The sequence below is a fragment of the Pseudoalteromonas sp. Angola-4 genome (assembly GCF_028599265.1).
Taxonomy (GTDB): domain Bacteria; phylum Pseudomonadota; class Gammaproteobacteria; order Enterobacterales; family Alteromonadaceae; genus Pseudoalteromonas; species Pseudoalteromonas atlantica.
Genome location: NZ_JAQREK010000005.1, coordinates 57,672 through 115,342, shown reverse-complemented (window position 1 = coordinate 115,342; position 57,671 = coordinate 57,672). Strand labels below are relative to the sequence as shown.

Genomic DNA, 57,671 nt, shown 5'->3' with positions numbered 1-57,671 from the left:
TAGTTTACTCGCCATTATAGGTTATTCACTTAATGACTCAATAATAGTAGGTGATAGAGTACGTGAGCTTTTGCGTGTTAAATCTAATAACGCACTTAGTCCTGCAAGTATTATAAATAGCGCGATAAAAAGCACCTTAACGCGCACGCTTATTACATCGGGCACCACGCTTGCTACAGTTGCAAGTGTTTGGCTCCTCGCTGGTGCGCCATTACAAGGCTTTGCTATTGCGCTATTTACCGGCATTGTAGTCGGTACGTTCTCATCTATTTGTATTGCTGCCACGTTACCCGAGCTTTTAGGGTTAAGCGCTGAAAACTACGAAGAAAAACTCGATGTAAAAACCCAAGCATTAATGGATATGCCATAAATGCGAGTTTAAATGATTAAGTAAATTTTTTGGCGTTTAAAATAATGGTTTTAAGCGCCTTATACCGTTAAAATTAACCATATAGTTTACAGCATTGGTTATTAGCGCTCCCTCATGAACAAAACCCACGTAATTGAACACCTTAAATTTGCACTTGAAGCACAATTAAACAGCGCTAAACAAGCTGCCAAAGCCGCGCACGACGCCGCAACTCACGAAGAAAGCGTAGCAGAAACGCAATACGACACCCTAGGGCTCGAAGCCGCTTATTTAGCACAAGGCCAAGCTGAGCGCGTAAACGATTGCTACAAAAGCATTAAACAATTTGAAGCCATTTTTAAAGAGCCCACTCATAATAAAGTGATTATAAGCTCACTCGTTTGCCTAGAGGATGAAAACACGGTACAAAAATGGTTTTATTTAGGCCCCGCCGCAGGCGGTTTAACGGTTGAAGTTAAAGAGCAAACTATTCAAGTGGTTACACCCGAAGCACCACTGGGCAAACAACTTTTAGGCAAACAACTTGATGATGAAGTAAGCCTAACCATGGCAGGCAAAAACCATGAATATGATGTGGTAGAAATTTTATAAAACATTGGTTTTATATGTAGGTCGGATAAGCGAAGCACCATCCGATAAAGCTAATGTGTCTCATAACATTATTAAAAGTCGTTTTGGTGTATTACAAATCATCAAAATGGTGTTCAATAAGGTGTCAGTCTTCAAGGAATAAAGTTTTGAACACGCAGAAATCATTTTGTCAGATTTGTGGCTCATTTAGAGAGTTGACTCTTCACCTACATGAGCTTGGTAAATTTTGTGAGCTACTTAGCAATGAGCAAGCAGTATTTAAGTCAGTTAAAAAAGAAATCGTTGAGTGTGGTGTTGCCAAAACGCAAAATATTGCCAAATGGCTTCGTTTAGCTAGTCAACTTGAATCAGTTGACATGAATACCTTTAGATATGAGGAAGCTCATTTTTATTGCGAACCTGTAGTTGACGAACTTACTTCAAATGCAAACCATGATTCTTCCCTAGCAACCCAGATTACTAGATTTCTATTTATTTCGAATGCACTTGAAGAGGCTTATCGGTTATCAAGTCAAGTTTATGAACAACAGTTTTCTAAATTAAAAAAAATTAGTAAAAAGATAGAAAGAAAACGAAGTTATTCAGCGCAATCAGCATGGCTGTTAGACGAGGTTTTTGTTTCAAGAGCATTACCAGAGTATTATTCCCACAAAGTAGATGAATTAACTGAAGTATCGAAAATATACAAAGATATATTCAAAGTTAATTTTGATATAGACCTTGAAAAAAACAAACATAAATCAGTTGGTTTTTCTTTGGTAAGGAACATAAGAAATCACATAGCACATGCGGTTTTCCCCATAGTAGATAATCCCGAATTTACCTGGGAGTTTGATGATCCAAGAACCAAAAGAATGATTTTGACTTTATTATCAAGAGCTACTCGATTAGCAGCGATGAACATTCAAATTATCATTGGCTTTGTCTGTGATGAATTTAACTCCGAAGATTATATTTACCTCTCAGAAGACCTCGACGTCGGTGATATGTTTTCGGAAACCTGTACTTTAAGTTACGCGAATAACCTTCACATTGAACAAAGTTTTGGCCTAAATGAAAGTTCACAATGGGCATGGCGTTCAAGTGTTCTAGAAGACTAACAAGGCATTCAGGCGAAACTAAAACAGTTGGCTCAGTTCCGCTTCGCTCTATATTATAACCAACAATTTTAGTCCGCTTTATCGGGTGTTAAGTATACAAGTAAGTATTTTGATTCATAGATTTTTATCAATATCCGCAATACTCTTTTTATTATCAGCTTGCTCAACAGGTGAACTTTATTACACGAAGGCTTCTGGCGAACGCGTTTTAGGGTGTGATGTGGAGTTTGTTGGTTTACCAAGCGTTGATAAGTTTGCGGTTGAATATGCACTTAGCCTTTGCGCGAAAAGCTCTGTGAAAAAAGGGTATTCCATAGATAAAGAAAAGGAATACCTACTTACCCTAGACCTTCAAATTCCAGAGCCAAGATGTGGTCAATCTTGGAACCATAAGTCGGCAAAAGAGCAGTATAAAACTGGCAAATTGTCAAAGAAGGAATATGGCTATATTGTCGCTCACATAGACTTGGGTTTAGCAGTTGTTAACGAATGTTCACCAATAACTCAATAAAATTAACCATTTAGATCGTTGTGGCGAGACATGCAGGATGGCCTCGCCATTTATCCGACCTACCCAACTAGTTAGATTTTTTCACAAACTTCGCTGTTACCATCATTTCGCCAATACCATCCACTTTGCAATCTAACTCGTGATCTTTTTTATCAAGCACACGTCTAACCACCGCTTTGGTACCAATTTTAATCACTTGTGAGCTGCCTTTTATTTTTAAATCTTTGGCTACGGTTACTTTATCGCCATCGTTAAGTAGGGTGCCGTTGGCATCTTTAACTAAAATTGCGTCTTCATCGCTTGTACTATTTGGGTTCCATTCATAGGCGCATTCAGGGCATATAAGCAGTTGTTGGTCTTCGTAAACATATTCAGATTGGCACTGTGGGCAGGCAGGGTGTGACATTTTTAACGCTCGTAAAATATTTATTTTTGTATATTTTAATCTGCATTAAGATGAAAATATAGTTAATCAATATTTTTTATCTTTACGCTAAAAATATCTCGTTTGTGTGGTTTTTAAAAAGGGCATATAAAGCAGATGTCGCTTAAGCAATTTAAGCGCTAACACTTACAGTAGGTATTTGTTAAAGCACCCATCGTATTAAGTGATACGCGCAATGCCCACTTAGTACGCTGGGTGTTTCTATTTACGGTGCTGAGTATTTTATTAGGCATGCTTTTTATATTTCTGACTTAACTAGGAAAAGTCGTGTTTTAAACCTTAATAGTGGTTGATAACAATGAGCAAACACTTGCTCAATCATTCGACAATGTGATTAGCTTTAATAGTTACTTACGTGATTACCCAAAACATAATGAACCTAAAACCCGCATTATTAATTTATGCGACTCAAGCCAATACTTGAGTAAGGGTTACTATTGCTCTTTGCTTGCAGAGGCGCGTAAACACCAAGTTTTACACAGCGTTAAAACAATAAACGCGCTTCGAAGCGGCCAAGCTCCTATGTTAAATATTGGGCAAATTGATGGCGAAATTTACTTTGGTAATGCATTAAACGAATTACAAAGTAAAGCGGCTAAATCGGTATTTAAACAATACCCAGCGCCTATTTTATTTGTAGATGAATAAGGCTTGTTACAGCAAGGTTTGCTAAGTTCTTTAAACGAGGAGCAATACAACAATTTTGTAGCAACATTAAATACGTTTACCTAAACCCAATGGCGTATTGGTACTGTGCAGCGCCGTTTTAGATGGGGTATGGCAATACTGGTTGATCATAACGAAAAAGTACCACCGAGTGATAAAGACGCCATAGCCCGCTTTATAAAAGCCGCGGCTAAGCATGGTATTAATGCGCAAGCACTCAGTTTTGATGAAATAGACAATATTGCCCAGTTTGATGCGTTATTTATTCGCCAAACTACAGCGATTGACCATCCAACGTATCGCCTTGCAAGCAAAGCACAAAGCCTAGGTTTAGTGGTTATTGACGATGCTGAATCTATTTTACGTTGTTGTAATAAAGTGTATTTACACGATGCGTTTAATTATCAAAAAGTGCCCAGTTTAAAAACGGTTGTAGTGGCTGATCAATCAGCGCAAACGCTTGAGCAATTAGAAGAGGCATTTACCTATCCTCTGGTTTTAAAAATGCCTGAAGGGTCGTTCTCAAAAGGGGTGTTTAAAGTTGCAAACCGCGGTGAGCTTGAAGCTAAATTAACTGAGCTGTTTGAATATAGCGCATTGGTACTTTCACAAGAAAACATGTACACAGAATACGATTGGCGAGTAGGGGTATTAAATGGCCGCGCTATATATACGTGTCGCTACTTAATGGCGCGCAACCATTGGCAAATTTATAATCACGATGCTAAACGGTTTGTCTCGGGTGGTTTTGAGACGCTACCTACCTTTGAATTACCAAAAGTCGTATTAGAGGCAGCTTTAAAAGCGTGCAAAACAGTGGGTAAAGGGTTATATGGCGTAGATGTTAAAGAACATCAGTAAAACTAACCAGACACCCACTCTAAATTTTGCACTTTTCGAAGTTAGAGGCTAGCTTCTATGCAATGTGAAAAGTAAGCAAGGTGCCTTATGGCTATTGCAAGAAAGCGTCAAATAAGTTTGCTTGATACAAAATACTACCACTGTATTTCTTGTTGCGTGCGCCGTGCTTTTTAGTGTGGTGAAGACCATTTTACAGGCAAGTCTTATGAGCATCGTAGAGGCTGGGTTGAAGACAAACTGCTTGAGTTAGCAATGATATTTTGTATTGATGTGTGTGCTTACACTGTAATGAGTAATCATACACACTTAGTGTTGTATGTTGATGATAAGAAAGTGAATAGGCTAAATGATAAAGCGATTGTTATTCGTTGGCATAAACTCTGTGAAGGCAACGTGCTTACGCAAAAGTACACACAGAGTGAAAGCTAAGTAAAGCAGAACTTATCATTTTTAATCAAACAGTAAACCAATACCGTGAACGTCTAGCAAGCATTAGCTGGTTTATGCGATTACTAAATGAAGACATTTTGCCTGAAAAGCAAATAAAGAAGATAACTCACAGGTAGGTTTTATTCGCTGCCATCCATAGCGCTCACCCTTCGGGCCGCCTATGGCGTTCAAAGTTGTTCCATACAATTTTGTAGGAGGGGCGATTTAGCTCACAAGCATTGCTTGATGAAGCCGCACTTGTCGCCTGTATGGCTTATGTAGATTTAAACCCCATTAGAGTAAAAATGGCTAATACCCGAGAAGAGCCAGACCATACCAGTGTACAAAAGCGTTTAACATGCGCAAAAAAGGATAGCAAACAACCAAAACAACTCCTTCGCTTTGCAGGTATGTCACGTCAGGTAATGCCAAAAGGACTCCCGTTTGAGCTTAAATCGTACCTTGAACTTTTTGAATTAACAGGGCGTTGCTTACGAGAAGACAAGCGAGGGTATATTGAAAGTACACACTCCCCCTTCCTCGAAAGACTTAATATCTCCCCCAGAAAATTGGTTAAAACTCATCACACAATTTACGCGTTTATTCCATGGTGCAGTGGGCAGATCCACTCCCAAGCAGGTTACTGTAAAGGTTTAAAGCGGAAACGATGATCAAATATAAGTAACTGCGAAAAACTACTCGCATAAAGCTTAAACTACTCAGTAAAATTAAAGCTACAGTTATGTAGATATTTCCATGCGCTTAATTCAGGTTTAACAGTGATAATGGTTTATTTAATGTGTGACGCGCGAGTAAAGATATAAAAAGAGATGAACTCTTAGGCCAAATAGTAAATTTAGTGGCGCGCCAGATTAGTGTAAAATTGGAGTGGCTGTTTATTTTAATGTTATTCCCGAAAATATCATTCAGAGCAATAAGCACAAAATAGCATTACACTATGTGGTTTTTAGTTTTTCAGCTTCTAGATCGAATTTACTGCGTGCCGCAAGCACCGCAGCTTGATTATCTTGAGCCCATTTAGACATGCTATCTAAAGGCTCAAATAATGATTTCCCCAGCGCTGTTATTTTATAGTCAACCCGCGGTGGTATTGTTGGAGTGACTCTACGAAGCACTAATCCATCTCGTTCTAATTTGCGTAACGTTTGCGTTAACATTCGCTGAGATATATCCGGTATCTTCTTGGCAATATGCGAAAATCGAAGCTCTTCATCACCCAGAATTATAATGACTAATAATGTCCATTTATCACTAATTTGAGCGAGTATTGTTCGAATAGGACATAAGTCTAATCCCAATGCTTTTTCAATTTCGTTTTGTTTTTTCATCTTTATTCCAGTTACTAAAAAGTGCCTACTTCCTTTTAAGAAGCCATATATTCATAATAATTAAAACATAAATAAAGCCCCACAAAAAGGATAAAAAAGATGAAATCATTAATAAAAAAGACCGCAGCCGTTGGATTGGCATTAAGTGTCACAGCTTGCGCTAACCAGCAAAACACCAATAAAGAAATTGCGCTGGGTCTATTAGAACTAGGCATTGTGAAATTTGATCGTGATTACATATTACAGTACACCGCGCCTGAATATCGCCAACATAACCCCGTAGTCGCAGATGGCAGAGCTGGACTACTCGATTTCATCGATTTACTCGAACGCCAACAAACCGAAATAACCATCACACCAATACGTATTATTGCAGAAAACGACCTTGTTATGATTCACCAACAAGCTCAGGTTAATGGCGCTAAAGTCGCGATAGATCTCTTTAAAGTTAAAAACAACAAAGTGGTAGAACATTGGGATGTCATTCAGAATGAAATTATTGACACAGTCAGCGGGCGTAGTATGACTGGCGGGTCAACTGAAATTAAAGACCTAGACAAAACAGCCGAAAACAAACAACGTGTCAGCCAATTAATTGATGCGCTTTTTATCAACGGAAAACAAGACGCGATTGATAAATACATTGCTAAAAATTATATTCAACATAGTCCATTTGTGCCTGAAGGCAGAGAAGGGTTAAAGCAATTTATAAACGATTTAACTAATAATAATATCTCTTTTGGCTATACCAAAATGCATAATATAGTTGCGGAAGGCAACTTTGTATTTACTCAATCAGAGGGGGTTTTTGATGATCAGCCCACTGCATTTAGCGACTTATGGCGATTAGAAGATGGCATGATTGTCGAACACTGGGATGCGGTACAAACAATACCAACCGAGTTCGCACATGATAATGGTATGTTTTAAAAATAAATTGATGAATAACTAAACAGTAAAACGCAGCATGACTTAATAATCCTGCTGCGCATGACATTCTCTAAAACTAAAAATTAAGTAATTCGACCTCAAAAGAAATAATGGGGTCAGGTCTTTCTTTTTGCCATAAGCTTTGCATCTTCCCCATCGGTTAATATAGCTACATTGACTCTATCAGTTATGAATACATCTCTTAATCGTCCTGCGGTCTCTGGGAATAATCAATAAAAGTGACATTCATCGTAATTTTTGCAGTTTAGTGAATTAAGTCCTAGGCTTTTATCAGTGTGAAAAGTAAGCAGGATGTCTTATGGCAATTGCAAGGAAGTGTCAAATAAGTTTGGTTGATACAAAGTACTACCACTGTATATCACGTTGAGTACGCCGTGCATTTTTATGTGGCGAAGACCATTTTACAGGCAAGTCTTACGAGCATCGTAGAGGCTGGGTTTAAGCAAACTGCTTGAGTTAGCCAAGGTATTTTGTGTTGACGTCTGTGCTTATGCTGTTATGAGCAATCATACATACTTAGTGTTGTATATTGATGATAAAAAAGCGAATAGGCTAAATAATAAAGCGGAACTTATCACTTTTAATCAAACAGTAAACCAATACTGTGAACGTCTAGCAAGCATTAGCTGGTTTATGCGATTACTAAATGAAGACATTGCCCGCAAACCAAATAAAGAAGATAACTGCACAGGTAGGTTTTTGGAGGGGCGATTTAGCTCACAAGCACTGCTGATGAAGCCGCACTTGTCGCCTGTATGGCTTTGTAGATTTAAACCCCATTAGAGCAAAAATGGCTAATACCCCAGAAGAGTCAGACCGTACCAGTGTACAAAAGCGTTAACATGCGCAAAGTATTTCTGACTTAACTAGGAAAAGTAGTATTTAAAACCTTAATAGTGGTTGATAACAACGAGCAAGCACTTGCTCAATCGTTCGAAAATGTAATTACGTTTAATAGTTACTTACGTGATTACCCAAAACATAATGAACCTAAAACCCGCATTATTAATTTATGCGACTCAAGCCAATACTTGAGTAAGGGTTACTATTGATCATGACATGTATGTTCACTACCCATTTTACAAGCCAGGAAGCGATAAACAACTCGCAATAGATTGCCAGTACGTACCTATAGCGCTCAGTGATTTTTGTAAAATGTCAGCATTTGGTGACCAACGGCTAAGAACCGAAAACCTGTGGGTATTCGTACCTCAGCTTTAATAACGCTGGGCACGTATTTGTTTTTAGCAACTGCATTTAACTTAAAAGGCGATGTGATTGATCATTCTCGTGTAGTGGGGTAAATAATTACAGGCATTGGCTTTTTAGGCGCTGGCGTTATGCTTGCAAAAGACGGGGCCGTAGTTGGGGTAACCTCAGCTGCAACCATTTGGGTGCTTGCCTCAATTGGCGTAATGATAGCCACTGACAATCTAGCTGCTGCTATTAAACTTTCGGTGCTGGTGGTTGGTATTTTATACGGCGTAGATGTACTTGAGGTAAAATTTAAAAGCTTAAGTAAAGGCGTACACACTAAAGTAAAAAATTATCAAAAACGTTACTACCGAAAAGACTGTAACGACACAGAAAACCACTGATTTAACGCCACTAATTTAGTGGCGTTATTATTTGCATTAGCCAAATAGTTTTCTTCGTACTACTTTTCTGTACTCGCTTGGCGTTTGGCTTAGCACTTTTTTAAATATGCGTGTTAAATGCCCTTGGTCGTTATAGCCAACCTCAAGCGCCACTTCCTGAATCGTTAAATTAGACGATGCTAACAACTCTTTAGCGCCTTCTACCCGTAATTGCTGCCAATATTCTATCGCACTTTGATTAGTGGCAAGTTTAAAGCGCCGTGTAAAGGTACGATAGCTTAAACTAAATTGGGCGGCTACTTCTTGTAAGCTTAACTCGCTGGCTAAATTAGTTTTAAGCCAAAACTGAATTTGCGCTATAAGTTCATCTGGATGTCGGTCAACTGCGCCTTCAAGATAGCGTTGATCTTCGTAGGGTTTACGTACTTCATGCGAGAAGTTACGCTCTACGTGTTGCGCAGCCGCCTTGCCATAATATTGGCTAATAATATGTACGATCACATCTGCAAGCGCATTTAAACTTGCCACCGTATACATACGCTCAGATTGGGTGATAAAAAAGTCGGGCTTTAAATCTACCAATGGGTAGTCGTGGCTAAATTGTTTTGCATAATGCCAGTGGGTTGTAGCAGGGTGGCCATCAAGTAAGCCCGCTTCTGCAACTAGGCAATTACCCGTACCTACACCAATTATATGACTGCCGGTTTCAAAGCTTTCTTGTAGCCATTCAACCACTTCTTTATTAGTACGTACGACAGGGCGGGGGTTTCGCCATATGCCGGGTACTATAATTAAATCGTTGTACGGGGCGTTGTGTGTAGTGCCGTCGGGTACTATGGCAAGCCCACTACGGTTTTGTATTGGCTCAATATTTTTAGCAATTAAGTTTATACTAAGCGGTCTAAAATCCGTGTGACTTAAATGGCCTTTTGCATAAGCCTCACCTGCTCTAAGCATTTCTATAGGCAGTGTTAAACTAGTAATAAGCAAATGCGGATACACTGCTATGGCAATATTTAACGCTGGGTTGACAGTTTTGTTTTGCATGTGAATGCTCCGACCAGTACTTTTTGGCCTTAAATGCTTAATATTTGGCTATTAAAGCATAAAGCGCTATGGTTAATCCAATTAAACTGTTGGCTTCTCCTATAACACGTTTTAAAGGTTAATTATGACAGCATTACCCGTAATAGTAGGCATGGGTGGTATTAACGCCGCTGGCCGTACTTCTTTTCATCAAGGTTACCGCCGTATCGTGTTAGACGCATTAGACGCACAAGCTCGTAGTGAAACATATTTAGGCCTCGCCACATTAATGAACTTAGTACGCGTTGTTGATGGTCAATTACAAGATACAAACGGTAATAATGTTGAGCAAAGCGACATAGAAGCACGCTTTGGTGAGCAAATTATAGCTGGCACACTTATTCGTAAAATTGAAAAAGAGCATTTTGACGCAGACGCCACCCCTTGGCAGCAAAAAATGACGTTAAAGTCGTCTGACGAAAACGCAATAGTATTTGAAACTCGCGCGCGCGACTTACCAACCCCAGTGCCTGCAAGCTGGGAAGTACAAGCGCTTGAGGGCAAAAAAGTAAAAGTAACAATAGCCGCAGATTTAGACGTAAAGCTTGATTCTACACGTGATAACCCAATTAAATCGGCGGGGCAGTTTCCTACTGGGTTTGATCCATCAATTATGTATAACAGCCGTTACCAGCCGCGTGGTTTGCAAGCGACTATATTTGCAGCAAATGATGCCATTAAGTCAACGGGCCTTGACTGGCAACGTATAATGAATAGCGTAGAGCCAGATAAAATTGGTACCTATTCAGCCTCTGTTATTGGCCAAATGGACGATAAAGGATTAGGTGGTTTAGTTAAAGCGCGCCAGCAGGGCGATCGTGTTAGTACTAAGCAATTAGCACTTGGCTTAAATACGATGTCGACCGATTTTATAAACGCGTACGTTACAGGTAATGTAGGGACTACGTTTTCTACCTCGGGCGCATGTGCAACATTTTTATATAACTTACGCGCTGCAGTAAACGATATTCAAGCAGGACGTACCCGTGTTGCGGTGGTAGCAAGTGTTGAATGCGCTATTACGCCAGAAGTGGTCGAAGGTTTTGGCAATATGAGCGCCCTTGCCAATGTTGAAGGCCTGCGCCGTTTAGATAATTTAAGCAGTGAACAAGAGCCCGATTACCGTAAAAGCAGCCGTCCATTTGGTGAAAACTGCGGCTTTACATTAGGTGAAGGTGCACAAGTGGCTATTTTAATGGACGATGCGTTAGCACTTGAACTAGGTGCAGACATTATGGGCTCTGTACCTGATGTATTTGTAAATGCTGATGGCATAAAAAAATCAATCACTTCTCCTGGCCCTGGTAATTACATTACCATGGCTAAATCTGTAGCGCTTGCAAAAAGCATATTAGGTAAAGAGGCGCTGCAAAAGCGCAGCTTTATTTTAGCGCATGGATCAAGCACACCGCAAAATAGAGTCACAGAGTCACTTATTTACCATAAAGTAGCGCAAACGTTTGCCATTGATAGCTGGAAAGTAACTGCGCCTAAAGCCTATGTAGGGCATACAATTGCCCCTGCTAGTGGCGATCAGCTAGCGATTGCGCTGGGTGTATTTAGCCATAATATTATGCCGGGCATTACTACCATAGATAAAGTTGCTGACGATGTTTATGCAGATCATTTAGATATACGTAACAGCCACTACGACTGTGGCGATATGGACATAGCCTTTATAAACTCAAAAGGTTTTGGCGGAAATAACGCCACAGCCACTGTACTGAGCGCTAAAGTAACACTGCAAATGCTTGCTAAGCGCCACGGTGATGAGGTTATGAGTAGTTATGCAGATAAAAATACATCTGTTATTGCCGCGCAACATACTTATAAAACGCAAGCTGACCTTGGTAAGTACGAATTAGTCTATCGTTTTGGTGATGGCGCCATTGACGATAACGACATTGTAATCGGCGAAGCAGGGATAGAGCTTCCTGGCTTTGATAAAGCTATTTCGTTTAATACAACCCACTCCTATCAAGATATGTCTTAAGCACACATACTTGAATCCAAAGGCGCTATGAAAGGCGCCTTTTTTTATGCTTGAGTTTTATAATACCTACTCGCCATACTCAATCATTTCGTGTGCCTAAACGACCCATTATCGGCGTTAAAATATTATTTAGAACAACTAAATAAGATTATTTTGCTGGTTAGCAACACGTTTTTCCAACCTCACAATAGAGAAATTAATTAAACGGATTGGTATAAAATTGATGAAAAAATGACATGCTTTTATGGATTTATTTGGATTTATTTGGATTTATTTGGATTTATGGAGTACCTTTGTTTTTATATTAGAAACATAATCTAGGATGGATAACTCGATGAAAAAACGTTTACTCACACTTTCTTTAGCTTCAACCTTAACTCTACCACCAGTATCAGCGGATGACTTTGTACCTGCACAGGTAATAAATAAAAATTACGATCAACTGACTAATACCTCACCACGCGCATCAAGGTTAGAAGGCATTAACTTAAGCAGCTACGTGGTTGATGAAAACGGGCAGGTAAGTGATATCGAAATTGTGGCCACGGCAGGACAAAAAAAATATCAAAGAGAAGCCATCGATTACGTTTCCAAACTCAATTATAAAAGCGCGCGCATAAATGGTAATGCTGTACCCACAGCTAAAACAATTAAGGTAAGCTCACAAAATGTGCACGCTAGTTTTTCTAACGATCAAGCATCTCCTGGCTTTTTCGACGATTATAAAAAAGCCAGCCAGCTTATTGATGATAAAAAATACGATGAGGCTAAAACATATATTACAGAACTTGAAAACGAGCATACTAAAAACACCGTTGAAATAGTTTTATTGGCGTGGCTAAAAAGCCAATATAGCTACTTTGTAAAAGACTGGGAAAAATTTGATAAGCATATTTATGAAGCTTTTTTGTTTAGAGATAACTTACCAGATCAAATAAAAAAGCGTGTAATTAAAAATGCACTGCAATGGTTTATATCAAAACAAGATTTTGTGCGCGCTTACGATGCGATTGATGCACTAGACAATATTGATTCAATAATCTTTTCAGAGCAAAATAAAGCACAGCTATTAGCGCAAGTGAACGATATATATAAAAATTCGGGTGAAATAAGTCAGCAAATTTCACTTGAATCTGAGCAGGCTGTTTTACCGCTCTTGTCTAAAAGTGAAGTGGAACTTAAATCAGACAAGCCGTTATCTAAAGTGCAGCTTAGATGTGAAAACAAAGTAGTTAATTATGATTTAAGCACTATTGATAAGATTGAAATTTCTAAAAATGATGTGCGATGCGGTTTATTAATTAAAAGCACTTTTGCTCAAACTGTGACTCTTAAACAAAGCGGTAAAAGCTTTTTATAGATTATTACTGAGTATGCTTACCAACTAAAACCCCGCAGTATTATGCGGGGTTTTTTGTTTTTTTAAATGTATTTAGCAATTAAGCTGTGTTTGTTATTGTGTTTCCAAGTAATGTAGCGCTTAGCAAGTAAAGTGGTAAGCCCAATAACAACAGCTATAAAAGTAAGTGTAGCTACGTAGCTCATTCCATATCCTGGCGGTAAACCAACAAGGGTTTCACCGTAGGTCATATCACTATATTTAAGCCCCAAAACAGGGATAAGCAACCACGCTAGTGCATGCAACAAATACAGATGTACAAGGTACGAAAACATACTGGTTTTGCCAAGTACCTGTAAAAACCCACGTGAAAAATCGGTTTTTAGACGGCTTAAAAATTTAAGTGCGATAAGCCCAAGGCCTACTGTTAGCAACATAAACTGTAACGACAGCGGATATTTGGTTGGGTTTAAAAACGACATAATGGTATCAAGAGTATTACTGTGAATAGTAAATGTTGATGTATCACCATATAAATTAAAACCGCGTAGTATTGTATATAAAGCTAAGCAACTAACGCCCAGTAAAGCTGCATGGTTTATTGCTTTTGCACTGTATTTTTTTGCTTTGTAATAAACGCCAGCGCAATAAGCCATTGCCATTAAGCCTATAATGGGAGCTACAGGGTAGGTTGTTCTGATTTTAAAACCGAAAGGCAGTTCGAGTACATTTTTTTGATGTGCTATAGACCACAGTGTATTTGCCAGCGTATTTGGCTCAAAACTTACCCCATCAAATAAATTGTGGCCGAACACTAATAGCAAACCTGCTATAAATACAGCATATAAGCCAATTAAACGAAGTAGCCCAAGCATAACAAAGCCCCAGCCAATTGCCCAAATAACCTGCGCGTATAGCATCGGGAAAGCGGGGTTGAAACTCCACGACCATGAGACGATAGTAAATTCAAACAAAATAAGTACTAAACCACGAATAATTAAGCTTTGTGAAAATGCTTTAGTGGAAGTGTATTTATGCTCAGTTATGGCTGCCGAAAGCCCCGCTAAAAAAACAAATAAAGGGGCACAAAAGTGCGAAATAAAGCGGGTGAAAAAAGTAACAGGGCTGGTACCCGGAACCGTCATAGGATCGGTTACTGAGTAATTAAGACAATAATACATACCATGGTCAATCACCATAAATATAATGATAATGCCACGCAATAAATCAATATGATGTAACCGAGGGGCTGTAGAGTGAGACGACATCATTAAGCTCAAATACGTTGTATAAATTTGCCGATATTATATGTTATATAGTATCGTCATGCGAGCTTGAGCGTTTTTAAGCGCCTTGATTTATTACATTAATTTAGGTTGCAGTAGTTACTCACAATTTATCTTCTTTTTAGTAATTACATAATGGTACACCCTAGCATTACTTAAACTTTTTAATGTACCTCAGTGTTATAAAATTAATGATAGCTAGTAAAATTGCAATTTCGTAACGGCTGTAGGCAACCGCTATACCAATTAAACCCATATTCCATATGCTTGCTGCTGTTGCGGTACCCGATGTAGATTTATTATTTTTTAAAATTGCACCACCGCCAATAAAGCCTATGCCGGTAATAATCCCTTGTAGCATTTTAGATTGCGCTTCTGCACCTTCTAGCACTGACATAGCAATTACCGCATAGCCGCATGAGGCAACTGCCACAAGTGGAAAAGTCCTTAACCCTGCGCCATGGTGGCTTCGCTCCCTGTCGTAAGCCATAGGCAGTGCGAGTATGTAGGCAATGCCAAGGTGTACTAAATTATCGATGATTTCGTTCCACTGTAAATCAATTTCCATAATGGTCTCTATTGGTTAAGGGTGTAAACTAATAGCAACCTATAGGCCAGCTTATTTTATTATATAAATTCAATGTGTTAAATCTAAATGTGAGATGCATTCATTAATTAATTGGTAACATTTACATAGTTAATTTACGCTTTTACAGATAAACCCTGCCTATGCGTTTAATTAATTATGCAAAGTGCGTATTATTTTATTATTAAACATAAATAAACAGTATTTCACTTGCCTTTACATACAACCAAGCTTGAAAAAACAGCGTTATTACTTTGCCTTACTCTTTGTGCTATTGCATTTTTGGCGCCTCAATTACTCACTAATCATTTGCAACCGCTTATAAATAACGCTTTAAGTTTTTTAGGGGCGCCGTTTTTTTTGTTAGTCAATTTTTTACTACTTGCCGTCATTGTTATTGCCATAAGCCCGCTTGGTAGGCGAAAAGTAGGCGGGGACGCTGCCCGTGTTGAATTTGGCTTGTTTGGTTGGCTGTCTATGCTTTTTGCGGCAGGAATGGGATCGGGGCTCATTTTTTGGGGTGTAGCAGAACCTGCACTTCACTCAGTTAATCCTGTACTAAAACAAAGTTTATATGAAAACACTCAAACGAGTGGCTTGGCGCTTACACTTGTAAATTGGGGAGCACATGCATGGGCGCTATATGCGGTGTTTGGCTTAGTTTTAGGAGGGCTTAGTACTAAAAGTGGTGAGGCTGGCGATATAGCCGCGCCCGTTCTTAATGTAACCAAAGGGGTTATAAATAGCAGTTGGCAATTTAAGTTGAGCTTTAGTATTAAACTTATAGCCATATTCGCAATATTTTTTGGCGTCGTGGGGACTATTGCAAACTCAACATTATTGCTTCGTAAAGGGTTGGAATTAAAGCTTGGCATTGAGTCAGTATTGCTTTCGGGTTTAATTATAATTAGTTTAATTGTGGTTTTGTATACGGTTTCTGCAAAGCTAGGCCTGAAAAAGGGGGTGCAAGCGCTGAGTAAGTTTAATGTGCTCTTAGCTTTTGGCATGATTATATGGTTAATGTTTTATGTGCCAATAAAACCAATTATTGATATAGCGATAGGGGGGACTTGGGATTACATTCAGCTCATTACTACTGGTACTTGGCAATTAGAAAGCGTACTTAAAAACCCTGAATGGGCTAATGGTTGGACTTATAATTACTATTTTTGGTGGCTAGCATGGGGGCCATTCGTGGGTGTGTTTTTAGCTAAAATAAGCCAAGGTAGACCTGTGTGGCAATACATTATAGGTGTAGTGTTTGTGCCTACCTTAGTAACCATAATATGGTTTAGTGTTTTTTCGGGGTCGGCTATATCGTGGGATCAAACGCATAATGCAGGTATTTTAGCGGCTATTAAAGCCGATTACACCCAAGGGTTATTTGTATTTTTTGAACAACTAGGGTGGCAAGGAAGTATTTTAATTTGGTCAAGCTTGCTGCTTTTGCTCATTTTTGTAGCTACATCGGCAGACTCAGCAATACTAATAATAAAGGAGTTAAGTTCTTCCAATAAAAATGCGCATACTAATAACACCGTAAATTTATATGGTTGGTCATTTGCTTTAGGCTTATGTGCTTTTATATTACTTGTTCAAAATAATGAGCCACTCAATAGAAGTGTTGCCATTATTGGTGCGCTTCCCTTTTTGGTTATTTTTATCTTGCAGCTGGTGGGTTTTATTAAAGAGTTTATAAGTGAATTTAAGCACTAGCGCTTACATATTTTTACAATGCTATTTATAAAATTGTATATAATTTAGGTAATTTTATTGCAAGGGTTAATAATGCGTATTTTATTAATTATTCTATTTTCAAATCTATTAATTGGATGCACTGCTGCGGGTATTATTTTAGATGGGGCAGCACGTTCTCAACCTGGCCCAGTAAACGCAGGGCCTGTCGTAAAAGACGAAGAGGGTTTTAGCTTTACTAAGCTTGGTGCTCAAGTTGATATGGCTATAGTTAAATTTGTAAAAGGTGAGGGCAATAACAATACGGTACAAGTTTGCAGGCAAGTTAGTAAAGTATTGAAAGAGTGTGTAGAAGTAGAGAAATCTGATCTACACACTAATGAGGTTACGCAGTTAAAAACTGACTATGAAATGATAAGTGTTGGTCAATAAAGCTGCTTATAAAAAAGTAACTATGATCGTAGCCTGCTTGCATTTCAATGCTAAGCGGATAGCCTTTATTTTTAGCAACAGCCGCTAAATTTTGTGGCTTAAGTTGCTCCTCTAAAAACCCATCGGCATCGCCCTGTGTAACAAGCATAGGAAGAAAATCAGCCTGCTGCGCTTTTTTCATCAATTCGCACGAATCGTATTGAGCCCAAAGCGCTTTGTCAGTGCCTAAATAACCCGTAAATGCTTTCACGCCCCATGGGCAGTCAATTGGATTAACAATAGGGCTAAAGGCCGAAGCGCTAACAAACGCTTTAGGGTTTTTAAGTGCCACCATTAAAGCGCCGTGCCCGCCCATTGAGTGACCGCTAATTGCTTTAGTACTGGTTACTGGGAAGTGTTGCTCAATAAGCATAGGTAGTTCATCAACTACATAGTCATACATATTAAAATGTGTATTGAACGGTGCTTGTGTTGCGTTTACGTAAAAGCCTGCGCCTTGTCCAAAGTCGTAGTTGTCGTCATCAGGGACATTATCACCACGTGGGCTTGTATCAGGCGCTACAATTGCAATACCCAGCTCAGCCGCTTTTTTAAATGCGCCGGCTTTTTGCATAAAGTTTTCGTCTGTACAGGTTAAACCCGATAGCCAATATAGTACTGGCACTTTATTTGTTTCGCTTGCGCCAGGTGGTAAAAATACCGCAAAACGCATTGTGCAATGGGTACTTGTTGCAGTGTGGGTATATTGTTTGTGCCAACCACCTGCTACTTTTGTACTTGAGATATTTTCTAACATAAAAATCCTTAAAAGCCGCAAACAATTGAGTATTACGGCTTTTTAATACATAGGTTACCAATAGCGTATTAGTAGTGAATTACTGTACGAATACTTTTACCTTCGTGCATTAAATCAAACGCATCGTTAATTTCTTCAAGGCTCATGGTATGCGTAATAAAGTCGTTAAGAGCAAATTCGCCTGCCATGTAACGCTCAACAATTTCAGGTAACTGTGAACGGCCTTTAACGCCACCAAATGCGCTACCGCGCCATACACGGCCAGTTACTAGTTGGAAAGGACGGGTTGAAATTTCTTGGCCAGCACCGGCTACACCAATAATTACCGACTCACCCCAACCTTTATGACAACACTCAAGTGCTGAGCGCATTACATCAACGTTACCAATACACTCAAACGAGTAATCAACACCGCCATCGGTCATATCAACAATCACTTCTTGAATTGGCTTGTCGAAGTCTTTAGGGTTTACTAAATCTGTTGCGCCAAGTTTTGTTGCAAGGTCAAATTTGCTGGTATTAATATCAACACCAATAATGCGACCCGCGCCTGCCATTTTTGCACCAATAATGGCCGATAAACCAATGCCACCTAAGCCAAAAATAGCCACGGTATCGCCTGGTTTTACGTTTGCAGTGTTTGTTACTGCGCCCATACCTGTGGTTACGCCACAGCCTAATAAACAAATTTCTTCAAGCGATGCTTCTTTGTTTACTTTTGCGAGTGAAATTTCTGGAAGTACTGTGTACTCAGAAAAAGTAGACGTACCCATGTAGTGATAAATTGGTTGGCCGTCTTTAAAAAAGCGTGTAGTGCCATCTGGCATTAGGCCTTTACCTTGTGTTTCGCGCACTGCTGAACACAGGTTAGTTTTGCCTGAAGTACACATTTTACATACGCCACATTCAGCGGTGTAAAGTGGAATTACGTGATCGCCTACTTCAACACTGGTTACGCCTTCGCCCACTGCATACACAACGCCTGCACCTTCGTGGCCTAAAATTGCTGGGAAAATACCTTCAGGATCTTCACCTGATAAAGTAAATGCATCAGTGTGACAAACACCAGTAGCGGTAATTTTTACCATTACTTCGCCTTTTTTAGGCATCATCACATCAACTTCTTCAACGCTTAACGGTTGGTTTGGACCCCACGCAATAGCTGCTTTTGATTTTATAAATTCAGACATGTGTTTATCCTTTGTAGTGGTTTTAAATAACAATTGTAGACCCAATTTGTTTGGGTGATGGCTCTATTGTATTTGTTTCTCAAATAATGATAATCTCTGATTTATTAAAACACTTTTACAGTATAGTAATAATGGCGCGTTGGGATGGCATAGACGAATTTATAGCAGTGGGTGAAGAGGGTAGTTTTACAGCAGCGGCTAATGTACTGGGGTTGTCGGTTGCCCATATAAGTCGCCATGTTACGGCGCTGGAGCAGCGTTTAAATACCCAGTTACTCACCCGTACAACCCGCAAAGTGGTATTAACCAAAGAAGGCGAAGCCTTTTTGCATCAAACTAAGCAACTACAACACGCTATGGACGATGCCACGCAAAGTTTAGCAACGCAGCAAACAACGCCTAAAGGTAAAATTAAATTAACAGCACCAGTTATGTATGGTGAAACTTTTATTATGCCCATTGTGCACAATTTCATGCACGCTCATCCTGAAGTCGAAGTAATTGCTACGCTTTCTAACGAGCAAGAAAATTTACTCGAAGGCGGGTTTGATTTAGCCATTCGGTTAGGGCATTTAAAAGATTCAAGCCACAGAGCACGGCGTTTAAGTGCTAGGCGCTTTATAATGTGTGCCTCCCCAGATTATTTATCCCGAGTAGGTGAGCCTCATACCCTAGGCGAGCTAAACCAACATCAATGTTTAATTGGTAACAGCAGTTACTGGCGAGTAAACGAAAACGGCCGCGAAAAACACATTAAAATTGCGGGGCGCTTGCGCTGTAATAGTGGTTGGGCATTAGTTGATGGTGCAAAAAAAGGCTTAGGAATAGTGCAGCTGCCAAATTATTACATTGAAAATGAGCTACGAACGGGCGAGCTTGTGCCAGTATTAACTTCTTATCAGCCAGATCAAGAAGGCGTGTGGGGAATTTACCCACCGCGTCAGTTTGTTGCCACTAACGTAAGAGTATTACTTGATTATTTAGTGGCTGGGCTTGAATAAAGCGCGCTTAAAATATAGCCAAGTATAAGATTTATAAATTATTTCTTACATTTATGGTCATATTCAATTCATCTTAGTTCGTGCTACTATAGCCGCACACTTTTAGCATAAATGTTTTAAATAATATGTTTCAACCGGTTAGCTTATTTATAGGGCTCAGATATAGCCGCTCCTCCAAAGGAAATGCGTTTATATCGTTTATCTCGTTTTTTTCTATTGCCGGAATAGCCATAGGGCTAATGGCCTTGTTCACTGTAAGCAGTGTAATGAATGGCTTTGAAAACAGTTTAAAAACAAATATGTTAGGGCTCATTCCTCACGTAGAAGTACAAGCCAATAAACACACCAGCGAACAAATGACAGCGTTAAAGGCCGACTTAGAGCGCTCAGATTATGTAGATCACGTAAGCCTTTACCGTCACGGCGAAGCCATTTTGCAAACCAATAAAGACTTACACGGCGTATTACTGCAAGGCTTGTATGGCGATAATGGCTCGCTATATAAAATTACCGATAAAGTTGTGCAGGGCAATTGGCAAAACGTTTTAAATAATAGCTACAACATAGCTATTAGCCGTTACTTAAGCCGAAAACTTGGCGTAGGTATGGGAGAAAAACTGCGCGTAATTATGCCTAACGCCTCTACTTACACGCCACTTGGGCGCGTACCTAGTCAGCGTTTATTTAAAATAGCCGCAATATACGAAACCGGCTCAGAGATAGATATGAGCCTTGCATTTACCAGCGGCGCATCTTTACAGCGGGTATTAAAGCTTAACAAAAATACCGCGCCTAACTTAAGCGTGTCGTTACATGAACCCTTTGAATTAGCGCAATTTACAACGGATAGCCAGCACATTTTACGCGATTATCAAGTAAGTGACTGGCGCAGTAGCCAAGGTACTTTATTTGCCGCGGTTGCCATGGAAAAACGTATTATGTCTATGCTGTTAGGGCTGATTGTATTAGTGGCTGTATTTAATATTGTTTCGGCACTGACTATGATGGTGAGTGAAAAACAAGGCGAAGTGGCGATATTACAAACCTTAGGTTTAACGCCTTCACAAGTACAAAAAGTGTTTATGGTGCAAGGCTTGTATAACGGGGTGATTGGCACCGCGATAGGGGCACTTTTAGGTGTATTGTTTAGCTTATATATTAATGAACTACTCGCTGCTGTAGGGCTAAACCTACTAGCAGGTGTAGAGCTTCCGGTAAAATTTGATGTGCTAAGCCTCGTTATTATTGCGCTTAGCAGTATTGCAATGAGCTTTTTAGCCACTTTATATCCTGCGCGCAAAGCCGCAAAAGTAAAACCAGCAGAGGTATTGCGTTATGAATGATTTAGTTATTAGCTGTCAAAACTTAAGTAAAGTTTATCAAGATGGCCAAAACCAAGTAGAAGTATTAAAAGGGGTAGACCTATCACTTAACCAAGGTGATATGCTGGCTATAGTGGGCAGCTCAGGCTCAGGGAAAAGTACCTTATTACATATTTTAGGAACCCTTGATACGGCTACATCGGGTAGCGCTAAAATAAAAAATCAAGACGTTGCTAAATTATCGCGAACAGATCAAGCGGCGTTTAGAAATAAAAACTTGGGCTTTATTTATCAGTTTCACCATTTATTAATGGAATTTAGTGCGGTTGAAAACGTGGCTATGCCGCTGCTAATTAAAGGGCTCAACGCAAAAGAGGCAAAAGAGCAAGCCTTGCAAATGCTAGATAAAGTAGGCCTAGCGCATCGCAGTGAGCATAAACCTTCGGCACTCTCTGGGGGAGAGCGCCAGCGTGTTGCTATTGCTCGAGCGCTGGTGACTAAACCCGCATTAGTGTTAGCCGACGAACCTACCGGTAACCTTGATAAGCAAAACGCGATTAAAATTTACGATTTAATTAATGAGCTAAATAAAAGTTTAAATACTAGTTTTGTGGTGGTTACTCACGACTTAGAGCTTGCAGACAAACTAGGCAAAATCGCGTATTTAGATGATGGGAAACTTGCCATAAAAGAGCCGCACCATGTTGCTTAGTTTATTTTTAAGTGAACGTTTTAGAGCGTATTCTGGCCATAAAGACGAAAAAAACGCATTTGTAAGCTTTATTGCCAAAGCCTCTACTGTTGGTATTTTATTAGGGGTGGCGGTGTTAATTGTTGCGCTTTCGGTTATTAATGGCTTTGAGCAGCAACTTGTGCATCGTTTATTAAGTGTGGTACCGCAAGTTGAATACGTAGCACCAAGCAGGCCAATTGCCAATTGGGCTGAAAAAGTTGAACGGTTAGAGCACCAGCCACATGTTACTGGTGCTGCGCCGTTTATAGCGGTAAATGGTATGGCGCAATTTAAAAGCCAGCTAAAAGCGGTAGAAGTACGCGGCGTTGAACCAAGCTATGAAGGAAATGTATCGGCCATAAACCAATTTACCCAAGGTACACTGGTTAGTCAGCTGCGCACGGATGATGTAATTTTAGGCCAGCAAATTGTTAAGCAGTTAGGCGCTAATATAGGCGACACTATTACTTTACTCATTCCTAAAATTAGTGAGCAAGGTAAGTCATTATTAGCCCCTAAACGCGTAACGTTAACACTTGCGGGCATTATAGAAATGGGTGGCCCAATAGATAGCACCGCTGCGTTTATTCATTTAAATAAAGCACAAAGCGTTTTAGGTTACGATAATAGCCAAGTAACTGGGCTTAGGTTAAGTGTTGATGACGTATTTGAGGCGCATCAAATTGCACTGCGAGTTGGTCAAACTATTAGTGATTATGTGTATGTGTCTAGTTGGTTTAGAACGCAAGGTAGCTTGTATCAAGATATACAAATGGTACGCACCATTGTTTATATAGTGGTATTTTTAATTATAGCGGTAGCCAGTTTTAATATTGTGTCATCCTTGGTAATGGAAGTACGCGAAAAGCAAGGCAACATAGCTATTTTAAAAACCATGGGCGCTAAAGACAGTACTATTTTAGCTACATTTGTCATGCAAGGTTTAACGCAAGCTTTTGTTGGGGTACTACTTGGTACATTAGTCGGGGTTGTACTTGCGCTTAATATAAGTGAGCTGTTTACATGGGTGAGTCATTTATTCGGTGCTAACCCACTCGAAGGCGTTTATTTTATTGAGTTTTTACCCAGTAAATTAGTACTCAGTGATATAGGTATAACAGTGATAGTTACCTTTATTTTAGCTGTACTTGCTACTATTTACCCCGCGTGGCAAGCAACGCGAGTCGACCCTGCAAAAGTGTTGGGTAATTAACAACTTTTTATAGCGTAAATATCAATAGGGCAGCGTGTCTTAAGCTGCTAAACTGCGCGCTCATTTAACGTGGGCGCTCTAATTTAGCCTCGCTCTCTACTCAGGAAATTACTTTGACAAATAACGATATGTTACGCCGTGTTCGCTATACCTTTAATTTAACCGATACTGCCATGGTCGGTATTTTTGCCGCCGCAGAGGCAACAGTTACCATTGAGCAAGTTGTTGCATGGTTAACAAAAGAGGGCGAGCAAGGGTTTGTTAAAATGTCAGACACTGAGTTTGCTACGTTTTTAAATGGCTTTATTAATACTAAGCGTGGCAAGCGTGAAGGCCCACAGCCTGTGCCAGAGGCTAAGTTAACCAATAATATTATTTTTATGAAACTGCGTATTGCGCTAAACATGAAAGCAGAAGATGTTATAGCAACACTTGCACAGGTTGACTTTGAATTAAGTAAGCATGAGCTGAGTGCGTTTTCTCGCAAAGTAGAAAACAAACATTACCGTGTGTGTAATGACCAAATTTTGCGTTTGTTTTTAACAGGTGTTCAGCAGCAATACCGCCCCGCAGAATAAATAAATTATTTATCGCTAAAAGCTCAGCAATTGCTGAGCTTTTTTGTAGTTAATATTTGCGGCTAAGAAAAGGCCTTATCAGTAAGTAATTGCTGCATTTGCTCTCTCATTTTAAACTTTTGCAGTTTGCCTGTTACTGTCATTGGGTAACTCTCTACAAAGCGAATATAACGGGGCATTTTAAAATAGGCGAGTTTGTCTTTTAAAAATGCACGTATTGCTTGCTCATCAAGTACTGCATCTTCTTTTGGCTGGATCCACGCACACACTTCTTCGCCGTACTTCTCATCACTAATACCAAATATAGCGGCATCTTGAATACCTGGGTAAGTGTAAAGAACCTCTTCAATTTCGCGTGGGTAAATGTTTTCGCCACCTCGAATGATCATGTCTTTAATGCGGCCAACAATACTCACAAACCCTTCGCTGTCCATTACCCCTAAATCACCAGAGTGTAACCAGCCTTCGTCATCTATAGTGGCTTTTGTTTTTTCTTCGTCATTCCAATAGCAGCGCATTATACCGGCGCCCTTACTACATACCTCACCAGGTACACCTATTTTTTGAATGTTACCCAGTTCGTCAATAATTTTAACTTCAGTGTGAGCAAGGGCACGGCCAACGGTTGTTACTTGGCGCTCTATTGATGAGTCGGTTTCGGTTATATTGTTGATTGGGCTGCACTCAGTTTGCCCGTACGCAATTAATACTTGATGCATGTTCATTTGTGTTTGTACTTTACGCATGACTTGCTCAGGGCACGTTGAGCCCGCCATTACACCAGTGCGTAAAGTGCTGAGGTTATAATTGGTAAAATTAGGCAGCTCTAGTTGGCTAATAAACATAGTAGGCACACCATGCAGCGCGGTACAGCCCTCTTGCTGCACAACATCAAGTGTGGTTTTTGCATCAAACGCATCGCTTGGGTATATAGCTGCGGCGCCTTTACTTACACATAACAGGCTGCCAAGCACCATCGCAAAACAATGATACAGAGGCACAGGTATGCACAGCTTATCTTGCGCTGTAAAATGCATAGCCTCTGCAACAAATAACGCATTATTTAGTATGTTTTTATGGGTGAGTGTAGCGCCTTTAGGGTTGCCCGTGGTGCCAGAGGTAAACTGTATATTTATGTCTTGATCCGCGTTTAAATTTGCTGCAATCGCATTTAATTCAAGCTTGTGGGCTGGGGTGGCAAAATTCATCACATCAGCAAACGTAAACATACCAGGGCTTTTTTCATTGCCAATGCGTATTACATTTTTAAGGCTAGGTAGGGCATGTGCATTTAGCTCACCGGGTTCACATTGGGTAAGTTCAGGCGCCAAGCTGTTAAGCATATCTATATAATTGCTGCCTTTAAAATGTGACGCGGTAATTAACGTGCTGCATTCTACTGAGTTTAAAGCATAGGCTAACTCGTTTGGCCTGTAGGCAGGGTTAATGCAGACCATAATGGCACCTATTTTGGCGCTCGCAAATTGGGTTAAACACCACTCAATGTTATTAGGTGACCATATTCCTACTCTATCTCCTGGTTTAACGCCTATTGCTAGTAGCCCCATAGCGAGTTGATTAACTTCATTTTGAAATGCTTTATACGTTAAACGTACATTTTGATGGCTAACAACGACAGCGAGCGAATCAGGGTGTTTGTCGACAATAAAGTCAAAGTACTCGCCAACTGTTTTATCCGTGAGCGGCGTGCTTTGCGCCCCTTTAAAATAGCTTTTTGTAAGCGGCAATGTGTTTATTTGTTCTACTTCTTTTACCGAGCGCGATGGTGTGTGCATGTGCTTCTCCGTATTAGTGTGCGTCAGTTACTTATATCAATTCGTGCTGATAAGTCAGTTTTTATTTGCTTAGCCACGAATAGCTGTGTAGCAAAATAAAAAATAGTTAAACGAATTGTTATAGGTTGTAGTTAAAATAAACACAAATTGTCGACAAAGAAAGGGTGGTTAGACTAATGTACTAAGCATAAAGAAAAGTTAAATGAAACGTTTTACAGATGGGCAATAAAAACTAACTTTTATAAAGGCATAAAAAAACGCCACTAAATGGCGTTTTTATAGTTTGTTTTAATCGCTTTGTGACTTATAGCTCGTCACTGCGGTAGGTTTTTTTCATAATGTATACATAGGCATTAACAAAAGCGTTTTCTTGGTACTTTTTAAGGCCTGTGTCTTCAAACGCAATAGGTATAGGGTTGCGTTTAAGCTGTTCTTTAATTTCGGTCGTTGAGAACACGCGAACGTCTAACTCTTCAATTAATTGAATCGCTGTTTCCATTTTAAAGCCCTTTGCACTGCCTGCAAATTTACCTTTAGGTTGGCGCTCACGAATGGCAACAGAATCAATTTGGTAATCTTGCATTAGTTTTGCAAAATCAAATTGAAATTTACGCATTATTTCAGTGTCGTTACCGTTACCTAAGGTAAAGCGTGTTTGGCGCACATCGCGAATATCAAATACGTCGTTATCTTTACTTAAAATACAAAGTAGTACATCACTACCGGTAATTTCTACACCACATGTTCTCATTGCTGTTCTCTAATATAACTTAATTGCTTGGTATTATACCCAACATCTAATAAATTGCGAGAGCAAGGCGACGCAGGTGCATTTTCATAATCAATAAACTCAAGTTGTCACATGCTTAATTTAAATTAGCGAACGAAAAACAAAAAAATGACAATTTTAGGTAAAATTTCAAGTAATGAGCGCGCTTTAAACTTGTAATTGATACTCTATCACGCGACAATATCTTTTTTGTAGTTGAGCAGACTCAGCATCTACATTAGTCATTTATGGCGAAAAATAGTCAATGCTTATTCGTAAAAGCGTTGTCGAGTCATTCTCATTTAATTTATTTTAAAATACACGTGATACATTGTAGGTGTCACCACTGTATGTAAGGATTTATAATGCCAGTTATTACTCTTCCTGACGGCAGTCAGCGTAGTTTTGAAAACCCTGTAAGTACTCTTGATGTAGCTAACGATATTGGCCCTGGTCTTGCTAAAGCAACCATTGCTGGTCGTGTTAATGGCGAGCGTGTTGATGCGTGCGATATGATCAACGAAGATTCGCGCCTTGAAATCATCACCGCAAAAGATGACGACGGCCTAGAGATTATTCGCCACTCGTGTGCTCACTTAATCGGTCACGCAGTTAAGCAGCTTTTCCCAGACGCTAAAATGGCTATTGGTCCAACTATTGATAACGGTTTTTACTACGATATTGATATGGAACACTCTTTGTCTCAAGAAGACTTAGACGCCATTGAAAAGCGTATGTTGCAACTTGCAAAAACAAACTACGACGTAGTGAAAAAAAATGTAAGCTGGCAAGAAGCACGCGATACGTTTGAAGCGCGTGGCGAAACATACAAAATGGAAATTTTGGACGAAAACATCGCAAAAGATGATCGCCCAGGACTATACCACCACGAAGAATACGTAGACATGTGTCGTGGTCCGCACGTACCTAACATGAAATTTTGCCAAAACTTCAAAATAATGAAAGTAGCTGGCGCTTACTGGCGTGGCGACTCTGAAAACAAAATGCTACAGCGTATTTACGGCACAGCGTGGGGCGATAAAAAGCAACTTAAAGCGTACCTTAAACGCTTAGAAGAGGCTGAAAAACGCGATCACCGCCGTATTGGTAAAGCGCTTGATTTATGGCACTGGCAAGAAGAAGCGCCAGGTATGGTATTTTGGCACAACGATGGTTGGAGCATTTACCGCGAGCTTGAAGAATTTGTTCGTGAAAAACTGCGTGAGTACAGCTACGAAGAAGTTAAAGGTCCAATGATGATGGACCGCTCTTTGTGGGAAAAATCAGGTCACTGGGAAAAATACTCAGACGCCATGTTTACCACAGAGTCTGAAAAACGCGAATACGCTATAAAACCAATGAACTGCCCAGGTCACGTGCAAATTTTTAACCAAGGTTTAAAATCGTACCGTGATTTACCACTGCGTATGGCTGAGTTTGGTTGTTGTCACCGTAACGAACCATCAGGCGCTTTACACGGCTTAATGCGTGTACGTGGCTTTACACAAGATGATGCTCACGTGTTCTGTACAGAAGAGCAAGTAATGGACGAAGTTTCAGCGTGTATTAAGATGGTTTATGATACATATGAGACGTTCGGTTTTGACAAAATTGTAGTTAAGCTTTCTACGCGTCCTGAAAAGCGCATCGGCGACGATGAAATTTGGGACAAAGCAGAGGTTGCATTAGCCGATGCACTTAAAGCAAACGACATTGAATTTGATTACCTACCAGGTGAAGGTGCCTTTTACGGACCTAAAATTGAATTTACTTTGTACGATTGTTTAGACAGAGCGTGGCAATGTGGTACAGTGCAACTCGACTTTGCATTACCGGGTCGTTTAGGCGCTACTTATGTAGCAGAAAACAACGAACGACGCACTCCAGTTATGATACACCGTGCTATTTTAGGCTCAATTGAGCGCTTTATCGGTATTTTAACTGAAGAATACGCTGGTTTATTCCCTACGTGGCTTGCTCCAAAGCAAGTGGTAATTATGAACATTACCGATAAACAAGCAGATTACGTGCACGAAATTGTACAAAAATTAAATAAACTTGGAATTAGAGCCGCAGCTGACTTGAGAAATGAGAAGATTGGCTTTAAAATCCGAGAACATACACTTAAGCGTATTCCTTACTTACTCGTTGTTGGCGATAAAGAAGTTGAACAACAGGAACTAGCAGTACGTACCCGCACAGGTGAAGACCTAGGCAAATTTAATGTTGATGATTTTGTAGCTAAAATTAGCGAAGAAATTAAAAATCGACAGTAAAAATCGAGCGTGTAGGGCAATCACAAACAGCCAACTACGCGCTTATATTATTGATATTCTTGGAGGAACGTACCATTAGAGGCGGCAAGAAAGGGCAACAAACAGCTCAAAAAAATCGTATTAACGAAGAAATTACAGCTCAAGAAGTTCGTTTAATCGACATCGAAGGCGAACAAGCTGGAATTCAGTCATTAAAAGACGCACAAGCTATGGCTGATGCAGCGGGTGTTGATCTTGTAGAGATTAGCCCAAACGCTGAGCCGCCTGTTTGTAAGGTTATGGACTACGGTAAGTTCATCTTTGAAAAAAGCAAAGAACTAAAAGAGCAGAAGAAGAAGCAAAAGCAAATCCAGATTAAAGAAATCAAATTCCGTCCTGGCACGGATGAAGGTGACTATCAGGTTAAGCTGCGCAACTTACGTAAGTTCTTAGAAGCTGGCGATAAAGCTAAGATTACTATCCGCTTCCGTGGCCGCGAAATGGCTCACCAAGAAATTGGTATCGAATTATTAAACCGTGTTAAGGCTGATTTAGAAGAACTTGCAGTAGTTGAGTCTTTCCCAAATCGTGTTGAAGGCCGCCAAATGGTTATGATGATGGCGCCTGTTGCTAAAAAATAATTTTTAAGCGATAATACGCACCGAATTTAGCTCAGGTACCCAAGTAATATGCAAATATTCACCTGTGCTAACCGGTTTTAAAGTAAAATTGCGGCATTTTTGCTGGGTTTTCACCGGAATATGGCAGTAAGTTAGGCCTAAAAGTGGAGCTATAGAAATATATCTCACGCCTGCTTACTAATTTTTAAGCAATACATTTGGAGTTATTGCAATGGCTTATAAGCTAAAAAGTCACAGAGGCGCTGCTAAGCGTTTCAAGAAAACTGCTTCTGGCGGTTTCAAGCGTAAACAAGCGCATCTTCGTCACATTCTGACTAAGAAAACTTCTAAGCGTAAGTTACACCTACGTCCTAAGATGATGGTTCATAAAAATGACCATGGTCTAGTTTCACGTATGTTACCATTCGCTTAATAGGGGTTTTTAGAAATGGCAAGAGTTAAACGCGGCGTTGTCGCACGTGCACGTCACAAAAAAGTTTTAAAGCAAGCTAAAGGTTACTACGGAGCACGTTCACGTGTTTACCGCGTAGCTTTCCAGGCAGTTACTAAAGCAGGTCAATACGCTTACCGTGACCGTCGTGCTAAGAAACGTACTTTCCGTCAATTATGGATTGCACGTATCAATGCAGCTTCACGTCAAAATGGTCTGTCTTACAGCCGTTTTATCAATGGTCTTAAAAAGACTTCTGTAGAAATCGATCGTAAGATCCTTGCAGATATCGCTGTTTACGACCAAGTTGCATTTGCAGCGCTTGTTGAAAAAGCAAAAGAAGGCCTAGCGGCAGCTTAAGCTTTTTTAAATAAGTAATAAAGAGGAGCCCTAGGCTCCTTTTTTTGTGCCTGTAATTCAAGACTCGCCTAATAATACCCCCCGCAATAATACTTTATTAATTTTAGGCTAAATATGTCGCTATCTGCGTTATAAAACTCTCGTTTAGAACAACTAAATAGCGAAGTTTTCCCTAGCTATTAACACATTTATTCATTCTCAAAATAGATCACTTAATTAAGCGGATTGGTATAAACAACGAATTTTTTAGCAAGCTATTGACACTTTTCCCCAACCTTAAAATTAACTACTTTAATAAACACTTTATTAAGTGCAAGGGTATAAACGGGCTTTCTTTTTTGTTGAATCACCGCACTTTTATAATATCGCTATGTTTACTTGGTATAATTTATTTTATTAAAGCGTTTGTTAGAGAAAACTATGTTTGCAAGCCTGTTATTTCTATCTGCAATTGTGGCAGATAACAGTCATTTACCGCCTCTTATTCCTTGGCAAGGTGATAGCGTTTCGTTATTACAACAGCAAGGCCCGTTAACCACTGATTTTGAGTTATCACAGGGCAAAGCCTCGCCAAACTATGCCGATACTATGGCGTTTGTAGATAGGCTTGTAGCGGCAAATCCCACGCAGTTTCAGTCTCAAATAATAGGCTACAGTAATAGTAATCGCGCTATTAAAATGTTGGTTGCCAGTGAGCAAGGTTTTTTTGAAGCTGGGCAAATGGCCAACAGCACTAAGCCAACCGTTTTTATCCAAGCCGGTATTCATGCAGGTGAGATAGATGGTAAAGACGCCATGTTTATGTTGCTGCGCGATATTGCAACCGGTAAGCGCCGTGATATTTTAAAAAAGGTAAACATACTTTTTATTCCTATTTTAAACGTAGATGGGCATGAACGCAGCAGCGCATTTAATCGCATAAATCAGCGCGGCCCTGAAAAAATGGGCTTTAGAACCAATGCAAATAATCTAAACCTTAATCGCGATTTCACTAAGTTAGATACACCAGAGGTGAGAAGTGTTTTAAAGGTTATTAATGATTACAACCCAAACTTATACATTGATGTGCATGTTACCGATGGCGCCGATTATCAGTACGATGTGACCTATGGTTATAACCCTGTATTTGCAAGCGAATCGCCTGCTATATCTGATGCATTAGATCAGTATATAAAGCCGGTTATTGACGAAACATTACAAAAGCAAGGGCATATACCTGGGCCATTGGTATTTGTTATAGATAAACGCGACTTTAAAAAAGGCCTTGCAGGTTGGGTGGCTACACCGCGTTATTCAAACGGGTGGGGGGATTTAAAATCATTACCAACAATTTTAGTCGAAAATCATTCTTTAAAACCTTATCAACAACGCGTATTGGGCACCTATGTATTTTTAGATGGGGCAATAAACGCGCTTTCTCAGTACAGTCATGAGCTTGCGAACGCCGTTAAAAAAGAGCAAGAATTTGTACCTGAGAAACTAATTGTTAAACGAGGTTATGCTAAACAAGCACACACAATCAGTGAGTTTAAAGGGGTAGAATACACATCAAGTGTAAGTGCGCTTTCGGGGCAAACTGAGGTTAAATATTTAGGTAAAGCCTATACCTATACTGATTTACCGATTTATTGGCAGAAAGAGGTTGAGCGAGTTGTTGATGTGCCTGAAGCGTTTTTTGTTCCGCCTGTGTATAGCGATATAATAGAAAAGCTTAAGTTACATGGGGTGTCAGTAAACAAACTTAAAGGCGCGAATACGCAACCTTTAAAGCTTGCCAAAGTACTTGATTACTCGTTTGATAAAGCCCCATTTGAAGGCCGCTTTAGAGTCTCTGCAAGTTTTGATTATGTACCAGCAATAAATGTAGATTTAGACGGATGGTATCAAGTAAATACGCAGCAAAAAGCAGGGGAGTTAGCGGTTCATTTATTACACCCAGAAGCCCCTGATTCATTTTTTGCGTGGGGTGAGTTTAATACAATTTTTCAACGAACAGAGTACATGGAAAACTACGCGTTAATCCCTTACGCAAGGAAAATGCTTAAAGACAACCCAAAACTTGCTCTCGAGTTTGATAAAAAACTTCAAGATAAAGCATTTGCGCAAGATGCCAATGCACGTTTGCACTGGTTATATTCACACACGCCATTTTATGACGAAGCGTATTTGAAATACCCAATTTTAATGTCGTATGAGCAAATAGCCGTTATTCCCGATCAAAAAGATAAAGAAATTTAATATGCACGTTATTACGATACCCGTGACTGCTTTTTCTCAAAATTGCAGAATAATTAGCTGTTCAGAAACAAGGCAAGCGGTGGTGATAGACCCAGGTGGTGATGCGCAAAAAATTATAGCCACGCTTAGTGAGCACAAATTAGTACTGAGCGCTATTTGGCTTACACACGGGCATTTAGACCACGTAGGTGCGGCAGATGAATTACGCTCACACTACAATGTGCAAATCATTGGCCCGCAAAAAGATGAGTCATTTTGGTTTGATAACCTGCCTATGCAAGCACAAATGTTTGGTTTTTCAGCTATTGATGCTTTTTACCCTGATATTTGGCTTAACCATAATGATGTATTAACGCTTGGTAAACTTAGCTTTAGTGTTAAGCATTGCCCTGGGCACACACCGGGTCATATTGTGTTTTATGAGCCTGATCAGCAATGCGTTATTGTTGGCGATGTTATTTTTAAAGGTGCTGTAGGGCGTACAGATTTCCCTAAAGGCAATACAAAGCAGCTCATTGAGTCTATTAGAAGCCATATTTTAACGCTTGATGAGAACACGCGTATTTTAGCTGGCCATGGTGAAGATACCACTGTAGGCCACGAAAAACGCACTAATCCATTTGTAAGTGGCCAATTTGGTTAATTAAAATCCATGAAAATGCAAAATTATTGCAGACGGAATTTTAAATTGGCTGTATAATTTAACCAGTTTATTAGATAAATAAGAAATAAAATGTCTCTAAATCACGTAGATCGCCAAATTTTGGCACTTTTACAACAGGACGCAAGTCTTTCAACTGCTGAAATTGCAGACAAAGTAGGCTTATCTCAATCACCTTGTTGGCGACGCATTGCAAAGCTTGAACAAGATGGCTATATCAAAAGTAAAGTTGCGCTTTTAGATGAGAAAAAGCTTGGTTTTGACATGCTTGTATACGCACATGTGCGCTTATCAAATCATGGCAAGAAAAACTTAGCTGAATTTGAAAAGCTTATTATGAGCTATGACGAAGTGACAGAATGTTACACAATGGCCGGCACCATGGACTTTATGCTGCGTATAATCTCACAAGGTATAGAAGGCTATGAGCACTTTGTACGTGACAATTTACTCAGCTTAGAATACGTTCAAGAGGTACACTCTAACGTAACCATGACATGTGTAAAACGCAGTACATCTCTTCCTCTATAAAATAAACGACACAAAGTTAAGCTATACTAAGAAAGCTAATAACGGTGTGTGCGAATTGTTAAATGAGCGCTAATTTGGTAACATTTAGCGCTTTTTCGATCCTAACCTAATAACCCCCTGAGGAACTCAATGTTTAACTTACTCAGCAAAGCGCCTAGCTCTGCTAAAAACGATATTTTATCTGGCTTAACTGTAGCACTTGCTTTAGTTCCAGAAGCTGTTGCGTTTGCTTTTGTAGCAAATGTCGAACCTTTAGTTGGTCTCTACGCCGCGTTTATCGTTGGTTTAATTACGGCTATTTTTGGTGGCCGCCCTGGTATGATTTCGGGCGCAACCGGTGCATTAGCTGTTGTAATGGTAAGTTTGGTACTTGATCACGGTGTTGAGTATTTATTTGCCACGGTGTTGCTGATGGGAATACTGCAAATACTCGCGGGGATATTTAAGCTCGGTAAGTTTATTCGCATGGTCCCTCACCCAGTTATGCTCGGCTTTGTAAATGGATTAGCAATAGTAATATTTCTAGCGCAACTTGGGCAGTTTAAAGTGCCAGATGGCTCAGGTGGCCAGCAATGGATGACGGGCAACCCGCTTTACATCATGTTAGGTTTAGTTGCATTAACCATGGCTATCATTCACTTTTTACCTAAGCTCACCACTGCAGTGCCTTCTTCTTTAGTGGCTATTGTAACGGTAACCGCGTTAGTAATAGGCCTTGATTTAGACTCGCGCACTGTACTTGATTTCCTAAAAGGGATGACAGGTAATGAAGCGGCTACCATTGCTGGCGGCTTACCTGAATTTCACATTCCTATGGTTCCATTTACCCTGGAAACTTTTTATATAATTTTTCCGTATGCATTAATTTTAGCGGCTATTGGTTTAATTGAGTCGTTATTAACGCTTAGCTTGATTGATGAAATTACCGAAACCCGTGGTCACTCAAATAAAGAGTGTATTGGCCAAGGTGCTGCTAATGTAACCTGTGGCTTTTTTGGCGCAATGGGTGGCTGTGCCATGATTGGGCAATCAATGATCAACATTAATTCGGGCGGACGCTCGCGCTTGTCGGGTATAAGTGCTGCACTAATGCTGCTTGCATTTATTATATTTGCTTCAAGTTTAATTGAAATGATCCCACTGGCTGCGCTTGTAGGTGTTATGTTTATGGTTGTACTTGGTACGTTTGAATGGGCAAGCTTTAAAATGATGAAGCGTGTACCACTGTCTGATGCCTTTGTAATTGTATTGGTATCTGGCGTAACCGTAGTAACCGATTTAGCGATTGCCGTGTGTGTTGGTGTTATTGTTTCTGCCTTGGTATTTGCTTGGAATCATGCAAAACATATCTACACAACTAATTACATTGATGAGCAAGGTGCTAAAGTTTACGAGCTTCACGGCCCGTTATTTTTTGGCTCAGTTAAAAACTTTTCTGAGTTATTCGATGTTAAAAACGACCCTAAAGATGTAATTATCGAATTTGAACACAGCCGTGTTGCGGATCACAGTGCCATAGAAGCCATCGACAGCTTAGCTGATAAGTACACTAAAGCAGGTAAACAGCTTCACTTACGTCATTTAAGTAAAGACTGTAAGCAGCTATTACACAAAGCGCGTGACTTAGTTGAGGTGAACGTAATTGAAGACCCAACTTATAAAGTAGCCTCTGATAAACTTGCCTAGTTTATAAGGTGGCTTTGCCCATACGAGCTGATTGAATCGGCATTTTAAAAGCGAAAGGTTAAAGCCTTTCGCTTTTTTATTGGCTTAACTTTGCGGTAAGGCTCTTAAAAATTAAGACAGTTGGTACTGCTAACACTTTGTATTAATCGATATAATAACCAAACCAGTGGTTAAATTAGCTAACGTAATTTTAACTTATTGGCTAACTTATACGGAGTTGTATTTTATTTTGAATTGGCAATCTTTAGTTGATAACAGGCAACGCTTTTTTTGGCTATTGCAAATTGCAGGCTGGATTGGTTATGCGCTTGTAAATTATATCGGCTCTAAAGTATTTGAAATGCGTGATATTTACGTGTTCGTTATATTATTAAATGCCTATGCGGGCTGTTTAATGACAGTCCCACTTCGTTATATTTATAGAAAAACCTGGAATGCTTCGCCTTGGATATTAATGGTGGTTGTATTTGGTGCCTCGTACATTACAGGTACATTGTGGGCAATTGTACAAAAATTTAATTTATGGGAAATATACCGCCATGGTTATCGCCCAGAAGATTGGTTTTACTATTTACAGCATGGCTTAGACTCTGTTTACATAATTTTATGTTGGAGTGGCTTATACTTTGGCATAAAGTATTACCAGCTATTACAAAGTGAGCGACAAAAAGCGCTTAAAGCAACTACAATGGCTCATGAAGCGCAATTAAAAATGCTCAGATATCAACTTAACCCGCATTTTTTATTTAATACGCTTAATGCTATTTCTACATTAGTTTTGGTAAAAGAAAACAAAGATGCTAACTTAATGGTGGCAAGGTTAAGCGACTTTTTGCGTTATACACTAAATACCGATCCCATTAAAAAAGTGCCTTTAGAGCAAGAGTTACACGCATTAATGCTGTATTTAGAAATAGAGCGGGTTAGATTTGATGAGCGCTTAAAAGTAAATGTAGATGTAAGCGAGCAAGCAAAAGAGGCACTTGTGCCAAGCTTAATTTTGCAACCGATAATTGAGAACGCAATTAAATACGCCATTGCGCATATGTCACAAGGCGGTGTGATAGACATAAAAGCACAGGTTTTTGCCAACGAGCTACTACTTGAAGTAGGTGATAATGGCCCCGGTACCGAACTAATAGACGGACAACTTGTAAATGCACAAGGGGTAGGGGTGGCAAATACCAAAGACAGATTAAAAACGCTCTATGAAAATAATTATTCGTTTGTATTATCACATAATACGCCAAGTGGATTGAAAGTTAATCTGCGAGTACCGTTTGAGAAGGCTGTGAAGAAATGACTAAAATTAAAACCATCATTGTTGATGATGAACCATTAGCAAGAAAGGGCTTAGCAGTAAGACTTGAAGAATATACTGATATAGAAGTAATTAAACTGTGTAGTTCAGGCTCTGATGCAATAGAAGCATGTAAAGAGCACCCAATAGACTTAGTTTTTTTAGATATACAAATGCCAGGAATGAATGGCTTTGAAGTTGCCCGTGCCTTAAGCGAAAGCACTAAAGCGTTACCCGCGATTGTGTTTGTTACTGCATTTGATCAATTTGCAGTAAAGGCATTTGAAATACATGCTTTGGATTACATTTTAAAACCCGTTGACGATAACAGACTAAAACAGGCGGTAGAAAAAGTGCATAGTTACTTAAAAACACAGCAAGACAACGCCCATAAGAAAAAACTAGCGAGTTTTGTTGCCGGTATTACAGGTAATAACTGTGAAGAAATACTTAAAAAATTAGCCACAGGCGATACCCTAACCGACAAACGTTACCCAGAATCACTGGCGGTAAAAGAGCAGGGTGAAATTATTCGTGTCCCGGTTGCGACAATTCAGTGGGTTGATGCCGCCGGCGATTATATGTGTTTACATTGCCAAGATGGGCAAACACATATTTTGCGCAAAACAATGAAAGAGCTTGAGCAAGAGCTCGACCCACATTTGTTTGTGCGCGTTCACCGCAGTGCAATTGTAAATACAAAACAAATAAGCAAGCTGGTTACACAAGTAAGCGGTGAGTATTTATTAGTGCTTGAAAACGGACAAGAGCTTAAAGTAAGCCGAAGCTACCGCGATAAAGTAAAAGCAGCGCTAGCCAGCTAGTTTGGTATTTTACAGGCATAAAAAATGCGAGCTTAGCTCGCATTTTTTATATAAGGCAGAAATTACGCAACAGTTACAATTTTCATTGTGTTCGTTGCGCCCACAGTTTCCATTGAGTCACCGTGAGTAATAATTACTGTATCGCCAGAGTGTAATGAACCTTGTGCTACAAGGGTATCAAGTGCGGCTTTAACCATTCCGTCTTTTTCAGTTTTTGTAGAATCAAAAAACACAGGGTAAACACCACGATAAAGCGCTGTTTGGCCTAGCGTGCTTGCATGGCGTGAAAGCGAGTAAATAGGTAAACCAGAGCTGATACGCGACATAAGTTTAGCGGTGCTACCTGACTCAGTTAAGGTAACAATGGCTTTAACCGAATCTAAGTGATTAGCAGCGTACATAGCTGAAAGTGCGATAGATTCTGCATTGTTAGAAAAACGGCTGTCTAAACGGTGCTTAGATACATGGGTTTCTTTTTGCGATTCTGCACCTAAACAAACACGTGCCATTGTAGCGACTGTTTCTTCAGGGTAATCACCGGCAGCGGTTTCTGCTGAAAGCATAACTGCATCAGTACCATCAAGTACTGCATTTGCCACATCCATAACTTCTGCGCGTGTTGGCATTGGGTTATCGATCATCGATTCCATCATTTGTGTTGCGGTTACAACAGTACGGTTTAATGAACGAGCGCGACGAATAATGAGTTTTTGTTTACCCATTAGCGCAGCATCACCAATTTCAACACCTAAATCGCCACGAGCAACCATTACAGCGTCTGATGCTAAAACAATGTCATCTACGGCTTCTTGTGTTTCTACGGCTTCGGCACGTTCAATTTTTGCAAGTAGTTGTGCTTTAGAGCCAGCAGCTTCTGCTAAAGAGCGTACATAACGCATATCATCGCCACTGCGTGGGAATGATACTGCAATGTAATCAACATCTATTTCAGCGGCAGTGATTAAATCTTCTTTGTCTTTTTCTGTAAACGCAGGGGCTGTTAAACCACCGCCTAAACGGTTAATGCCTTTATTATTTGATAATACACCACCTACGGTAACCGAGCAGTGCACTAAGTGACCTTCTACTTGCTCAACGGTTAGTTGAATAAGGCCATCGTTTAATAGTAATAAATCGCCAGGGCTTACATCTTGTGGTAATTCTTTGTAATCAATACCTACCGCGTTTACGTCGCCTTCACCTTTTTCCATTTTTGCATCTAGGGTGAATTTAGCGCCTACTTCAAGGTTTACTTTACCTTCTTTAAACGTTGAAACACGAATTTTAGGACCTTGAAGGTCTGCAAGGATAGCAACATGTTTACCTAATTTTGTGGCTATCTCGCGTACAGCTTGTGCACGGTCTTTATGATCTTGTGCAACACCATGTGAGAAGTTTAAACGTACTACATTAGCGCCAGCGCGAATAATTTTTTCTAGATTGTTATCTCGATCTGTTGCAGGCCCAAGTGTAGCGACTATTTTTGTGCGTCTTAGCATCAAATTCTCCTGTGTGCTTAGATGTGTAAGCAGGTTGACGGTTATTTTGTGACTTCAAAATACTTATAACTTATGTATAAACATTTTTAGTTATAGGCAAACTAGTTAGTATTGCCACTATTTTATACAAAACGAATATGTCATCATTATGACACCGGTGTCAAAATCCGTCAATGATCTTAAATTCAAAATACGCAGAGTATTTGTAACCGCACAGCCCTTATATTTGATACAATTGCAGTGCTTTTTAATAGCGTAATAAAAAAGCATGCTGTATTAGCTCAACGTTCGCATTTTATGACGGTATGAGTATAATGCACGCGGTATTATTTAATGAATTACTTAGTTTACTAACCAAATAGTTGTTACCGAGGAGGACACTAAATGCAAGTTGCATTAGTCGGGTTAGGCGTTATGGGCAAAAATATTGCCTTAAACATGATTGAAAAAGGCATAACGTTAGTCGCATATGATAAAAACCCACATGCGGGTGAAGAGTTATTAAGTTGTGCTAAATCGCAAGGCATGGCCGATAGACTTCATATTGTTTCTGATTTAGGAGACATGGTAAGGCGTTTAGAAGCACCTCGCTCTATTTTATTATTAGTGCCTGCAGGCGAACTGGTTGATGCTGTGTGTAATGAGCTTGTTGAAGCTGGCGTACAGTGTAACGATATGATTGTAGATTGTGGTAACAGTAACTACAAAGACGGCATTAATCGTAAACTTAAGTATCAAAACAAATTTGAATTTGCCACCATGGGTATTTCTGGCGGTGCCGAAGGCGCTCGTCATGGTCCTGCAATGATGGCAAGTGGCTCAGAAGGCGGTTGGGAGCGAATCGAACCGTGGTTTGAAAAAGTAGCCGCTAGCTACAATGGCGAGTCGTGTTTTGCACGCGTTGGTCAATCGGCCAGTGGCCATTTTGTAAAAATGGTTCACAACGGCATTGAATACGCAATTATGCAGCTTATTGCTGAAGTGTATCAACTACTTCGTATTGGTACAGGTCGCTCACCAAAAGAAGTGGCTGAAATTTTTGATGACTGGTCTACCGGTCACTTAAATAGCTACTTACTTGCTATTTCTAGCCATATTTTATCTCTTGAAAACACCAAGCAAGAGCCGCTTGTTGATTTAATTGATAATAAAGTAGGCGCAAAAGGCACAGGCCTGTGGACTGCGCAAAATGCACTTGAACTGGGTATTGCTGTTCCTTCACTGGTTGCCGCGGTGCAAGCTCGCCACTTAACCAATGTATGTGACACCACCGCAGCACAAGAAATGACATATGCCGCTAAAGCTACAAACAAGGTTGATATTGACCTTGAAGAGCTAAAAGATGCATTTACATTGGCGAGCTTATTAGCGTATCGCCAAGGTTTAGCGTTAATTAAAGGGGCTTCTCGTACCCATCAGTGGAAAGTAGACTTGTCTAAAACACTGCAAACATGGCGTGCCGGTTGTATTATTCGTGCTGACTACCTAGATAGTGTAGCGCAAGGCGTTGAATACATTGATACGCTTGAAAATGAATCTAATGCGCTTCGCAAAGTAACTGGGCAAGCTGTGATGACTGGCTTAGCGTTCCCTGTACTTGCATCAACACAAACGTATTTAGCCACATTAACCACACCAAGTAATGGGCATTTAGTACAAGCTCAGCGTGATTACTTTGGTGAGCATGGTATTAAAACTCACTCAGGTGAAGTGTGCCACTTAACTGATTTAGTGGGTATAGACGCGAAAGTAAGATAATTACCGCGTTTATAAATTAATAAAGGCACGCTATTTAGCGTGCCTTTTGCGTTTTGGTCACTAAAATTAGCGGCTTAATTCACCGCGTAAATTGTCTTGCATTAAATGGCGAATCGTTTCAATTTCTAGGTTTTGGCTAAACAAATAATGCAGCTTTGTTAAACACGCCTCTAGTGTCATATCGTAGCCACTTATTACACCAATATTTAATAACGCGTTACCCGTAGCATAGCCGCCCATATTTACATGGCCTTTTAAACACTGCGTTAAATTAACAATAACCATGCCGCGTTTACTTGCCTCACTTAGCACGTCTAAAAAGTCGGGGTCTTGTGGGGCATTACCTACGCCAAAGCTAAGCAATACCAGTGCTTTTATATTGTCATTCACCAAACTTTTAACCACGTCTTTACTAATGCCTGGGTATAAATAAAGTACACCAATTGGTTGAGGTGTAATGGTGGTTACCTGTAGTTCGTTTTCTACATAAGGGCTTAGCTGACCTTTAATTAGCTGAATATTAATTCCAGATAACGCTAAAGGCTCTAGGTTAGGAGATGCAAAAGCATTAAAACCATCGGCATGTGCTTTCGTGGCTCGGTTACCTCTAAATAATTGGTTATTAAAAAATAAGCTCACTTCAGCAATAGGGTAATTAGCCGCTAAAAACATGGCGTTTAATAAGTTAACTTGGCCGTCAGAGCGTAATTGCGATAAAGGAATTTGTGAGCCAGTAACAATAACGGGTTTAGTTAAATTTTCGAACATGAACGACAGGGCAGAGGCTGTGTAAGCCATTGTATCGGTGCCATGAAGTACCACAAAACCATCGTAATCGTGGTATTTGCTTTTAATGTCATCAGCTATTAGTTGCCAATGCGCTGGCGACATATCTGATGAATCGATTAATGGGCAGTACTCGTGAATATCAAAAAGGGGCATTTCTTCACGGTTAAATTCTGCGTTATTGACCACTGTTTCTGTTAAAAAACCTTCAGCCGGAATGTAGCCACGGCTCGATTTTTTCATACCTATGGTACCGCCAGTGTATGCGATATAAATGCGTTTACGTTTCATAAAAAAAGCCCAGTAAAAAAACTGGGCTTAGTATAACGTTAAGTTGTTTTAAATACAGCTGCTTGAGTAAATACGTGCACTTTTATTGTGCAACGCTACACTCTAAACAACGTGCGTATACACCCTGCGGATCGTTATAATCTTTTAGATCAGCTACTTCACTACTTAGGCGCTTTATCACCGTATTAATATTAGCTTGAGTGGCTAAAACAGAGGCTGTATTTGTATTTAAGCCAAGCATAGATTTAACGGATGCACTGCCAAAAATATCTTGCAGCATTTTTTCTTGCGGGCTTAGGTCTTGTTTAATTGTTTTCACTTCGTAGTGATTAAGTTTTGCAAGCGCCGCTGCGGCATCAATCGCATCTTGTTTATCACCAAGCTTATCAACTAGGCCAAGCTCTTGTGCTTGTGAAGCAATCCACACACGCCCTTGTGCAATTTTATCAACTTGCTCTGGTGTCATATTGCGCGCATCAGCAACCACATCTATAAAGCGGCTATAAGCTTCTTCAACACTCATTTGAATAACTTGCGCCATTTTTTCATTAAGCGGGCGAGTAATAGAAAATCCAGCCATTTCTGACGTTGCAACACCATCTGAGTACACACCAATTTCAGATAAAGTATCTTCAAAAGTCATAAATGTACCAAACACACCAATAGAGCCGGTGATGGTACTTGGTGCTGCCCAAATTTCGTTAGCTGCTGAGGCAATCCAATAACCGCCAGATGCGGCAACTGAGCTCATTGATGCGATTACAGGTTTGCCTGCGGCTTTAAGTGCTAATACTTCAGCACGAATAACCTCAGAGGCAAACATACTGCCGCCACCTGAATCAATACGTAAAACAACCGCTTTTACTTTATCATCAAGGCGTGCTTTGCGAAGTAGTGCTGCGGTAGAGTCACCGCCAATTTCACCTGCTTTGCGCTCACCATCAACAATCGTACCTTTAGCAACAACTACAGCAACTTTTTCTGTAATTGGGTTATCAAATTCGATAGGGGGCTTAACTAAGCTTAAGTATTCACGAAAAGACACTTGCTTAAATGTTTTACCGTCTTCTTGTGCGCCAACTAAATCAATGAGTTGTTGGCGAATTTGCTGAGTTGTTTTAAGCGAGTCGACCCATTGATGGTCAAGTGCATATTTACCTGCATCGCCATTTGCAGCCTTCATTTTAGCAAGGTAAGCATCCATGGTTTCGTCAAAGTTAGATTCATCAAAAGGGCGTACCGCAGCAACATCTTGCTTATATTCGCTCCATAATGCACCAAGCCAAACGCGGTTTGCTTCTTTAGCAGCATCAGACATATCGTTACGAATAAACGGCTCTACCGCCGACTTAAACGTACCAACACGGAAAATATGCTGCGTTACTTTAAGTTTTTCTAGTGCTTCTTTAAAGTAAAGTGGATACATTCCATAGCCTTCAATGGCTACCGAACCATAAGGATGCATTGCAATTTCATCGGCATGCGATGCAATATAATATTGCGATTGAGTGTAATAGTAGCCCGATGCAATCACTTTTTTACCCGCTTGCTTAAAGGCATCTAACGATTTAGTAATACGCTTTAGCTTATTTAGGTGGGCTTTCGGCATTTCTTGCAAATCTAGTAAGATAACGCTGATGCGCTCGTCATTAGTGGCTTCATCAATCACTTTGACTACATCATCAAGTAAAATTTCACTAGGTGCTTCTGAATTAGACGTAGCATCGTTAATGGCTGCTTCGACAGGGTCTATATATGTTTTTTCTTCCACAATAGGCCCATTAAGATTAAGCCTAAGTACAGAGCCATCTTCTATTATTATTGTATCGTCATCGCTTGATAGCGACATAAAAAATACAACAACCAGTAATAAAAACAAAATGTTGAGTATTAAACGACGAGAAAAGTTTATTCCAGCCCAAATACCTCTAAATACCTTTGCTATCAAAATAGCTCCTTAATTTGGTACAGCTAATACATTAGTTCCATCTTAGCCTAGAATAAAAATAATTTTAACTGCTAAATCGTAACGAAGTGTTTATGAGGTTACATAAATATACGTTTTTAATAGTATTTTTAATTAAATGCAGGCACATATTGCTTATTACTTGCCATTAAAGCAGAATTAGCTAATGTATACAGGTTAGACCAGTTAACGGGGCACAGGATGTTAGAACAACAATTACAATTAAAACACACACAATTACGAAACCGCTTGGTAATGGGCTCAATGCACACAGGCCTTGAAGAGGGCTGGCACAACCGCAAAAGGTTAAGCGCTTTTTACGAGGCGCGTGCTAAAGGCGGCACGGCCATGATCATTACCGGGGGATACAGCCCTAACTTGCGCGGTAAATTAACGCCTATTTCTTCATCATTTAACAGTTATTATGATGTATTTAAACACCGTGCATACACAGGCGCCGTTCATAAACATGGCGGAAAAATATGTTTGCAGCTTTTACATGCTGGTCGATACGCTTATCATCCGTTTAACCAAGCCCCAAGCGCTATTCAAGCGCCTATAAATCCATACAAACCTAAACAAATGTCGCTAGGCTCGATTAAAAAAACCATTAAAGACTTTGCGCACTCTGCCTATATGGCAGAAAAAGCAGGTTACGATGGTGTTGAAGTAATGGGCTCTGAAGGTTACTTAATTAATGAATTTATGGCGCCACACACCAATAAGCGCGATGACGAATTTGGTGGCAGCCTAGAAAATAGAATGCGATTAGCGCTTGAAATAGTTAAAGCCGTTAGGGCTAAAGTATCTGATACGTTTTTAATTATTTTTAGATTATCTGTTATGGACCTAATCCCGAATGGCTCAACCCCTGATGAAGTCACTATTCAGGCAAAAGCACTTGAGCAGGCCGGTGTTGATATTTTTAATACTGGCATTGGGTGGCATGAAGCACGCGTGCCAACAATCGCCAGTATGGTGCCTCCTGGAGCATTTAAAGAGGCTTCAAAACGATTAAAGTCAGTGGTGAATGTACCTGTTATAGCTGTAAACCGTATTAATACGCCGGATATAGCCAACCAAATCCTTAATGATAATGAAGCCGATTTAATTTCAATGGCTCGCCCTTTATTGGCCGATCCTGAGTTTTTTAACAAATATCAAAATCAGCAAACTAAACAAATAAATATTTGTATTGGCTGTAACCAAGGCTGTTTAGACCACGTATTTAAAAATAAACGTGCAACCTGTTTAGTTAACCCACAAGCCGCCTTTGAACTTGATTACCCGTTAGATAAAGCTTCTAACGCTAAAAATGTATTAGTTGTTGGAGCGGGCCCTGCTGGGCTTTCGGCAAGTTGTTATTTGGCTGAAAAAGGGCACACAGTAACGCTTATCGATCAAAAAACACAAATGGGTGGCCAATTTAATCTAGCCATGCAAATTCCAGGTAAAGAAGACTTTAATCATACGCTTAGCTACTTTACTAATGAACTTGAAAGGCTCAACGTAAATGTAGAACTTGGTAAAGCCTACGATGATGCAATGTTACAAAAATACGATGACATCGTATTTGCCACAGGTGTACGCCCGCGTGAAGCTGCAATTGAATGCGCAGACTCTAAGCGTGTATTTGCTTATGATGAAGTTATACGCGGTGAGGTCGAACTGGGCAAATCAATAGCCATTTTAGGTGCCGGCGGTATTGGCTTTGATATGGTTGCTTTTTTAAGTGAGCACAAATCGCAATCTATTCCTGAGTTTAAAAAGCAGTGGGGTATTGAGTGCGAGGCAGAGCCGCACAAAGATGAGCGACAATTATACATGCTAAAACGCAGTGCAGGGCGCTTTGGTAGCGGGCTTGGTAAAACTACAGGCTGGATACATCGTCAAGTTGCTAAGCAACATGGTGTTAAACAAATTGCTGATTGCCAGTACCACAGTTTTGATAAAAATGGCCTTACAGTTACTGTTGCCGGAGAAAAACAAGTACTGCCGGTTGATACGGTTATTGCGTGTATAGGGCAGGTTTCTAATAATGAAGTGCTTGAGCAACACCGGGAAAATGCAAAGGTACATGTTATTGGTGGCGCTAAATTAGCAGCAGCAATTGATGCAAAGCGTGCAATTTTTGAAGCGCTTCAAGTGGCTAGAGCCATTTAACAGTGTTAATAAAATGAAATAATTTACAGTACCCTCAGGTCTTGTGTGTATAGAGTCCATAACTTAATACACTGACAAAGCAGGCCACACATGAGTAAATTATTTCGTTTGTATAATAAAATCATGGGTAATCTATCGTATGCCGACGGATTACCTGCGTTACTTTTTCGCTTAATTTTAGCCCCCGTAATGATTATTGCGGGCTTTAATAAATTAGCCCTAAGTGGAGAAACCGACGGCTTTTTTAGCTATTTTCTTGCTGATGCAAGCGTTGTGCAATGGTTTGGCAATAGTGAATGGGGTTTAGGCTTACCATTTCCAGACTTACTTGCCTTTTTAGCTGGCTGGAGTGAATTTTTAGGCGGGTGGTTTTTACTCTTTGGGCTATTTACCCGCTTAGTAAGCATTCCGCTGATGTTTACAATGGTTGTGGCAGCAACAACTGTGCATTGGCATAATGGTTGGTTTGCTATAGCGCCATCAAACCCTACAACCAGTTCAGCTCAAGTACTTGATTGGTTATCAATTCCAGGGGCTAAAGAAAGCCTTGAAAACTCACTAGAAGTACAAGAACGTATAGGTAAAATTAGGGGCATAGTTGAAGAGCACGGATTTACTGATTACTTATATGAAAAAGGTAAACCTTCCATAATAAATAACGGTATTGAATTTTCTGCTATTTATTTTGCCATGTTACTTAGCTTGTTTTTTGTAGGTGGCGGTCGCTTTGTTAGTGTTGATTATTGGCTCAGGCGTGCAGTAGTAAAAGAGTAGCAAACAAATTGGTTTAAAAAGGGCGTATAAATATTTTTATACGCCCTTTTTGCTTGTAACCTGTGTTAAACGCATAGCGCCTCTCTCGGATTTATACAGTGGTATATGAATATTGTTTACGCAGTAAGGGCGCTGTAATACGAGAGAATAAGTAGGGTTTTAATAAAATTGATAATTAAGCAGAGTTTATTTTTTAAAGGCATAAATGGTACTCTAACGTTTTGAATTATGAGAGTACGCTATGGATGCTATTGAGCTTTTACTAACCCGCCAATCTGACGCTAAATTAACCGCCCCAGGACCAAATTCAGAGCAGCTCGATATAATAAAGCAAGCCGCGTTACGGGTGCCTGATCACGGATGTATTGCGCCTTGGCAGTTTATTGTCGTTCAAGGTGATGCCCGCCATAAATTAGGTGAGATATACCATCAAAGCGCCGTTGCTGAGCAGCAAGAAGAAAAAGTGATTAAACGCGCAAAAGAGCTTGTGCTGCGCGCACCGATGATCATTATTGCTATTGCTAAGTATCAAGCCCATCCAAAAGTGCCGCGTATTGAGCAAGTACAAAGCGCCGGTTGCAGTGTACTTGCCATGCAACAAGCCGCATTTGCACAAGGTTTAGGTGGTGTATGGCGTACAGGGTATTTTGCACAAAGCACAGCAGTCAAAAATGCCCTTAATTTAGACGAACAAGATGAAATTGTTGGGTATTTATATTTAGGCACCCCAGAGATTGAGTGCAAAAAGGCAGCTAAGCATAAACCAGATGATTACTTCACTTATTTATAATAAATAATGAACTATTGTAGTTCTGCGCAGTCATATAGCATTAAGGTTGCTGCTGTTAGGCTCGTCCTTTTTTGATTTAGCTGTGAGAAGTGCACGGAAGCAATATAGGTTAACTTTTTCTTCTTCAGTTTGTTTTTTAATCGGTTGTTTTTTGTTAAAGTATGGAAAGTCTTAATAAAAATAACGATAAAGAAGACGAAAACGATGGGAAATTTATTTTTACAAGAAAAAGAGAATTGGCTGGCATGGTCAATTTGGGGAATAGTGGGTGCTTTTATTACACTTTATGTGGCAATGAGCACGAATACTGCACATTTTATAGCTGGCTCTGCTATGGGAATGCTTGTTTTATTAACCTGGTGGATGCAGCAGTCTAAAAGGTTTGATTTTGGTCGGGCCTTTAAAATTTGTTTTTATGTGTTATTGCTTAGTGTATTACCTGCATTTTTATTTGTGGTAGTACCAAGTGATGATTTAAACCGTTTTGATTTAATATTTCAAAGCGTTACATTTTTAGCACTCAGTTTATTACTGTGCTTAATTTGTTCGTGGATTGCACGTAGGCCAAAGCAATATTATTAATAGGGCAATGAGCAATGTAGGTTTTTAGCTATTTGTGGTGGTTTTTTGAACCAAATGCTGTTTTTAGCTAATTATTTACATTTAGGTCTTTACAAGTTGCTCAATACCCCCTATTATTCGCGCCGTACGGAGAGATGGCAGAGTGGTCGAATGCACCGGTCTTGAAAACCGGCATAGGTTTGTAGCCTATCTAGGGTTCAAATCCCTATCTCTCCACCATTATTTAAAAAAACCGCCTTATGGGCGGTTTTTTGCTTTGTGGAGTTTAATAAATGTCAAAAGAAGCAAACCTTACAACATCGCAACGCTTAGTAAAGCATGTACTACTGTGGATTGTATTTGGCTACTGCTATCAAAGCGCGATTAATTTATTAATAAAAATGGCAGCAGATGCACAACCAGACGCAACGCTTATCACCGCCTTTGTGTATGGTATTGGCTTTAACGTATTAACTGCGCATCTTATTACTAAATACGATACGCATTGGCCTGTAATTGGCGCAGCTTTTATTGCTTTAGTTGGTTTAGTATTAGTGCCATTGGTGCTGTTTGGCAGTGGCGGTTTACTAGCGTGGCCATTGCTTGTTGGATTTTTATTCAGTTTACCCCTTTGTAGCTACATAGTTGGCAAAATTAAGGTAAAACACAGTAAAAACTAGCCCCAAACCGGTTTTATTTTATGTTAGCATGTACGCGTCTTTTAACTAACAAAACGTGAAAAACACATTATGTCAGATAATTTTACTACAGATGCTGAAAAAGCAAGTTACGGTATTGGCTTACAAATGGGTGAGCAACTTAAGTCTAACCCTTTTGAAGGCTTAAACCTAAATTCAGTATTTGAAGGCATGAAAGATGCGTACGCTGGTAGCGCTTTTCAAGTTGAGATCCCTGAGATCCAAGCTGCATTTGAAAAAATTAACGAAGAGATCCAAGCGCGTCGTGAAGAAGAAGCAAAAGTACTTTCTGCTGAAGGTATTGCATTCTTAGAAGAAAACGCTAAGCGTCCTGAAATCACTGTTACCGAGTCTGGTTTACAATACGAAGTACTAGCAACAGGCGAAGGCGAAAAGCCAACTGCTGAGTCTACAGTACGTGTTGATTACCACGGTACATTAATTAACGGTACAGTATTTGATAGCTCTTACGAGCGCGGTCAACCAGCTGAATTCCCAGTAGGTGGCGTGATCAAAGGTTGGACTGAAGCTTTACAAATGATGCCAGTAGGCACCAAATGGCGTATTTACGTTCCTCATGAGCTTGCTTATGGTGAACGTGGCGCAGGTGCTGCAATTGCACCTTTCTCAACGCTTGTATTTGACGTTGAGCTACACGAAATCCTTTCTTAATTTAGTTATTAAGTCAGTATTTAAAAAGCCGTGGTCTTGACCGCGGCTTTTTTGTGTCTTGTGGTTTTATACCAAGCTTTAAAAACGTTAATAATTTAGGCCTATCCGCATAATTAAGTGAGTTATTTTGGGGGAAAGATAAACTTGCTACCTGCGCTACAAACGCTATTACAACAAGTAAATAACCTAGTTAATTAAATGAGTAGGCATAAAAAACCGCATATAAAATGCGGTTTTAAAAGTAACTGAATAAATGCCAAAGCGTTATTAAAAATAACCTCTAATACCAAAGCGGAAGTTTCTACCTGGTAGTGGGGCTTTATCTTTTATAAACGAGCTGTGAACAAAGCCAAGTTCGTCTGTAATGTTATCTACATTTAAGTATAACTGCGTATCTATAGCGCCTAAACTTAACTGATAATTAGCTTGAGCATCAACAATTGTGTAGCCATCGGTTTTAGTTTCATAGGCGCTAATATTATCTTGCTCAAAGTAGTGCGTACCTGTGAGTGTTAGTTGTAAATCGCCTACATTGTATTGTAATTCAGATCCTAATTTATTTGCTGGTATGCGCGGCAAGTTACCTTCGTCGTCTTTTAGCTTAGCGCGTGTTGAATCACCAAATACTTTAACCATGGCATTAGGGTCAATTTGATAGTGTACATCAAATTCTACACCATAGAGTTCAGCATCTTTGCTGGCAAACTGATATACGGCAACTGCATCATCGTGAGCGCCAATTGCAGATTCTAAACCATCTTCTTCGTCGTAAACTAATCCAGTATTTTGTTGATAATAAAAGTTTTTAATATCGTTATAGAAAAAGTTAACTGTGTAACCAAAGTCACCGCTAAAACGTCTAAAGCTAAAATCTAAATTGGTCGATTTTTCTTGTTTAATGTCTTCTGGCTCAAAGTGAACCTCGTTACCTTCAATATGATAGCCAAGGCCTAGCTCGTAAGTACCTGTAGCAATGTGTAATCCGTTTGATAAAAGCTCAGCAGAAAGGGGCGCACGCTCAGAGTGAGATAAGCTAAGTGCGACGCTTTGCCCTGGTGTGTATTGCCAAATAGCACCGGCAGAGGCGCTTACATTAGTAAAGCTTTCGCTGTATGCAATGCTTTCTTCTTCGCCTTCGTCATGATCTTCTTCTTCATCGTGATCATGTGCGTGCTCGCTTTCGGTAATTGTGCTTGTTATTTCGTAATCTTCAATACGCGCACCAAGCTCGAGTGTAACATCACCAAATTCACGTTCTTCAAGTAGGTATAACGCATGTGTAGTGGTTACACTTGCAGGAGTAAATGCTTCTTCGCCAATTGCGTCGTAGTCCGATTCGCTATAATGATAGCCCATCATACCGTGCCACTGCGCTAACTTGTGCTCTACATTTAAGCGTGCTTCGGTTGTTTCGTTTTTAAAGGTGGTGCCAATTTCACCGTCTTCAATTTCACTGTGTTTGTAATCAGTGTAGCCAACACGAAGGTTAATATTTTCAATCCAGTTGTTATCGAGCGCATAGCTTATAAGGCCTTGCCAACGATCTTGCTCTAGATGTGCATAAACAGACTCTTCTTCCTCTTCATCTGCGTGCTCATCGTGTTCTTCTTCGGTTTCACCTTCATGGTCATGGTCATGATGCTCATGCCCAGGAATACCGTAATCGGTTTCAATGCTACCGTAAGAAAAGCCAACCGTTAAATGATCGCCCACATAACTCGTACCCACATTAAATGTGTCGCTATCAATAAAAGTGTTTTCTACAGAGTTATGGGTTTCAACATCACCATCTTCATCTGTAATGTTAAATGTCGGCGTTTCATAGTCATCACCGCTGCGTTTAGTCCCATCAAAATGAAAGTTAAATCCGTCATTTCCTGTTTCTAGTTTTGCAGCCACGGTATTTGAGTTAGAAACCGTGTCATGGCTGTATTCAGCAGCACCGGTTAAATCATCTAAATTGCTCGTTGGAATACGGTTATCAACCACATTTACCACACCACCAATTGCACCTGAGCCATAAAGTAGGGTGCTTGGTCCGCGCAATACTTCAATTTGTTCCGCTGCTAAGCTGTCGCTTGAGGTTGCATGGTCGGGGCCAATGCGCGATGCATCGCTGGCATCTAAACCGTTTTGGGTAATTTTAACGCGAGGGCCATCTAAACCCCGGATAATAGGGCTTGATGATACCGGACCAAAGTAACTGGCATTAACACCTGGTAAGCCCTTTAGTGTTTCGCCAAGGGTCGCTTTTGATTTGTTTTTAAGCTCATCACCTGATAAAACGCTCACCGGCGAAATCATTTCTAAGCTATTTTTATGCAGTGCAGAGGCATATACAACAACGGTTTCTACCGAGGTAGGGGTAAGCGACACCGTCACATTGTTTGAGTTTTCATTTACCGCAATACGCGAGTCTATAAAGTTGTCTTTACTTACATGCAATTGACTTTGAGAGTCTACATCAATAGAAAATTCGCCCTGTGCGTTGGTTTTTACACCTTGGTCTTTACCATGTACGTGTACAGCTGCGTTTTCAATAGGTTGGTTTTTATCGTCTGTTATTTTACCGGTAACGGTAGCAGCAAGTGCTGAATGAGAACATAAAACAGAAAAAACTGCAGAGGAAATTAATGTTAACTTTGTCATTATCTTAAAGGTTCGCGGTTACTATGTTGTGATATAATATAACACCGCATTTTTGACTTATCAACAATGTTATACTATAGCTTAATGTTTTTCGATGAATAACCACGCAAATAAGATAAGCTGTTTAAAAGCGGCTATCAAGCATAATTATATTAAGCTTATGTTGTGCTCTAGTTTGGTTTTTTACATCGATAGGTTCTATCATTTCGCATTCATCACGTATCATTTCTGACACCAGGCTTGGATAATGGCGGCAATCTTCTGGCCTATCTAGGTAAATGCTGCAGGTATACATTGTTTTATGGGAGGGCTCTTTTTTGGGCGCTATTTCTAAAAAGGGGCAAGTGGAGAGTCGCAATTGCGTTTTTGGATCAAACCAAATTTCATCATCTTTAACATATTGATAAATCTCTGGGTTAAACAGTGCCCACATTTCAATTTCTTGTAAGGTTGCACTTAAATCGCCCCCACCGTATTTAATACAGCATTTACCGCATTGGTTGCACTCTTTCATTTTTAGTCAGTATATTAGGTGTCCATTTGTTTTTCAGTGTATCACTGTAACTAACGTGGATTACTTTTTTATATATAATTTTAAAACCACACTTTTAATTCCAACTCGCTATCTATTATTAATGTATTATTACACCTAAATAATTAGCCGTTCTAATAAGGTTAGGACGCCTCTAAATAGTTAGTTTAGTGACCAGTTAAGGATAGTTCCTGATGATGAACACCAAAGTATATAAAGCAGTACATGATTTAGCAGAGCAACTGATGGAAGCTGCAAATAGAAACGACCGTAAAAGGTTTGAATTATTATTTTCTAGGCTCAAAGCTATTTGTGAAGAAAACGAGAATACTTCAAAAGATCACCCTGTACAGTGGGAAACCTTAGCTGATTTTACCGAAGAACTTGAAGAGGCAATTACCACATATGAAAAAGCGCTACAGAAGTCGGTTGCAATCAATAATAAAGATCATATGTCGTCGGTTGCTTATTCAATGGCAACTCTACAAATAGAGCTTGGACAAAAAAATGAAGCGATTAAAAGCCTAAAAAATGCCAAGGTCAGCGCTAATAAAATTGAAGATAAAGCGCTTAAAGCTGAAATTCATGATTTACTTGAGTCACTGACAGAAGAAGAAGGTTAATTAAACCTAGTTAGTCGCGATTGTAATGAGGTTTGGAATATGGATATATTAACCGCAATCGAGCAATGGATTGATGAGGTAAATCATAAATATAAATACAAACGGGTGTGCTGTACTCAATTTGCAGCACAGTTTGCAGGTTTTTACCCAACTGAATTTTTGGAAAATGCCTTTTATGTTGTAATCGATGAAATACCCAAGCCCGATTTTGCTGCTTTACGTGCCATGGGGCTGGGTGATTTTATTGATATGAAAGTCAGCGGCATAACTTATAAAAATACTTACTACTTGTTGCCGACAAGTGTTGATAACTTGCGCGTACATTTTCATGAATTAGTGCATGTATTGCAGTGGCAAAATCTTGGTGCTTTAGCCTTTATAGAGCGCTATATGAATGAAATTAAGCACTTTGGTTATCACAATGCACCGCTTGAAATTATGGCTTATTCGCTCGATACTCACTTTATAAATTCAGGTGAGAAAATAAATGTGCCTGAGTATGTACTGGATGCATTATAAATTTTTTTACAAGGAACAGAATATGGCTAATGTATGGTTATATTTTAGTGTATTAGCGCCTTTTAGTGCCTTAGCAAATTCATTTGAAGAAGATATAACTGCTGCATTAATACAGCGAACAACACACCAAGTTACGTATGATGGGAGTTATCGTTCAATAAGTTACCCAGGTGGTGACGTGCCAAGTAATATTGGGGTGTGTACCGATGTGATTATTCGTGCTTATCGCCAGTTAGGTATAGATTTACAACAGTTAGTACACGAAGACATGCGTGACAATTTTACTCTGTACCCCTCAAAGCGTATTTGGGGGCTGACCAAACCCGATAAAAATATAGACCACCGAAGAGTGCCTAACTTACAAACCTACTTTAAAAGACAGGGTCGTGCGTTAGTGTTATCTGATAGCCCTGAAGAGTATAAAACAGGTGATATAGTGACTTGGATGTTACCGGGTAACCTGCCACATATAGGTATGGTAGTTAATGAGCGTTCAGTACAAACTGGCAATCCATTAATTGTACATAACATTGGCCGCGGGGCAGAAAAAACCGATATGCTTTTTGATTATAAAATCACGGGGCACTACCGGTTTGAACCACAGCATTTGAATAAAACGCAGTAAATTTATTTTAAATTAATACTTATATTACCGTTTGGCTTACAGCAACACAGCAGTATTTCGCCCTCGCGTACAAACGCTAAAGGCTCTTCGTTATAGTGCACTTGGCCTGAAACTAACGTGGCTCTGCACGCGCCACAATAACCTTCGCGGCATTGATAAGCTACATCTATTTTTTGGTTTTCTAAGCAATGTAAAACAGAAGGGCAGCCAGTGCTAAATTCTATACACTGGCTGTTATCTGCAAGCGTTATACTTGCAGTGGGTTTGTCACTCATTATAAATCAAAGTCACCAAATTCTGAGGCATCTACTTGTGAGTCAATTTGACCTACAAGGTATGAGCTAATTTCAGCTTCTTGCGGTGCAACTTGCACGTTGTCAGACACAAGCCATGAGTTGATCCATGGAATTGGGTTACTGTTGTTTTCAAATTGCGCAGGTAGGCCAATGGCGGTCATACGTGCGTTGGTGATGTATTCAACATACTGACATAAAATGTGTTTGTTTAAACCAATCATAGAGCCATCTTTGAATAAGTACTCTGCCCATTCTTTTTCTTGCTCTGCGGCTTCAACAAACATTTTAATGGCTTCTTCACGGCACTGCGCGGCAACAATCGCCATTTCAGGGTCGTCTTTACCATCTTGCATAATGTTTAAAATATGCTGCGTACCCGACAGATGAAGTGCTTCATCACGTGCGATTAGCTTGATGATTTTAGCGTTACCTTCCATTAATTCACGCTCAGCAAAGGCAAACGAACACGCAAAGCTGACATAAAAACGAATGGCTTCAAGAATATTTACCGACATCATGGCAAGGTAAAGTTTCTTTTTAAGATCAAATAAGCTAATCACAACGGTTTGACCGTTAATTTCGTGCTTGCCTTCGCCATACAGGTTATAAAGCGACACGCCATTGATTAAATCATCGTAGTAGGTGGTTACCGCATCAGCACGTTCGCTAATTTTTTCGTTACTAACTATGTCATCAAAAATAAGTTCTGGTGACTGTGTAACGTTACGAATAATGTGGGTGTAAGAGCGACTGTGAATAGTTTCACTAAATGCCCACGTTTCTATCCATGTTTCTAGCTCAGGAATAGACACAATAGGGAGTAGGGCAACGTTTGGCGAGCGGCCTTGTACACTATCAAGCAGCGTTTGATATTTTAAGTTACTTAAAAATATGTGCTTTTCGTGCTCTGGCAATGCTTGAAAGTCTAAACGGTCTTTACTTACGTCTACTTCTTCCGGACGCCAAAAAAACGAAAGTTGCTTTTCAATCAATTTTTCAAAAATAGGGTATTTTTGTTGATCGTAACGCGAAACGTTAACGGTTTGGCCAAAAAACATTGGCTCTTGCATTTGATCATTATGGTTACGACTAAAAGTAGTATAAGACATGTCTATCACTCAAAAAACTATCACTAAAACTATCAGGACAAAGCGGGCAAAGAGCCCGCTTTAAGTTTAACTATTAAATTTTACACGCGCCGCCTGCACAATCATCATCTTCCACTTCTGGAGTGTCGTCTTGTGCATCTGATGCGCCATCACGGGTGTTATGGTAGTAAAGTGTTTTAACACCAAGCTTGTATGCACCTAGTAAGTCTTTTAATAAGACTTTCATAGGTACTTTACCGCCTTCGTATTTGTTTGGATCATAATTAGTATTGGCCGAAATAGTTTGGTCAATAAACTTTTGCATTATGCCCACTAACTGTAAGTAACCATCGTTTGATGGAATATCCCACAGCAGCTCGTAGTTATCTTTTAAGCGTTCGTACTCAGGAACTACTTGTTTTAAAATACCGTCTTTACTTGCTTTAACGCTAATGTGACCACGTGGTGGCTCAATACCGTTAGTTGCGTTAGAGATTTGCGACGATGTTTCTGAAGGCATTAATGCGCTAAGTGTTGAGTTACGCATGCCGTGCTCTTTAATGCTGGCACGTAACGAATCCCAGTCTAAGTGCAGTGGCTCATCACAAATTTTATCTAGGTCACGTTTGTACGTATCAGTTGGCATAATACCTTGAGAGTACGTTGTTTCGTTAAACTTAGGACACGCGCCACGCTCTTTAGCCAGCTCGTTTGATGCCTTCATTAAGTAGTATTGAATTGCTTCAAACGTTTTGTGAGTCAGTGCATTAGCACTGCCATCAGAGTAACGCTTACCATTTTTAGCAAGGTAGTACGCGTAGTTAATTACGCCTATTCCTAACGTACGACGGCCCATAGTGGCATTACGTGCAGCCGGTACTGGGTAGTCTTGGAAATCAAGTAGGTTATCAAGTGCACGTACTGCAAGCTCAGCAAGCTCTTCAAGTTCATCAAGTGACTCAATAGCGCCTAGGTTAAATGCAGATAGCGTACAAAGTGCAATTTCGCCTTCTTCATCGTTTACGTTATTTAACGGCTTAGTTGGCAATGCAATTTCTAAACATAAGTTAGATTGGCGAATTGGCGCCACTTTAGAAATAAACGGGCTGTGCGTATTACAGTGATCCACGTTTTGTAAATAAATACGACCTGTGCTGGCACGCTCTTGTGCGAACATTGAGAAAAGCTCAATCGCTTTAATACGCTTTTTACGAATAGACTCGTCTTGTTCGTATTTTACGTATAACGCATCAAACTCGTCTTGGTCTTCAAAGAATGCATCGTAAAGGCCAGGCACATCTGATGGGCTAAATAACGTAATGTAGTCGTCTTTAATTAAACGAGAATACATTAGTTTATTAAACTGTACGCCGTAATCTAAATGACGAACACGGTTATCATCAACACCACGGTTATTTTTAAGTACCAGTAGGTTTTCTACTTCTAAATGCCAAAGCGGGTAGAATAACGTTGCAGCACCGCCACGTACACCACCTTGCGAGCAGCTTTTAACCGCTGTTTGAAAGTGCTTATAAAAAGGAATACAACCAGTGTGGTACGCCTCGCCATTACGGATATGGCTACCTAATGCACGAATACGGCCGGCGTTAATACCAATACCTGCACGTTGTGAAACGTACTTAACAATGGCAGATGATGTGGCGTTAATTGAATCAAGGCTGTCGCCACATTCAATAAGTACACACGAGCTAAACTGACGCGTAGGGGTACGCACACCCGACATAATTGGCGTAGGTAAAGAGATTTTA

Annotated in this window: 51 protein-coding genes, 1 tRNA gene and 6 pseudogenes (2 of these 58 cut by a window edge); 41 read left to right on the top strand and 17 right to left on the bottom strand. The window is 39.9% G+C overall.

Going from position 1 to position 57,671, the window contains the following annotated elements:
* The 4 genes from secF to PSH48_RS08645 all read left to right on the top strand — a co-directional run.
* Positions 1 to 370, top strand: the final stretch of a protein-coding gene (secF, locus tag PSH48_RS08660; protein ID WP_273611354.1) for a protein translocase subunit SecF. Its footprint begins 563 nt before the window's first position; only the last 370 of its 933 coding nucleotides appear in the window; the start codon falls outside the window, past its left edge; the stop codon is at positions 368 to 370.
* Between the two features lie 114 nt (positions 371 to 484).
* Complete coding sequence (locus tag PSH48_RS08655) at positions 485 to 961, top strand: GreA/GreB family elongation factor (protein ID WP_138540705.1); 477 nt, start codon at positions 485 to 487, stop codon at positions 959 to 961.
* A 146-nt stretch (positions 962 to 1,107) separates the two neighbouring features.
* Complete coding sequence (locus PSH48_RS08650; RefSeq protein ID WP_138540704.1) at positions 1,108 to 2,061, top strand: hypothetical protein; 954 nt, start codon at positions 1,108 to 1,110, stop codon at positions 2,059 to 2,061.
* 109 nt (positions 2,062 to 2,170) lie between these two features.
* A complete protein-coding gene (locus PSH48_RS08645) occupies positions 2,171 to 2,572 on the top strand; it encodes a hypothetical protein (protein ID WP_273611353.1) in 402 nt (133 codons plus the stop codon).
* Between the two features lie 67 nt (positions 2,573 to 2,639).
* Here PSH48_RS08645 and PSH48_RS08640 read toward each other — a convergent pair whose 3' ends face one another.
* On the bottom strand, positions 2,640 to 2,978 hold the full coding sequence (locus tag PSH48_RS08640) for a zinc ribbon domain-containing protein YjdM (RefSeq protein ID WP_138540703.1): 339 nt from the start codon (positions 2,976 to 2,978) through the stop codon (positions 2,640 to 2,642).
* Positions 2,979 to 3,299: 321 nt separating this feature from the next.
* On the opposite strand from PSH48_RS08640, the pseudogene PSH48_RS08635 reads away from it, so the two are divergent.
* Positions 3,300 to 4,541, top strand: a pseudogene (locus PSH48_RS08635) (RimK family protein); the annotation flags it as partial.
* Between the two features lie 90 nt (positions 4,542 to 4,631).
* Positions 4,632 to 5,644 (top strand): annotated as a pseudogene (locus PSH48_RS08630) (transposase).
* Positions 5,645 to 5,929: 285 nt separating this feature from the next.
* On the opposite strand, the gene PSH48_RS08625 reads toward PSH48_RS08630, so the two are convergent.
* Positions 5,930 to 6,322, bottom strand: a complete 393-nt coding sequence (locus PSH48_RS08625; protein WP_138540702.1) for a winged helix-turn-helix transcriptional regulator — start codon at positions 6,320 to 6,322, stop codon at positions 5,930 to 5,932.
* A 99-nt stretch (positions 6,323 to 6,421) separates the two neighbouring features.
* Between PSH48_RS08625 and PSH48_RS08620 the strand changes: the two genes are divergently transcribed.
* From PSH48_RS08620 to PSH48_RS08600, 5 genes and pseudogenes are all read left to right on the top strand, one after another.
* Positions 6,422 to 7,252, top strand: coding sequence for a nuclear transport factor 2 family protein (locus PSH48_RS08620; protein ID WP_138540701.1), 831 nt, complete (start codon positions 6,422 to 6,424; stop codon positions 7,250 to 7,252).
* 319 nt (positions 7,253 to 7,571) lie between these two features.
* Positions 7,572 to 8,111: pseudogene (locus PSH48_RS08615) on the top strand (transposase); the annotation flags it as partial.
* Between the two features lie 55 nt (positions 8,112 to 8,166).
* A pseudogene (locus PSH48_RS08610) lies at positions 8,167 to 8,322 on the top strand (RimK-like ATPgrasp N-terminal domain-containing protein); the annotation flags it as partial.
* Between the two features lies 1 nt (position 8,323).
* Positions 8,324 to 8,494: pseudogene (locus tag PSH48_RS21245) on the top strand (peptidase C39 family protein); the annotation flags it as partial.
* Positions 8,464 to 8,871 (top strand): annotated as a pseudogene (locus PSH48_RS08600) (MgtC/SapB family protein); the annotation flags it as partial. The pseudogenes PSH48_RS21245 and PSH48_RS08600, both read left to right, overlap by 31 nt.
* A 36-nt stretch (positions 8,872 to 8,907) precedes the next feature.
* Here the strand turns inward: PSH48_RS08600 and PSH48_RS08595 are convergent.
* Complete coding sequence (locus tag PSH48_RS08595; protein ID WP_138540699.1) at positions 8,908 to 9,918, bottom strand: GlxA family transcriptional regulator; 1,011 nt, start codon at positions 9,916 to 9,918, stop codon at positions 8,908 to 8,910.
* Positions 9,919 to 10,042: 124 nt separating this feature from the next.
* On the opposite strand from PSH48_RS08595, the gene PSH48_RS08590 reads away from it, so the two are divergent.
* Both PSH48_RS08590 and PSH48_RS08585 read left to right on the top strand, forming a co-directional pair.
* Positions 10,043 to 11,950: a beta-ketoacyl synthase gene (locus tag PSH48_RS08590; protein WP_273611352.1), complete on the top strand. Its 1,908-nt coding sequence runs from the start codon at positions 10,043 to 10,045 to the stop codon at positions 11,948 to 11,950.
* A gap of 334 nt (positions 11,951 to 12,284) precedes the next feature.
* Complete coding sequence (locus PSH48_RS08585; protein ID WP_273611351.1) at positions 12,285 to 13,310, top strand: energy transducer TonB; 1,026 nt, start codon at positions 12,285 to 12,287, stop codon at positions 13,308 to 13,310.
* 62 nt (positions 13,311 to 13,372) lie between these two features.
* On the opposite strand, the gene PSH48_RS08580 is transcribed toward PSH48_RS08585, so the two are convergent.
* Together PSH48_RS08580 and PSH48_RS08575 are read right to left on the bottom strand one after the other, a co-directional pair.
* Positions 13,373 to 14,557, bottom strand: a complete 1,185-nt coding sequence (locus PSH48_RS08580) for a DUF1624 domain-containing protein (RefSeq protein WP_273611410.1) — start codon at positions 14,555 to 14,557, stop codon at positions 13,373 to 13,375.
* Between the two features lie 169 nt (positions 14,558 to 14,726).
* A complete protein-coding gene (locus PSH48_RS08575) occupies positions 14,727 to 15,143 on the bottom strand; it encodes an MgtC/SapB family protein (protein WP_004587826.1) in 417 nt (138 codons plus the stop codon).
* Positions 15,144 to 15,371: 228 nt separating this feature from the next.
* Here PSH48_RS08575 and PSH48_RS08570 point away from each other — a divergent pair, with 228 nt between their 5' ends.
* Both PSH48_RS08570 and PSH48_RS08565 read left to right on the top strand, forming a co-directional pair.
* Positions 15,372 to 16,877 (top strand): BCCT family transporter, encoded by a 1,506-nt coding sequence (locus PSH48_RS08570; protein ID WP_273611350.1) that lies wholly within the window; start codon positions 15,372 to 15,374, stop codon positions 16,875 to 16,877.
* Positions 16,878 to 16,949: 72 nt separating this feature from the next.
* A complete protein-coding gene (locus PSH48_RS08565; RefSeq protein WP_138612715.1) occupies positions 16,950 to 17,288 on the top strand; it encodes a hypothetical protein in 339 nt (112 codons plus the stop codon).
* On the opposite strand, the gene fghA is transcribed toward PSH48_RS08565, so the two are convergent.
* Together fghA and PSH48_RS08555 are read right to left on the bottom strand one after the other, a co-directional pair.
* Positions 17,242 to 18,084, bottom strand: a complete 843-nt coding sequence (gene fghA / locus PSH48_RS08560; RefSeq protein ID WP_273611349.1) for an S-formylglutathione hydrolase — start codon at positions 18,082 to 18,084, stop codon at positions 17,242 to 17,244. The two genes, PSH48_RS08565 and fghA, sit on opposite strands and share 47 nt — an antisense overlap.
* 68 nt (positions 18,085 to 18,152) lie before the next feature.
* Positions 18,153 to 19,274 (bottom strand): S-(hydroxymethyl)glutathione dehydrogenase/class III alcohol dehydrogenase, encoded by a 1,122-nt coding sequence (locus PSH48_RS08555; RefSeq protein ID WP_004587830.1) that lies wholly within the window; start codon positions 19,272 to 19,274, stop codon positions 18,153 to 18,155.
* A gap of 131 nt (positions 19,275 to 19,405) precedes the next feature.
* Here PSH48_RS08555 and PSH48_RS08550 point away from each other — a divergent pair, with 131 nt between their 5' ends.
* From PSH48_RS08550 to PSH48_RS08530, 5 genes are all read left to right on the top strand, one after another.
* A complete protein-coding gene (locus tag PSH48_RS08550) occupies positions 19,406 to 20,275 on the top strand; it encodes a LysR family transcriptional regulator (protein WP_273611409.1) in 870 nt (289 codons plus the stop codon).
* 125 nt (positions 20,276 to 20,400) lie between these two features.
* The gene (locus tag PSH48_RS08545; RefSeq protein WP_138685132.1) at positions 20,401 to 21,618 is read left to right on the top strand and encodes a lipoprotein-releasing ABC transporter permease subunit; all 1,218 of its coding nucleotides are present in this window, start codon (positions 20,401 to 20,403) and stop codon (positions 21,616 to 21,618) included.
* A complete protein-coding gene (gene lolD, locus PSH48_RS08540) occupies positions 21,611 to 22,309 on the top strand; it encodes a lipoprotein-releasing ABC transporter ATP-binding protein LolD (protein ID WP_273611348.1) in 699 nt (232 codons plus the stop codon). Before PSH48_RS08545 ends, lolD begins: the two co-directional genes overlap by 8 nt.
* Positions 22,299 to 23,543 (top strand): lipoprotein-releasing ABC transporter permease subunit, encoded by a 1,245-nt coding sequence (locus PSH48_RS08535; RefSeq protein ID WP_273611347.1) that lies wholly within the window; start codon positions 22,299 to 22,301, stop codon positions 23,541 to 23,543. Before lolD ends, PSH48_RS08535 begins: the two co-directional genes overlap by 11 nt.
* A gap of 113 nt (positions 23,544 to 23,656) precedes the next feature.
* On the top strand, positions 23,657 to 24,121 hold the full coding sequence (locus tag PSH48_RS08530) for a DUF1456 family protein (RefSeq protein ID WP_273611346.1): 465 nt from the start codon (positions 23,657 to 23,659) through the stop codon (positions 24,119 to 24,121).
* A gap of 62 nt (positions 24,122 to 24,183) precedes the next feature.
* Here the strand turns inward: PSH48_RS08530 and PSH48_RS08525 are convergent, their stop codons facing one another.
* Positions 24,184 to 25,917: an AMP-binding protein gene (locus PSH48_RS08525; RefSeq protein ID WP_273611345.1), complete on the bottom strand. Its 1,734-nt coding sequence runs from the start codon at positions 25,915 to 25,917 to the stop codon at positions 24,184 to 24,186.
* A gap of 304 nt (positions 25,918 to 26,221) precedes the next feature.
* Positions 26,222 to 26,668, bottom strand: coding sequence for a DUF3010 family protein (locus PSH48_RS08520; RefSeq protein ID WP_004587837.1), 447 nt, complete (start codon positions 26,666 to 26,668; stop codon positions 26,222 to 26,224).
* Between the two features lie 383 nt (positions 26,669 to 27,051).
* Here PSH48_RS08520 and thrS point away from each other — a divergent pair, with 383 nt between their 5' ends.
* The 10 genes from thrS to PSH48_RS08470 all read left to right on the top strand — a co-directional run bounded on the left by thrS (position 27,052) and on the right by PSH48_RS08470 (position 37,612).
* Positions 27,052 to 28,962 carry a threonine--tRNA ligase gene (thrS, locus tag PSH48_RS08515; RefSeq protein WP_273611344.1) on the top strand — a complete coding sequence of 637 codons (1,911 nt, stop codon included), beginning with the start codon at positions 27,052 to 27,054 and terminating at the stop codon, positions 28,960 to 28,962.
* A 59-nt stretch (positions 28,963 to 29,021) separates the two neighbouring features.
* On the top strand, positions 29,022 to 29,582 hold the full coding sequence (infC, locus tag PSH48_RS08510; RefSeq protein WP_024034072.1) for a translation initiation factor IF-3: 561 nt from the start codon (positions 29,022 to 29,024) through the stop codon (positions 29,580 to 29,582).
* Between the two features lie 211 nt (positions 29,583 to 29,793).
* Positions 29,794 to 29,994: a 50S ribosomal protein L35 gene (rpmI, locus tag PSH48_RS08505; protein ID WP_004587840.1), complete on the top strand. Its 201-nt coding sequence runs from the start codon at positions 29,794 to 29,796 to the stop codon at positions 29,992 to 29,994.
* 15 nt (positions 29,995 to 30,009) lie between these two features.
* Positions 30,010 to 30,372 carry a 50S ribosomal protein L20 gene (rplT, locus tag PSH48_RS08500; protein ID WP_004587841.1) on the top strand — a complete coding sequence of 121 codons (363 nt, stop codon included), beginning with the start codon at positions 30,010 to 30,012 and terminating at the stop codon, positions 30,370 to 30,372.
* Between the two features lie 420 nt (positions 30,373 to 30,792).
* Positions 30,793 to 32,610 carry a M14 family metallopeptidase gene (locus PSH48_RS08495; protein WP_273611343.1) on the top strand — a complete coding sequence of 606 codons (1,818 nt, stop codon included), beginning with the start codon at positions 30,793 to 30,795 and terminating at the stop codon, positions 32,608 to 32,610.
* 1 nt (position 32,611) lies between these two features.
* The gene (locus tag PSH48_RS08490) at positions 32,612 to 33,253 is read left to right on the top strand and encodes an MBL fold metallo-hydrolase (protein WP_273611342.1); all 642 of its coding nucleotides are present in this window, start codon (positions 32,612 to 32,614) and stop codon (positions 33,251 to 33,253) included.
* Positions 33,254 to 33,343: 90 nt separating this feature from the next.
* Positions 33,344 to 33,802: an Lrp/AsnC family transcriptional regulator gene (locus PSH48_RS08485; RefSeq protein WP_002960703.1), complete on the top strand. Its 459-nt coding sequence runs from the start codon at positions 33,344 to 33,346 to the stop codon at positions 33,800 to 33,802.
* Positions 33,803 to 33,931: 129 nt separating this feature from the next.
* On the top strand, positions 33,932 to 35,488 hold the full coding sequence (locus tag PSH48_RS08480) for a SulP family inorganic anion transporter (RefSeq protein WP_273611341.1): 1,557 nt from the start codon (positions 33,932 to 33,934) through the stop codon (positions 35,486 to 35,488).
* A gap of 229 nt (positions 35,489 to 35,717) precedes the next feature.
* Positions 35,718 to 36,791 (top strand): sensor histidine kinase, encoded by a 1,074-nt coding sequence (locus tag PSH48_RS08475; protein ID WP_024034075.1) that lies wholly within the window; start codon positions 35,718 to 35,720, stop codon positions 36,789 to 36,791.
* Complete coding sequence (locus PSH48_RS08470; RefSeq protein WP_024034076.1) at positions 36,788 to 37,612, top strand: LytR/AlgR family response regulator transcription factor; 825 nt, start codon at positions 36,788 to 36,790, stop codon at positions 37,610 to 37,612. The genes PSH48_RS08475 and PSH48_RS08470 overlap by 4 nt, the downstream gene beginning before the upstream one ends.
* 62 nt (positions 37,613 to 37,674) lie before the next feature.
* Here the strand turns inward: PSH48_RS08470 and pyk are convergent, their stop codons facing one another.
* Positions 37,675 to 39,111 (bottom strand): pyruvate kinase, encoded by a 1,437-nt coding sequence (pyk, locus tag PSH48_RS08465; RefSeq protein ID WP_004587847.1) that lies wholly within the window; start codon positions 39,109 to 39,111, stop codon positions 37,675 to 37,677.
* 384 nt (positions 39,112 to 39,495) lie between these two features.
* Here pyk and gndA point away from each other — a divergent pair, with 384 nt between their 5' ends.
* The gene (gene gndA / locus PSH48_RS08460; protein ID WP_024034078.1) at positions 39,496 to 40,869 is read left to right on the top strand and encodes an NADP-dependent phosphogluconate dehydrogenase; all 1,374 of its coding nucleotides are present in this window, start codon (positions 39,496 to 39,498) and stop codon (positions 40,867 to 40,869) included.
* 66 nt (positions 40,870 to 40,935) lie between these two features.
* Here the strand turns inward: gndA and ansA are convergent, their stop codons facing one another.
* Positions 40,936 to 41,946, bottom strand: coding sequence for an asparaginase (gene ansA / locus PSH48_RS08455; RefSeq protein WP_024034079.1), 1,011 nt, complete (start codon positions 41,944 to 41,946; stop codon positions 40,936 to 40,938).
* A gap of 82 nt (positions 41,947 to 42,028) precedes the next feature.
* A complete protein-coding gene (sppA, locus tag PSH48_RS08450; protein WP_096739664.1) occupies positions 42,029 to 43,894 on the bottom strand; it encodes a signal peptide peptidase SppA in 1,866 nt (621 codons plus the stop codon).
* A gap of 219 nt (positions 43,895 to 44,113) precedes the next feature.
* Between sppA and PSH48_RS08445 the strand changes: the two genes are divergently transcribed.
* The 7 genes from PSH48_RS08445 (at position 44,114) to PSH48_RS08415 (ending at position 49,570) form a co-directional block, all read left to right on the top strand.
* Positions 44,114 to 46,075, top strand: a complete 1,962-nt coding sequence (locus PSH48_RS08445; RefSeq protein ID WP_121637424.1) for an oxidoreductase — start codon at positions 44,114 to 44,116, stop codon at positions 46,073 to 46,075.
* A gap of 90 nt (positions 46,076 to 46,165) precedes the next feature.
* Complete coding sequence (locus tag PSH48_RS08440) at positions 46,166 to 46,849, top strand: HvfX family Cu-binding RiPP maturation protein (RefSeq protein ID WP_055253459.1); 684 nt, start codon at positions 46,166 to 46,168, stop codon at positions 46,847 to 46,849.
* 241 nt (positions 46,850 to 47,090) lie between these two features.
* Positions 47,091 to 47,639 carry an NAD(P)H nitroreductase gene (locus PSH48_RS08435; protein ID WP_004587853.1) on the top strand — a complete coding sequence of 183 codons (549 nt, stop codon included), beginning with the start codon at positions 47,091 to 47,093 and terminating at the stop codon, positions 47,637 to 47,639.
* A gap of 204 nt (positions 47,640 to 47,843) precedes the next feature.
* Positions 47,844 to 48,221 (top strand): hypothetical protein, encoded by a 378-nt coding sequence (locus PSH48_RS08430; protein ID WP_024034084.1) that lies wholly within the window; start codon positions 47,844 to 47,846, stop codon positions 48,219 to 48,221.
* 128 nt (positions 48,222 to 48,349) lie between these two features.
* Positions 48,350 to 48,440 (top strand) — tRNA-Ser (locus PSH48_RS08425).
* A 53-nt stretch (positions 48,441 to 48,493) separates the two neighbouring features.
* Positions 48,494 to 48,880 (top strand): hypothetical protein, encoded by a 387-nt coding sequence (locus PSH48_RS08420; protein WP_029772511.1) that lies wholly within the window; start codon positions 48,494 to 48,496, stop codon positions 48,878 to 48,880.
* Positions 48,881 to 48,949: 69 nt separating this feature from the next.
* A complete protein-coding gene (locus PSH48_RS08415) occupies positions 48,950 to 49,570 on the top strand; it encodes an FKBP-type peptidyl-prolyl cis-trans isomerase (protein ID WP_004587856.1) in 621 nt (206 codons plus the stop codon).
* A gap of 267 nt (positions 49,571 to 49,837) precedes the next feature.
* Here PSH48_RS08415 and PSH48_RS08410 read toward each other — a convergent pair whose 3' ends face one another.
* Both PSH48_RS08410 and PSH48_RS08405 read right to left on the bottom strand, forming a co-directional pair.
* The gene (locus PSH48_RS08410) at positions 49,838 to 52,219 is read right to left on the bottom strand and encodes a TonB-dependent receptor (protein ID WP_273611340.1); all 2,382 of its coding nucleotides are present in this window, start codon (positions 52,217 to 52,219) and stop codon (positions 49,838 to 49,840) included.
* Positions 52,220 to 52,343: 124 nt separating this feature from the next.
* The gene (locus PSH48_RS08405; protein ID WP_273611339.1) at positions 52,344 to 52,733 is read right to left on the bottom strand and encodes a YkgJ family cysteine cluster protein; all 390 of its coding nucleotides are present in this window, start codon (positions 52,731 to 52,733) and stop codon (positions 52,344 to 52,346) included.
* Between the two features lie 212 nt (positions 52,734 to 52,945).
* On the opposite strand from PSH48_RS08405, the gene PSH48_RS08400 reads away from it, so the two are divergent.
* The 3 genes from PSH48_RS08400 to PSH48_RS08390 are packed head-to-tail and all read left to right on the top strand — an operon-like array spanning position 52,946 to position 54,518.
* The gene (locus PSH48_RS08400; protein ID WP_024034088.1) at positions 52,946 to 53,374 is read left to right on the top strand and encodes a hypothetical protein; all 429 of its coding nucleotides are present in this window, start codon (positions 52,946 to 52,948) and stop codon (positions 53,372 to 53,374) included.
* A gap of 39 nt (positions 53,375 to 53,413) precedes the next feature.
* A complete protein-coding gene (locus tag PSH48_RS08395; protein WP_273611338.1) occupies positions 53,414 to 53,893 on the top strand; it encodes a hypothetical protein in 480 nt (159 codons plus the stop codon).
* Between the two features lie 22 nt (positions 53,894 to 53,915).
* Entirely contained in the window at positions 53,916 to 54,518 is a 603-nt protein-coding gene (locus PSH48_RS08390) for a DUF1287 domain-containing protein (protein WP_004587861.1), read from the top strand.
* A gap of 2 nt (positions 54,519 to 54,520) precedes the next feature.
* Here PSH48_RS08390 and yfaE read toward each other — a convergent pair whose 3' ends face one another.
* The 3 genes from yfaE to nrdA form a co-directional block, all read right to left on the bottom strand.
* Positions 54,521 to 54,793, bottom strand: a complete 273-nt coding sequence (yfaE, locus tag PSH48_RS08385) for a class I ribonucleotide reductase maintenance protein YfaE (protein ID WP_004587862.1) — start codon at positions 54,791 to 54,793, stop codon at positions 54,521 to 54,523.
* Entirely contained in the window at positions 54,793 to 55,923 is a 1,131-nt protein-coding gene (gene nrdB, locus PSH48_RS08380) for a class Ia ribonucleoside-diphosphate reductase subunit beta (protein ID WP_004587863.1), read from the bottom strand. The genes yfaE and nrdB overlap by 1 nt, the downstream gene beginning before the upstream one ends.
* Positions 55,924 to 55,996: 73 nt before the next feature.
* Positions 55,997 to 57,671: the 3' portion of a class 1a ribonucleoside-diphosphate reductase subunit alpha gene (gene nrdA / locus PSH48_RS08375; protein ID WP_054982452.1), read on the bottom strand. The gene runs 608 nt beyond the window's last position; only the last 1,675 of its 2,283 coding nucleotides appear in the window; the start codon falls outside the window, past its right edge; it ends in the stop codon at positions 55,997 to 55,999.

What these genes read in the sequence shown, in the direction of transcription:
- PSH48_RS08595 (WP_138540699.1), bottom strand. Translation starts at nt 9,918, where the DNA reads ATGCAAAACAAAACTGTCAACCCAGCGTTAAATATTGCCATAGCAGTG.
- PSH48_RS08470 (WP_024034076.1), top strand. Translation starts at nt 36,788, where the DNA reads ATGACTAAAATTAAAACCATCATTGTTGATGATGAACCATTAGCAAGA.
- PSH48_RS08440 (WP_055253459.1), top strand. Translation starts at nt 46,166, where the DNA reads ATGAGTAAATTATTTCGTTTGTATAATAAAATCATGGGTAATCTATCG.
- PSH48_RS08590 (WP_273611352.1), top strand. Translation starts at nt 10,043, where the DNA reads ATGACAGCATTACCCGTAATAGTAGGCATGGGTGGTATTAACGCCGCT.
- PSH48_RS08550 (WP_273611409.1), top strand. Translation starts at nt 19,406, where the DNA reads ATGGCGCGTTGGGATGGCATAGACGAATTTATAGCAGTGGGTGAAGAG.
- lolD (WP_273611348.1), top strand. Translation starts at nt 21,611, where the DNA reads ATGAATGATTTAGTTATTAGCTGTCAAAACTTAAGTAAAGTTTATCAA.
- ansA (WP_024034079.1), bottom strand. Translation starts at nt 41,946, where the DNA reads ATGAAACGTAAACGCATTTATATCGCATACACTGGCGGTACCATAGGT.
- PSH48_RS08395 (WP_273611338.1), top strand. Translation starts at nt 53,414, where the DNA reads ATGGATATATTAACCGCAATCGAGCAATGGATTGATGAGGTAAATCAT.
- PSH48_RS08655 (WP_138540705.1), top strand. Translation starts at nt 485, where the DNA reads ATGAACAAAACCCACGTAATTGAACACCTTAAATTTGCACTTGAAGCA.
- gndA (WP_024034078.1), top strand. Translation starts at nt 39,496, where the DNA reads ATGCAAGTTGCATTAGTCGGGTTAGGCGTTATGGGCAAAAATATTGCC.
- PSH48_RS08495 (WP_273611343.1), top strand. Translation starts at nt 30,793, where the DNA reads ATGTTTGCAAGCCTGTTATTTCTATCTGCAATTGTGGCAGATAACAGT.
- PSH48_RS08480 (WP_273611341.1), top strand. Translation starts at nt 33,932, where the DNA reads ATGTTTAACTTACTCAGCAAAGCGCCTAGCTCTGCTAAAAACGATATT.
- PSH48_RS08410 (WP_273611340.1), bottom strand. Translation starts at nt 52,219, where the DNA reads ATGACAAAGTTAACATTAATTTCCTCTGCAGTTTTTTCTGTTTTATGT.
- PSH48_RS08490 (WP_273611342.1), top strand. Translation starts at nt 32,612, where the DNA reads ATGCACGTTATTACGATACCCGTGACTGCTTTTTCTCAAAATTGCAGA.
- PSH48_RS08435 (WP_004587853.1), top strand. Translation starts at nt 47,091, where the DNA reads ATGGATGCTATTGAGCTTTTACTAACCCGCCAATCTGACGCTAAATTA.
- PSH48_RS08555 (WP_004587830.1), bottom strand. Translation starts at nt 19,274, where the DNA reads ATGTCTGAATTTATAAAATCAAAAGCAGCTATTGCGTGGGGTCCAAAC.
- PSH48_RS08420 (WP_029772511.1), top strand. Translation starts at nt 48,494, where the DNA reads ATGTCAAAAGAAGCAAACCTTACAACATCGCAACGCTTAGTAAAGCAT.
- nrdB (WP_004587863.1), bottom strand. Translation starts at nt 55,923, where the DNA reads ATGTCTTATACTACTTTTAGTCGTAACCATAATGATCAAATGCAAGAG.
- fghA (WP_273611349.1), bottom strand. Translation starts at nt 18,084, where the DNA reads ATGTTAGAAAATATCTCAAGTACAAAAGTAGCAGGTGGTTGGCACAAA.
- PSH48_RS08485 (WP_002960703.1), top strand. Translation starts at nt 33,344, where the DNA reads ATGTCTCTAAATCACGTAGATCGCCAAATTTTGGCACTTTTACAACAG.
- PSH48_RS08535 (WP_273611347.1), top strand. Translation starts at nt 22,299, where the DNA reads ATGTTGCTTAGTTTATTTTTAAGTGAACGTTTTAGAGCGTATTCTGGC.
- yfaE (WP_004587862.1), bottom strand. Translation starts at nt 54,793, where the DNA reads ATGAGTGACAAACCCACTGCAAGTATAACGCTTGCAGATAACAGCCAG.
- thrS (WP_273611344.1), top strand. Translation starts at nt 27,052, where the DNA reads ATGCCAGTTATTACTCTTCCTGACGGCAGTCAGCGTAGTTTTGAAAAC.
- PSH48_RS08390 (WP_004587861.1), top strand. Translation starts at nt 53,916, where the DNA reads ATGGCTAATGTATGGTTATATTTTAGTGTATTAGCGCCTTTTAGTGCC.
- rpmI (WP_004587840.1), top strand. Translation starts at nt 29,794, where the DNA reads ATGGCTTATAAGCTAAAAAGTCACAGAGGCGCTGCTAAGCGTTTCAAG.
- PSH48_RS08400 (WP_024034088.1), top strand. Translation starts at nt 52,946, where the DNA reads ATGATGAACACCAAAGTATATAAAGCAGTACATGATTTAGCAGAGCAA.
- PSH48_RS08625 (WP_138540702.1), bottom strand. Translation starts at nt 6,322, where the DNA reads ATGAAAAAACAAAACGAAATTGAAAAAGCATTGGGATTAGACTTATGT.
- PSH48_RS08430 (WP_024034084.1), top strand. Translation starts at nt 47,844, where the DNA reads ATGGGAAATTTATTTTTACAAGAAAAAGAGAATTGGCTGGCATGGTCA.
- PSH48_RS08525 (WP_273611345.1), bottom strand. Translation starts at nt 25,917, where the DNA reads ATGCACACACCATCGCGCTCGGTAAAAGAAGTAGAACAAATAAACACA.
- rplT (WP_004587841.1), top strand. Translation starts at nt 30,010, where the DNA reads ATGGCAAGAGTTAAACGCGGCGTTGTCGCACGTGCACGTCACAAAAAA.
- PSH48_RS08640 (WP_138540703.1), bottom strand. Translation starts at nt 2,978, where the DNA reads ATGTCACACCCTGCCTGCCCACAGTGCCAATCTGAATATGTTTACGAA.
- PSH48_RS08575 (WP_004587826.1), bottom strand. Translation starts at nt 15,143, where the DNA reads ATGGAAATTGATTTACAGTGGAACGAAATCATCGATAATTTAGTACAC.
- PSH48_RS08585 (WP_273611351.1), top strand. Translation starts at nt 12,285, where the DNA reads ATGAAAAAACGTTTACTCACACTTTCTTTAGCTTCAACCTTAACTCTA.
- PSH48_RS08415 (WP_004587856.1), top strand. Translation starts at nt 48,950, where the DNA reads ATGTCAGATAATTTTACTACAGATGCTGAAAAAGCAAGTTACGGTATT.
- PSH48_RS08580 (WP_273611410.1), bottom strand. Translation starts at nt 14,557, where the DNA reads ATGTCGTCTCACTCTACAGCCCCTCGGTTACATCATATTGATTTATTG.
- pyk (WP_004587847.1), bottom strand. Translation starts at nt 39,111, where the DNA reads ATGCTAAGACGCACAAAAATAGTCGCTACACTTGGGCCTGCAACAGAT.
- PSH48_RS08620 (WP_138540701.1), top strand. Translation starts at nt 6,422, where the DNA reads ATGAAATCATTAATAAAAAAGACCGCAGCCGTTGGATTGGCATTAAGT.
- PSH48_RS08520 (WP_004587837.1), bottom strand. Translation starts at nt 26,668, where the DNA reads ATGAGAACATGTGGTGTAGAAATTACCGGTAGTGATGTACTACTTTGT.
- PSH48_RS08565 (WP_138612715.1), top strand. Translation starts at nt 16,950, where the DNA reads ATGCGTATTTTATTAATTATTCTATTTTCAAATCTATTAATTGGATGC.
- PSH48_RS08545 (WP_138685132.1), top strand. Translation starts at nt 20,401, where the DNA reads ATGTTTCAACCGGTTAGCTTATTTATAGGGCTCAGATATAGCCGCTCC.
- PSH48_RS08445 (WP_121637424.1), top strand. Translation starts at nt 44,114, where the DNA reads ATGTTAGAACAACAATTACAATTAAAACACACACAATTACGAAACCGC.
- PSH48_RS08405 (WP_273611339.1), bottom strand. Translation starts at nt 52,733, where the DNA reads ATGAAAGAGTGCAACCAATGCGGTAAATGCTGTATTAAATACGGTGGG.